The sequence below is a fragment of the Paenibacillus sp. BAC0078 genome (assembly GCF_054483875.1).
Genome location: NZ_JBTLRW010000029.1, coordinates 1 through 53,950, shown reverse-complemented (window position 1 = coordinate 53,950; position 53,950 = coordinate 1). Strand labels below are relative to the sequence as shown.

At 51.4% G+C, this 53,950-nt stretch carries 49 protein-coding genes, 1 pseudogene and 1 riboswitch; of the genes and pseudogenes, 18 read left to right on the top strand and 32 right to left on the bottom strand.

Translation table 11 applies throughout. From position 1 onward, the window contains the following. Positions 1 to 353: 353 nt before the first annotated feature. The 3 genes from ACX1DY_RS29595 to ACX1DY_RS29585 form a co-directional block, all read right to left on the bottom strand. The gene (locus ACX1DY_RS29595; protein ID WP_458967699.1) at positions 354 to 1,775 is read right to left on the bottom strand and encodes a flotillin family protein; all 1,422 of its coding nucleotides are present in this window, start codon (positions 1,773 to 1,775) and stop codon (positions 354 to 356) included. Positions 1,776 to 1,800: 25 nt separating this feature from the next. Further along, positions 1,801 to 2,295: a hypothetical protein gene (locus ACX1DY_RS29590; RefSeq protein WP_458967698.1), complete on the bottom strand. Its 495-nt coding sequence runs from the start codon at positions 2,293 to 2,295 to the stop codon at positions 1,801 to 1,803. Between the two features lie 204 nt (positions 2,296 to 2,499). Next, positions 2,500 to 2,686: riboswitch (cyclic di-AMP (ydaO/yuaA leader) on the bottom strand. 226 nt (positions 2,687 to 2,912) lie between these two features. Further along, the gene (locus tag ACX1DY_RS29585; protein WP_458967697.1) at positions 2,913 to 3,821 is read right to left on the bottom strand and encodes a ketopantoate reductase family protein; all 909 of its coding nucleotides are present in this window, start codon (positions 3,819 to 3,821) and stop codon (positions 2,913 to 2,915) included. 146 nt (positions 3,822 to 3,967) lie between these two features. On the opposite strand from ACX1DY_RS29585, the gene ACX1DY_RS29580 reads away from it, so the two are divergent. Then, on the top strand, positions 3,968 to 4,522 hold the full coding sequence (locus tag ACX1DY_RS29580) for a TetR/AcrR family transcriptional regulator (protein ID WP_458967696.1): 555 nt from the start codon (positions 3,968 to 3,970) through the stop codon (positions 4,520 to 4,522). Between the two features lie 333 nt (positions 4,523 to 4,855). On the opposite strand, the gene ACX1DY_RS29575 is transcribed toward ACX1DY_RS29580, so the two are convergent. From ACX1DY_RS29575 to ACX1DY_RS29565, 3 genes and pseudogenes are all read right to left on the bottom strand, one after another. Further along, positions 4,856 to 5,836 carry an NAD-dependent epimerase/dehydratase family protein gene (locus ACX1DY_RS29575; protein ID WP_458967695.1) on the bottom strand — a complete coding sequence of 327 codons (981 nt, stop codon included), beginning with the start codon at positions 5,834 to 5,836 and terminating at the stop codon, positions 4,856 to 4,858. After that, entirely contained in the window at positions 5,833 to 6,408 is a 576-nt protein-coding gene (locus tag ACX1DY_RS29570) for a TetR/AcrR family transcriptional regulator (RefSeq protein WP_458967694.1), read from the bottom strand. The genes ACX1DY_RS29575 and ACX1DY_RS29570 overlap by 4 nt, the downstream gene beginning before the upstream one ends. 135 nt (positions 6,409 to 6,543) lie before the next feature. After that, positions 6,544 to 6,786: pseudogene (locus ACX1DY_RS29565) on the bottom strand (MFS transporter); the annotation flags it as partial. A gap of 744 nt (positions 6,787 to 7,530) precedes the next feature. Between ACX1DY_RS29565 and hemQ the strand changes: the two are divergent. From hemQ to rarD, 4 genes are all read left to right on the top strand, one after another. Next, positions 7,531 to 8,277, top strand: coding sequence for a hydrogen peroxide-dependent heme synthase (hemQ, locus tag ACX1DY_RS29560; protein WP_458967693.1), 747 nt, complete (start codon positions 7,531 to 7,533; stop codon positions 8,275 to 8,277). 11 nt (positions 8,278 to 8,288) lie between these two features. Continuing rightward, positions 8,289 to 8,432 carry a hypothetical protein gene (locus ACX1DY_RS29555; RefSeq protein WP_458967692.1) on the top strand — a complete coding sequence of 48 codons (144 nt, stop codon included), beginning with the start codon at positions 8,289 to 8,291 and terminating at the stop codon, positions 8,430 to 8,432. Between the two features lie 205 nt (positions 8,433 to 8,637). Beyond that, on the top strand, positions 8,638 to 9,096 hold the full coding sequence (locus tag ACX1DY_RS29550) for a Rid family hydrolase (RefSeq protein WP_053779473.1): 459 nt from the start codon (positions 8,638 to 8,640) through the stop codon (positions 9,094 to 9,096). 296 nt (positions 9,097 to 9,392) lie between these two features. Next, positions 9,393 to 10,274, top strand: coding sequence for an EamA family transporter RarD (rarD, locus tag ACX1DY_RS29545; RefSeq protein ID WP_458967702.1), 882 nt, complete (start codon positions 9,393 to 9,395; stop codon positions 10,272 to 10,274). A gap of 628 nt (positions 10,275 to 10,902) precedes the next feature. Here rarD and ACX1DY_RS29540 read toward each other — a convergent pair. Next, a complete protein-coding gene (locus ACX1DY_RS29540) occupies positions 10,903 to 11,502 on the bottom strand; it encodes a TetR/AcrR family transcriptional regulator (RefSeq protein ID WP_458967691.1) in 600 nt (199 codons plus the stop codon). A gap of 231 nt (positions 11,503 to 11,733) precedes the next feature. Here ACX1DY_RS29540 and gap point away from each other — a divergent pair, with 231 nt between their 5' ends. Further along, positions 11,734 to 12,744, top strand: coding sequence for a type I glyceraldehyde-3-phosphate dehydrogenase (gene gap, locus ACX1DY_RS29535; RefSeq protein ID WP_458967690.1), 1,011 nt, complete (start codon positions 11,734 to 11,736; stop codon positions 12,742 to 12,744). 48 nt (positions 12,745 to 12,792) lie between these two features. After that, a complete protein-coding gene (locus tag ACX1DY_RS29530; RefSeq protein ID WP_458967689.1) occupies positions 12,793 to 13,032 on the top strand; it encodes a NifU family protein in 240 nt (79 codons plus the stop codon). 547 nt (positions 13,033 to 13,579) lie between these two features. Here the strand turns inward: ACX1DY_RS29530 and ACX1DY_RS29525 are convergent. The 5 genes from ACX1DY_RS29525 to ACX1DY_RS29505 are packed head-to-tail and all read right to left on the bottom strand — an operon-like array spanning position 13,580 to position 17,911. Then, complete coding sequence (locus ACX1DY_RS29525; protein WP_458967688.1) at positions 13,580 to 14,884, bottom strand: ABC transporter permease; 1,305 nt, start codon at positions 14,882 to 14,884, stop codon at positions 13,580 to 13,582. Further along, positions 14,877 to 15,779, bottom strand: a complete 903-nt coding sequence (locus ACX1DY_RS29520) for an ABC transporter ATP-binding protein (RefSeq protein ID WP_458967687.1) — start codon at positions 15,777 to 15,779, stop codon at positions 14,877 to 14,879. The genes ACX1DY_RS29525 and ACX1DY_RS29520 overlap by 8 nt, the downstream gene beginning before the upstream one ends. Positions 15,780 to 15,783: 4 nt before the next feature. Continuing rightward, on the bottom strand, positions 15,784 to 16,710 hold the full coding sequence (locus tag ACX1DY_RS29515; RefSeq protein ID WP_458967686.1) for an ABC transporter ATP-binding protein: 927 nt from the start codon (positions 16,708 to 16,710) through the stop codon (positions 15,784 to 15,786). Positions 16,711 to 16,726: 16 nt separating this feature from the next. After that, the gene (locus ACX1DY_RS29510; RefSeq protein ID WP_458967701.1) at positions 16,727 to 17,122 is read right to left on the bottom strand and encodes a GntR family transcriptional regulator; all 396 of its coding nucleotides are present in this window, start codon (positions 17,120 to 17,122) and stop codon (positions 16,727 to 16,729) included. 60 nt (positions 17,123 to 17,182) lie between these two features. Beyond that, positions 17,183 to 17,911: a hypothetical protein gene (locus ACX1DY_RS29505; protein WP_458967685.1), complete on the bottom strand. Its 729-nt coding sequence runs from the start codon at positions 17,909 to 17,911 to the stop codon at positions 17,183 to 17,185. Between the two features lie 138 nt (positions 17,912 to 18,049). Here ACX1DY_RS29505 and ACX1DY_RS29500 point away from each other — a divergent pair, with 138 nt between their 5' ends. Next, positions 18,050 to 18,262 carry a cellulose binding domain-containing protein gene (locus ACX1DY_RS29500; RefSeq protein ID WP_458967684.1) on the top strand — a complete coding sequence of 71 codons (213 nt, stop codon included), beginning with the start codon at positions 18,050 to 18,052 and terminating at the stop codon, positions 18,260 to 18,262. A gap of 219 nt (positions 18,263 to 18,481) precedes the next feature. Here ACX1DY_RS29500 and ACX1DY_RS29495 read toward each other — a convergent pair whose 3' ends face one another. Together ACX1DY_RS29495 and ACX1DY_RS29490 are read right to left on the bottom strand one after the other, a co-directional pair. Continuing rightward, positions 18,482 to 19,114 carry a hypothetical protein gene (locus ACX1DY_RS29495; protein ID WP_458967683.1) on the bottom strand — a complete coding sequence of 211 codons (633 nt, stop codon included), beginning with the start codon at positions 19,112 to 19,114 and terminating at the stop codon, positions 18,482 to 18,484. A 420-nt stretch (positions 19,115 to 19,534) separates the two neighbouring features. Next, positions 19,535 to 20,500 (bottom strand): tyrosine-type recombinase/integrase, encoded by a 966-nt coding sequence (locus tag ACX1DY_RS29490; protein WP_458967682.1) that lies wholly within the window; start codon positions 20,498 to 20,500, stop codon positions 19,535 to 19,537. 213 nt (positions 20,501 to 20,713) lie between these two features. On the opposite strand from ACX1DY_RS29490, the gene ACX1DY_RS29485 reads away from it, so the two are divergent. The 3 genes from ACX1DY_RS29485 to ACX1DY_RS29475 are packed head-to-tail and all read left to right on the top strand — an operon-like array spanning position 20,714 to position 24,775. After that, entirely contained in the window at positions 20,714 to 21,142 is a 429-nt protein-coding gene (locus tag ACX1DY_RS29485) for a chemotaxis protein CheW (RefSeq protein ID WP_458967681.1), read from the top strand. Positions 21,143 to 21,172: 30 nt separating this feature from the next. Continuing rightward, a complete protein-coding gene (locus ACX1DY_RS29480; RefSeq protein WP_458967680.1) occupies positions 21,173 to 23,140 on the top strand; it encodes a chemotaxis protein CheA in 1,968 nt (655 codons plus the stop codon). Between the two features lie 45 nt (positions 23,141 to 23,185). Then, entirely contained in the window at positions 23,186 to 24,775 is a 1,590-nt protein-coding gene (locus ACX1DY_RS29475) for a methyl-accepting chemotaxis protein (protein WP_458967679.1), read from the top strand. 107 nt (positions 24,776 to 24,882) lie between these two features. Here ACX1DY_RS29475 and ACX1DY_RS29470 read toward each other — a convergent pair whose 3' ends face one another. The 7 genes from ACX1DY_RS29470 to ACX1DY_RS29440 all read right to left on the bottom strand — a co-directional run bounded on the left by ACX1DY_RS29470 (position 24,883) and on the right by ACX1DY_RS29440 (position 31,434). Further along, positions 24,883 to 25,347 carry a DUF420 domain-containing protein gene (locus tag ACX1DY_RS29470; RefSeq protein WP_458967678.1) on the bottom strand — a complete coding sequence of 155 codons (465 nt, stop codon included), beginning with the start codon at positions 25,345 to 25,347 and terminating at the stop codon, positions 24,883 to 24,885. A 2-nt stretch (positions 25,348 to 25,349) separates the two neighbouring features. Continuing rightward, on the bottom strand, positions 25,350 to 26,261 hold the full coding sequence (gene ctaG / locus ACX1DY_RS29465) for a cytochrome c oxidase assembly factor CtaG (protein WP_458967677.1): 912 nt from the start codon (positions 26,259 to 26,261) through the stop codon (positions 25,350 to 25,352). Positions 26,262 to 26,892: 631 nt separating this feature from the next. Next, positions 26,893 to 27,216, bottom strand: coding sequence for a cytochrome C oxidase subunit IV family protein (locus tag ACX1DY_RS29460; RefSeq protein ID WP_458967676.1), 324 nt, complete (start codon positions 27,214 to 27,216; stop codon positions 26,893 to 26,895). Between the two features lie 2 nt (positions 27,217 to 27,218). Then, complete coding sequence (locus ACX1DY_RS29455) at positions 27,219 to 27,842, bottom strand: cytochrome (ubi)quinol oxidase subunit III (protein ID WP_458967675.1); 624 nt, start codon at positions 27,840 to 27,842, stop codon at positions 27,219 to 27,221. Between the two features lie 6 nt (positions 27,843 to 27,848). Beyond that, positions 27,849 to 29,687, bottom strand: coding sequence for a cytochrome c oxidase subunit I (gene ctaD / locus ACX1DY_RS29450; RefSeq protein WP_458967700.1), 1,839 nt, complete (start codon positions 29,685 to 29,687; stop codon positions 27,849 to 27,851). Between the two features lie 116 nt (positions 29,688 to 29,803). Beyond that, entirely contained in the window at positions 29,804 to 30,850 is a 1,047-nt protein-coding gene (gene coxB / locus ACX1DY_RS29445) for a cytochrome c oxidase subunit II (protein ID WP_458967674.1), read from the bottom strand. 395 nt (positions 30,851 to 31,245) lie between these two features. Beyond that, a complete protein-coding gene (locus tag ACX1DY_RS29440; protein ID WP_019913840.1) occupies positions 31,246 to 31,434 on the bottom strand; it encodes a hypothetical protein in 189 nt (62 codons plus the stop codon). A gap of 503 nt (positions 31,435 to 31,937) precedes the next feature. Here ACX1DY_RS29440 and ACX1DY_RS29435 point away from each other — a divergent pair. Together ACX1DY_RS29435 and ACX1DY_RS29430 are read left to right on the top strand one after the other, a co-directional pair. Continuing rightward, positions 31,938 to 32,276, top strand: a complete 339-nt coding sequence (locus ACX1DY_RS29435) for a DUF4870 domain-containing protein (protein ID WP_458967673.1) — start codon at positions 31,938 to 31,940, stop codon at positions 32,274 to 32,276. A gap of 119 nt (positions 32,277 to 32,395) precedes the next feature. Next, on the top strand, positions 32,396 to 33,337 hold the full coding sequence (locus tag ACX1DY_RS29430) for a diacylglycerol/lipid kinase family protein (protein WP_458967672.1): 942 nt from the start codon (positions 32,396 to 32,398) through the stop codon (positions 33,335 to 33,337). Positions 33,338 to 33,405: 68 nt separating this feature from the next. On the opposite strand, the gene ACX1DY_RS29425 is transcribed toward ACX1DY_RS29430, so the two are convergent. The 4 genes from ACX1DY_RS29425 to ACX1DY_RS29410 form a co-directional block, all read right to left on the bottom strand. Then, entirely contained in the window at positions 33,406 to 34,002 is a 597-nt protein-coding gene (locus tag ACX1DY_RS29425; protein ID WP_458967671.1) for a xanthine phosphoribosyltransferase, read from the bottom strand. A gap of 47 nt (positions 34,003 to 34,049) precedes the next feature. Then, entirely contained in the window at positions 34,050 to 34,355 is a 306-nt protein-coding gene (locus tag ACX1DY_RS29420; RefSeq protein WP_458967670.1) for a hypothetical protein, read from the bottom strand. 274 nt (positions 34,356 to 34,629) lie between these two features. After that, complete coding sequence (locus ACX1DY_RS29415; protein ID WP_458967669.1) at positions 34,630 to 35,463, bottom strand: TrmB family transcriptional regulator; 834 nt, start codon at positions 35,461 to 35,463, stop codon at positions 34,630 to 34,632. A 35-nt stretch (positions 35,464 to 35,498) separates the two neighbouring features. Next, positions 35,499 to 36,278, bottom strand: coding sequence for a zinc ribbon domain-containing protein (locus ACX1DY_RS29410; RefSeq protein ID WP_458967668.1), 780 nt, complete (start codon positions 36,276 to 36,278; stop codon positions 35,499 to 35,501). 297 nt (positions 36,279 to 36,575) lie between these two features. On the opposite strand from ACX1DY_RS29410, the gene ACX1DY_RS29405 reads away from it, so the two are divergent. After that, on the top strand, positions 36,576 to 37,292 hold the full coding sequence (locus ACX1DY_RS29405) for a GTP pyrophosphokinase (RefSeq protein WP_458967667.1): 717 nt from the start codon (positions 36,576 to 36,578) through the stop codon (positions 37,290 to 37,292). Positions 37,293 to 37,505: 213 nt separating this feature from the next. Here the strand turns inward: ACX1DY_RS29405 and ACX1DY_RS29400 are convergent, their stop codons facing one another. The 7 genes from ACX1DY_RS29400 to ACX1DY_RS29370 all read right to left on the bottom strand — a co-directional run bounded on the left by ACX1DY_RS29400 (position 37,506) and on the right by ACX1DY_RS29370 (position 48,448). Then, positions 37,506 to 38,288, bottom strand: a complete 783-nt coding sequence (locus tag ACX1DY_RS29400) for a hypothetical protein (RefSeq protein WP_458967666.1) — start codon at positions 38,286 to 38,288, stop codon at positions 37,506 to 37,508. 33 nt (positions 38,289 to 38,321) lie between these two features. After that, entirely contained in the window at positions 38,322 to 41,411 is a 3,090-nt protein-coding gene (locus tag ACX1DY_RS29395; RefSeq protein ID WP_458967665.1) for a DEAD/DEAH box helicase, read from the bottom strand. Between the two features lie 396 nt (positions 41,412 to 41,807). After that, the gene (locus tag ACX1DY_RS29390) at positions 41,808 to 44,258 is read right to left on the bottom strand and encodes a glycoside hydrolase family 31 protein (protein ID WP_458967664.1); all 2,451 of its coding nucleotides are present in this window, start codon (positions 44,256 to 44,258) and stop codon (positions 41,808 to 41,810) included. A 238-nt stretch (positions 44,259 to 44,496) separates the two neighbouring features. After that, on the bottom strand, positions 44,497 to 44,877 hold the full coding sequence (locus ACX1DY_RS29385) for a RidA family protein (protein WP_458967663.1): 381 nt from the start codon (positions 44,875 to 44,877) through the stop codon (positions 44,497 to 44,499). 99 nt (positions 44,878 to 44,976) lie between these two features. After that, positions 44,977 to 45,642, bottom strand: a complete 666-nt coding sequence (locus ACX1DY_RS29380) for an oxidoreductase (protein WP_458967662.1) — start codon at positions 45,640 to 45,642, stop codon at positions 44,977 to 44,979. Between the two features lie 17 nt (positions 45,643 to 45,659). Then, positions 45,660 to 46,934 (bottom strand): MFS transporter, encoded by a 1,275-nt coding sequence (locus ACX1DY_RS29375; RefSeq protein ID WP_458967661.1) that lies wholly within the window; start codon positions 46,932 to 46,934, stop codon positions 45,660 to 45,662. A gap of 95 nt (positions 46,935 to 47,029) precedes the next feature. Continuing rightward, positions 47,030 to 48,448 (bottom strand): ATP-binding protein, encoded by a 1,419-nt coding sequence (locus tag ACX1DY_RS29370; protein WP_458967660.1) that lies wholly within the window; start codon positions 48,446 to 48,448, stop codon positions 47,030 to 47,032. 502 nt (positions 48,449 to 48,950) lie between these two features. Between ACX1DY_RS29370 and ACX1DY_RS29365 the strand changes: the two genes are divergently transcribed. The 4 genes from ACX1DY_RS29365 (at position 48,951) to ACX1DY_RS29350 (ending at position 53,474) form a co-directional block, all read left to right on the top strand. Continuing rightward, complete coding sequence (locus tag ACX1DY_RS29365) at positions 48,951 to 49,862, top strand: FMN-binding protein (protein ID WP_458967659.1); 912 nt, start codon at positions 48,951 to 48,953, stop codon at positions 49,860 to 49,862. Between the two features lie 48 nt (positions 49,863 to 49,910). Continuing rightward, positions 49,911 to 51,791 (top strand): FAD-dependent oxidoreductase, encoded by a 1,881-nt coding sequence (locus ACX1DY_RS29360; RefSeq protein ID WP_458967658.1) that lies wholly within the window; start codon positions 49,911 to 49,913, stop codon positions 51,789 to 51,791. 235 nt (positions 51,792 to 52,026) lie between these two features. Further along, the gene (locus ACX1DY_RS29355; protein ID WP_458967657.1) at positions 52,027 to 52,476 is read left to right on the top strand and encodes a hypothetical protein; all 450 of its coding nucleotides are present in this window, start codon (positions 52,027 to 52,029) and stop codon (positions 52,474 to 52,476) included. Between the two features lie 17 nt (positions 52,477 to 52,493). Continuing rightward, positions 52,494 to 53,474 (top strand): polyprenyl synthetase family protein, encoded by a 981-nt coding sequence (locus ACX1DY_RS29350; protein ID WP_458967656.1) that lies wholly within the window; start codon positions 52,494 to 52,496, stop codon positions 53,472 to 53,474. Positions 53,475 to 53,950 lie beyond the last annotated feature (476 nt).

The following is a 53,950-nucleotide window of genomic DNA, read 5'->3' as shown; positions in this document are numbered from 1 at the left end:
TCTGATCCAGGACGAGCTAATGAGCTAGCTCTTGACTTAGCAGTCTGCACAAAACAGAAATGGCTTGCGTGCGTTAACTAGCTAGGAATCCCACGGCTTTAGCCGTGTTGGAGGCTCAATTCATCAATCCTCATTGGCTCACCACCATCAAAGAAAACTCAGATATAAAATATTATATAATAGGATTTATGCCAGATATTCTCCACATTCATAGTCATTGTACTGCCTTTGCCCAATTCCATTTTCTAAAATTACCGGGGGATACCGAATGGTTCTTCACTCCAAAAAAATAAAAAGCCCTTGATACATCATCGGGATTTCCGACGTATCAAGGGCTTAATATGTGTTCAGTATTACTGCTCCTTATCCCGGCCGAGTAGCCCGCTGAGCGCCTCTGTCACGTTCATACCGGTAAGCGACTGGGTCAATTCAGGAACCTGGGCCATAATTTTGGCGATATCGCCGGTAATTTTGTTCACGCCGGATGAAGCTCCATCCTGGGAAATCACTGTAATCTTATCGACCTTGGCCAGCGGGGAAGCGATTTTGTCAGCCAGCTCCGGCAGAACTTTCAGGAACTCCACTGTAAGCGCTGCTTGCGTGAACTGTTTATATGCTTCGGCTTTCTTCTCCAGTGCCCCCGCTTCCGCCGCTCCAGCCAGTTGAACAATTTCCGCGTTGGCTCTCCCCTTCGCCAGCTCCGCCTCCGCCGTTGCCAGCCCGCGTTTGGTCGTCGTGGCTGCCTCTGCTTCCGCTTCAAGGATTTGCCGCTGCTTGGCTGCCTCCGCTCTCATAACCGTAGCCTGGTTCTCCGCCTGGGCAGGCTTGATCACCGTTGCCTCCAGTTCCTTCTGTCTCAGTTCAACTTCGATTTCCCGGACGGTCCGGTTGGCTTCCGCTTCCATCTGCGTGATCTTATCCTGTTCGGTAACCAGCGACTGCCTGATTTTATTCTGCTGCAATTCGTACGCAAGATCCGCCTGCGCCTTCTTCACTTCCGTCTCCAGCTTAAAATCGGCCTGCTTAATGTTCAGTTCCTTCTCGAACTGGGATTCCTTAGCGCGGGCGGCGGTTTCCGCTTCTATGGTGGCCTGATGCGCATCGGCTTTGGCAATGGAGGATTCTTTCGCCGCCTCAGCCTGCTTAATCTGAATGTCGCGTTCCGCTTCCGCCTTTGCAATGCTGGCATCGCGGCGGATACGCTCAATTTCCGGAACCCCCATATTGTCGATATACCCTTTATCGTCGGTAATTTTCTTAATGGTGAAGCTGACCACCTCAAGCCCCATCTTATCGAGGTCCTCCGAGCAGGTCTCCCGCATCTTGCTGTTGATTTCGTCGGGTGTCTTTAGTATGGATTCCACCGTTAATTGCCCGATTAAGCCACGCAAATGGCCTTCCACCGAATGCAGGATAATGGTCTCGCGGTCTTCTTCCGGCCGGTCGATAAACTGCTCGCTGGCAGTCAGAATAGCGGTAGGATCACTTTTGATCTTAATCTGGGCCACCGCCTCCAAGCTGAGCTTGATGCCTTGCCGGGAAAACATCGCCTGCGCCGGGATGACATCAAAGCTCATCAGCATCATGGAGATGGTCTTATTGTTCTGGAAGCCGGGGATGACAAAGGTCCCGCCGCCCTGCACCACTCTTTTTCCGCCGAGACCATACACAATCATCGCTTGATTGGGCGGAACCTTTTTATAAGCGTTCACGATACTGAACAAAGCCAGCAGGATAACAACAACAATTGCCGCGATTAAATAAAGAATAGCCATTTGCTTCGACACTCCCCGTTATTTATTATTGTTCGATTTCCCTCTCAAAGAGGGTTACTGTCGCCATTCCTTTATCCACCTTCAAAATAATCACCCTGTCGCCCTTTGCGAGCTGCTGGCCGGCTTCTGCCCGCACTCCAATGGAGCGCATCGTTCCGTGCAGCACATATTTCATTTCCCCAACCGCTCCATCCACTGCAGAAATACTGATGTAACCAAGCTGCCCCACCTGCTCATAATCCATTTCATTCATGCTGCTGTCATACCGGGTCATTAACCGGGCCAGCACCGCATACATCAGACAGCCCAGCAGTAAAGCAACCACGGTGCAGATCAGCACCACTGCAAGCATATTCATTCCGCTGAACCGGGAAAGCACATAACCAGTGCCGCCCCAGACCGTTACAAACACCATCAGCGGGAGTATGGGCACAAAGCCCGGACCTCCAGCATCGCCGCCTCCCGCATGCAGATGACCCGCCAGGCCATGTCCATGAAATCCGCCGCTGAGAAGGAGCAATAGCCCTACCCAGAAGCACACGATAAATACAGTAACGATAATCTCCCCCTTTCAGGTATTTTAGCTAGTGAATAAAAGCTCTAATTTTCGTTGTTATAAGATTTCAGCTCCTCATACAGACAGCAATTCTCTTCCTGCATGCACAGCAAAAAGACCACAGAAGCGGCAGGGCTCTCCGTGGTCGGTTAAACGATCATGGCGCTCATCCTCTCTCTTCGAGGCTTACGGGGTTAGCTGACGGATTCGGGCAGCGAGATTGCCCTACCTTGCAAGAAGCGCGCTTTTCAGCACGCAGCAAGGATTCACCCCAGGTGAGCAGCTATCTGAGCAAAAGCCGCGTTCACCATTGGTTCCCCCGTTCCCACTACCCGGAATTCAGCCATTTGAGAACAGTTTTATTACATTCAGTTGTTGATTGAATCTTACGCCTGTGGCCGTTTAATGTAAAACGTTGCAGATGGCAAAAGAAGCCAAAGATTGCCTCCCCTTCACGAATGAAGGCGCATTCTTTGGCTTCGCTCTTAAACGGCCGATGATTTGCTCATTTTTGCTTCGTTTCTCGCAAGCAGTCCCATTCGCCCAAAACAAATGCTGTAAATACCATAAACCTTAATATCTTATGGTGTGATATCCTTTTGACTTAAAAACTTCATTAAGTCGTTATTCAACTGTACAATTTCGTTGTTTGCATTACTCGCATAATCAGGCAACATCATATCCTTTACCATGTTCGTCCGTAACCATATCATAAAGAAAAAATCCAAAATCCAATCCGGACATCTAAGCAAAATTTTTATTTTAGACGGATCAATCGCAACACCGGCTTTTTGTACAGCCCTTAAATTCGCTTTCAGAGTGTATGTTATTTTATGTGCCGTTTTTCTGGTTCTAGCTGTTTTGGGGTCAATGATCTTATTATCAATATTCAAAAAGCTAAGCATTGCAATATCCGTTACGGCATGAGTTATTAAATACGCACTCATATCCTTATTTATTACGTAAGGAAGTTTTGCTGTTCTTAATAATCTTGCGAGAGTTTCTATGCGTTCTGTCACTACGCCATTAATTTCTCCGAACATAGTAGCCGCTAATAACTTTGATGGAAATCGAGCGTACAATATTCCATCTTTTATCTGTCCACCAACGCCGGGGAAGGCTGGTAAAAATCTATCCCCTACAATATCCAGCCATGAAGAGAATCCAATTGGATTACTAATCATTGTAACAATATTTTTGCTTTGATTGTCTTTGAGTGCTGACAACGCTGATTCAGATCGATCGTAACGAACTGTAACGAAAATAAAATCATAAATATCATCATTTTCAAGCTCATCAATGACATTTACTTTTATAGTTTTGACCGTACCTTTTTCATTATATTTCAGGCCATTTTCTTTCAATGTATTAAATCGATTAGAACGTGCTAACATAGTAACGTCAAGCCCTGCTTCAATAAATTTAATTGCGTATATGCTCCCTATAACACCTGCACCAAAAATTAAAATTCTATTCTGTTTTACTGACATAAAATCACCCCTATTTATTAACAATTCCTTTTGATCATCAGACAACGTGTTGTATGATGTGATCATAAATCCTTATGATTTCTTCATCAACCATCAGTTTTTTATTATTTGTCGGATGATATTCTTGTTCGCAATAGGAGGATTAAATGAAAAAGCAACCTGAAATAACGGAGAAAACAAAACAAACTTTTATAGATGTTTTTTGTGAGCTATATAGTCAAAAGCCGATTGAAAAAATCTCGATTCAAGAAATTGCGAATAAGTCGGGATATAACCGCAGCACATTTTATCAATACTTTACTGATATTTACGAATTGTTAGACTTTGTTGAGAATGATTTATTGAACTACATAAAAGAAGAATTAGCGAATAAAGCGTTATCTACGCATACTGCTGTTCAAAATCCGCTTCATTGTTTGGAGAAAAGGGAGTATCTCTCGATTCTCAATGCCCTCTTGGGCGATTATGGCAGTATTCGTTTTTTAGAACGCTTGAAAAGAGAAATCACCCTTGATAGCTTGGAATTAAACCTTCCGCAAAACAACTCCATAACGCCATACTTGATTGAGTTTCACATATCAACATCACTTTCTTTATTTCGTCTTTGGCTCCAGCGACAAAAGGATTTATCGCCAGAAGAATTTTTCGAGTTAGTGGAAAACCTATATAAAAAGGGGGTAGCGCCATATTCTAAAAAATGAATCTACTTAAAATTGATAGATGGGTGTGCAATATTTTTGATAATATGCACACTGAAAAAGCCCAGCCAATAAGTTCGTACTAGTGACTGCGCTTATTATATCTTCCAATGGTTACGATAGTCAGCAAAGTGTGGGGCAGAAAAAAACAGTGCTTGTATTCTACATGAAGGATATCCTCTACTACCTGCACATGAGCGAGCGCTAAGCACGTTACATGCTCGTTTTCCTGAATTACTGATTGCTACGGCTTCTCTGCTGTCTGCCATATCGACAAAAGGGGGAAAGTCCAAAGAACGACTAACCGGCGATTGCCGGCGTTCGCCCTCCAAAGCACTATCGTAGAGCAGATGGTTCCTCATAGCTTTGCAAGCCCGCGTCGCGCAAAGTTCTTCCGACATAGCCCAACTCTCGACGTGCAGCGGCATCGTTGACTGTGAACTCACGCCCGATCATGCGTATCATCGAGCGTGAGATCGGCGGATCCCCGTCTTTCCGCGTGACGGCCCAGATAGTGTCGAGCAGCCGGCCAATGGCAGAGGCAAGCCAGTAGGGCATCGAACGCAGCTTATCGATGGACAGGCCCTGTAAGTTCGCGAGCGAGGTGACGAACTCACGGAAAGTCTGCCCTTCCTGGTCTTTGATGAAGAAGGCATGACCGCCTTCTCCGCGTTTAAGAGCGCATTGTATGGCTTCTACCACATTGTCCACGTGGCAGGTTGCAAAAGCGTAGTCGCCGCGGTTGATGAAGGCGAACTGTCCAGACCTGACTGCTTCGGGAAGCCCTTGACTAAACGGATCACCAGGCCCCCAGATAGCCGGCGGGCGAAGCGCGATGGTGCGAAAGCCGGGTTTGTTAGCTGCCAGAACCATTGATTCGGCCCGTGCCTTGCTCGCCAGGTAGGCGGAGAAGTGGCTCGGGAAAATCGGCGTGCTTTCATCAACGTTGCGGATGGGCGTACCGCCATTATCCATGAGGATTCCCGCTGCGCTGATGTAGACGAATGTCTTCGCACCTGCGGACTCGGCTGCCTTCAACAAGGCTACGGTTCCATCAACGTTGGTGCGGAAGAAGGGTTCGCGAGGCCCCGAAAAGCGGAACAGGGCGGCCGCGTGCACAACCGCATCAATCACCGGCAATATGAGTGGCGTGCTGCTTTCGAGATCGGCATCGACTGGCGTAGCACCCATGGACTTGAGTTTGGCGTGAGATGATATGGAGCGTGTGAGTGCGAAAATCTCGTGACCGTCCTCTATGAGCTTCGGGATTAGGCGACCGCCTAGCAGACCAGTACCTCCCGTGACAAGAATTTTCATTCTGTTCGTCCTTTCTGTTCAGGATTTAGGATGGACCGTATGGCACCCTCGCGGATTTGCTCCAGGACTTCTGAAGTGGGTGGCACCGCTTTGCGTAGCCGAGCTGTGACGTATAGTAGGGATGCAGCATTCGCAGACGCCCACATGAGATCGGCAGCCACCTCCACCGTCGGCCTGAGCCGGCCCTCAGCGGCGATGGCCGCGATGCGTTGGATGAGGAGCGCAAAGGCCTGCTCGGCGGCGGGAATTTCAGCATCGTTGAGAACGCGGCCCATCATCACCGCGTAGAGCCGTGGACGAGCCGCCGCGAAGCGCACGTAATCGTCCCAGCCCTCGCGTAGTGCCATAACCGGATCGAAGGATTGCGTGGCAGTCCTTTTGCTTTCGAGAAACTGAGCAAATGCTTCCTTAATGGCGGCGCTCAGTAGCCCGTCGGCGCTGCCGAAGTGATGATACAGCGTCGGTGCGGTCACCTTCGCGATTGCGCAGACAGAGCGTGTCGTGAACTGTGCCTCGCCCTCTTCCTCGAGAACTTGTAAAGCCGCATTGAGTAGAACGTCGTGTGTATTCATGCGACCAATATAGCACAGCTATATTGGTTTGTCTATAGCGATGCTATATTGGTGCCAATACCCTCCTGACATTCGATAAACCCCCAGGTTCCCGACGTGACTATATCCGTTCCCCGTACGGACGCTGAAAATCCCTCGCTTCATTCGATGAGTGGCGACTGTGATGATAGGAGCTCCTATAGACACACCCAGTGCATATCCGGTAATGAGTAGCCCTGCTGAGGGGATGGACACCTGCAAGCTTTCGGCCACTTCAGGAAGTAACCCCATAATAATAAATTCAGTCATTCCAATCGCAAATGCCCCTATTGTCAGCGCTAATAGCGCCAAAGTCGGGCTTTTACTTTCTGGTTTATTTTCTATATTCACTACATCCAAATAAATAACCACCTATCCGTTTTTTTCAAAAAGAAAGCACTCGAAAACCAGCAGCTTTAGCACCAGACTCAGGTGATTCCTGCATTATTCACAAGCCCCATTCGACAAGCTCTTTTTGCCATCTACTCGTGTTTCCTTGCGAAACGGCATTCCTGCAAATAAGACTAGAAGAATGTTATATTCATTAGCACGCGCTTGTTATCCCTATCCAATTTGCTGAGCAAAACTCGTTAAATCCAGATCCCCCTAAACTCCCCAGCTTTAATCCTGTCACGAAAAAATCGAACATACGATTCCGGTCTTGCCTTTCACTAGAATCATGGTACAATAAAAGATACCGTTCGGTATCTTTTATTGTACAACAAGCTGTTCTAGAATGAAATAGCGCCGAGCCATTTTGATTTCATGAGAGGTATTACCTTTTTGGAATAACTAAAACTTATAGGAGGACTTGAGAATGACTGAAAAGTAAATTTTAAAAACGTTTGACTGATCTGACCTTATTTTTCCCCGAATTAAAGAGTTGTCACATAATGAATATATTTGTTAAAATACGGAACTAAAATTCTCATTGTTGCTCGGGATAGACGCATTCAAATGCTTCTCAAATCAATAGTCCCGTTACATTGGATGCAGCAACTCCTTATCAGGATGAAATCACTCTTTGTTCTAAGATCAAGAAATGAAATTCAAAAAAAGAAAGCTATTGGATAAGCCAAAACAACCAAGGGAGGCTAAAGTAAGATGAGTGAAGCAACAGAAACGCTAGAGGGTTGGTACGCGCTGCATGATTTCCGCACAATCGACTGGGTTGCCTGGAAAAGTGCAACCACAGAGGAACGCGAGTATGCAAAGCATGATTTGATGACGCTAATCTACGAATGGTCGGCGGTCGAATCCCGGATGGAAGGCAGCTTGGCAATGTACGCCATCGTCGGCCAGAAGGCAGACATTATGTTTATAAACCTACGCGAGACACTCGAGGAGCTGAACTCAGCGGAGAACGCATTTAATCGTTCTCGGTTCGCCAAATTCGTAAAACCAGTTTACTCATACGTCAGTGTCGTCGAGCTGAGCAATTATTTAGCACCTCCCGGCTCCGATCCGATGCAAGTTCCCGAAGTAGCCGCTCGCCTTAAGCCAATCTTACCCAAGGCGAAACATATCTGCTTTTACCCTATGAACAAGCGACGCATGCTTAACGATAACTGGTACATGCTCTCTCTGGAGGAGCGCAAAAACTTCATGCGCAGTCACGGTATGATCGGCCGCAATTATGCAGGTAAGGTCAAGCAGATTATCACCGGCTCGGTCGGCTTCGACGATTGGGAGTGGGGTGTTACACTGTTTGCCGACGATCCGCTGCATTTTAAGAAGCTCGTCTATGAGATGCGGTTCGACGAGACTAGCGCACGCTTCGGAGAATTCGGCCAGTTTTACGTTGGCAACATACTCACACCTGTTGGCTTGACAGAGTTGCTGAACGTGTAAAGGGCTAAATTATGCTTCACGGATTAAAAATGCTTTATAAACCCTCCTTTGAAATTAGTGGTGTTAGAGAAGTAAATGACGAAGCTCTTGAAAAACTGGCTAAGAAGTATGCTGAATTCGTCACTCAGCCATTTCTGATTGCAGTTGAATCCTAAGGGGGGATCTCACTCGGGGAGTCATCCAAAAACTTAACCCCTCATAAGCGGCGCTGCGCTCATATGTCCAGTAATCGTTGCTGGTGCATAAAAAAAGAACGGTTCCTGAGCATAATGTTATCCATCAGCAACGACAATGCAATCGGCTCACAAGAAAAAGCGGCTCGGATATCCGAGTCAGCGTATACGAAAAGGAGATAAGAAGATGACGAATACGAACGCAACGAATGGTAAAGAGGCCGCCTATCATGGTGTGCCGGCGGAAGACGCTTACGGTTATGCACAAGCAATCAAGATCGGAAACACGATCCATGTTTCCGGCCAACTCAGCCACGACGAAAATGGGGCGATGGTCTTCCCCGCGGTGCTCGATGAATCTGGGAAGCCGGCCGACTTCTCGATGATGGAGGAGCAGATGCGGGTAACCTATGCCAATGCCGCGAAGATCCTAGCACAATTCGGGGCCACCTTCGATCACGTGGTTGAAGATACGCTCTACGTCCTCGATGTCGATGCGGCATTTGCGGTCGCAGGCAAGGTTCGGAAAGAAGTCTACGGGACACCGCAGCCTCAGGTCGCCAGCAATTTGATCGGCGTACCGAGACTGGGCTTCCCAGAGCAACTAATCGAAATCGTCTTCAAGGCAGTGCTGCCTCAAGCCTAAGCGGACGCGGGTTTGACGAGGAGGCGTGCCCATCACGAACCCATCAAGACAACTGCCCCCAACGACATGCTGATTGTGTGCCAACCTGTGGCAGCATGTCGTGTTATGCATGAGACGTGTATTGGCATCCTTGGTCGCTGATAACTCCTGTAATGCAGTCGGTTCAGCCAAGTTGTACGTTAAATACCGAAAGGCTATTTTTATAAGATGAAACAAATTGAGTTACAATTAATCGGCGCTACGGGGAACTGAGCATATTGCACTCAGACATCGGAGCGGGAGGAAGGAAATTGATTATGAATAATGGGTTAATCAACGCTATTATCGCTTATATCATGTGGGGAGTTCTCCCGCTTTATTGGAAGTTGTTTAATGATGTGCCCGCAGGCGAGATTTTATCGCATCGGGTTGTCTGGTCGTTTGTCTTCATGGGCATTCTCGTCACCGTCCAGCGCCGCTGGGGTGATATGAAGCGGATTGTGACTAGCCGTTCGCTCCTGCTATCGCTCACCGCCAGCGGACTGTTGATCGCTGCTAATTGGCTCATCTTCATCTGGGCTGTCAACAACAACCATGTCGTTGAGACAAGCCTCGGCTATTATTTAAACCCGCTGCTGAACGTGTTACTAGCGATCGTCTTCCTTCGTGAGAAGCCGAATCGTGGCCAGTGGCTCGCAATTGCCGTCGCTGGCGCGGCGGTGCTCATCATCGCAATCGACTATGGGCGATTTCCATGGGTCGCAATCTCGTTGGCTTCGTCGTTTGGCTTATACGGTCTTGCGAAAAAGAAGATTGTGCTAAACGCTTCTGTAGGCTTGTTGTCGGAGACAGTTGTAGTTCTACCCTTTGCGCTCGGCTACTGGGTCTATTTGGCCTCCGTGGGCAAGGCGATGGCATGGACGCTGCCTCCGTACATGTTCATCGAACTACTCCTTTCGGGCGTAGTAACTGCACTGCCGCTGTTCTTCTTTGCACGAGCAGCCGCCCGCATGGCGTTTTCCACGCTCGGATTCGTACAATACATCGGGCCGACAATCATGCTGTTACTGAGCGTATTTGTGTTCAAGGAATCGGTATCGTCTACCCTTCTCGTCGGTTTTGCACTCATTTGGACAGCGCTTGTTATATACGCTGTGGCATCAGTTCGTGGCACAAAAGTCACGAAGGTGAATGTATGACGAGGCCTTCAGGTGTCAGACAATTCAACATATTAATGAAAGCGTCCAAACGGTGACAGACGTCGCCAAAGAACTGAAGATTAACCAAGACACAGTGTATGGTTCTCCAATAATACGCTGCCCGTTCAACACAACGTGTTAAACCGCGAGTTCCAAGCGACCAAGCCCGAAGAGAAATGGGTCAGCGATATCATTTATGTCTGGACCGCGGAACGATGACTGTATTGGGCCAAGCCTGTTGGTTAGCCAAAAAAGGTAAAAAAGCCGCCTCATTCGGTAAAGTGTGTGTACCCCTGCAATCTCCCGAAACGAGGCGGCCTCATGAAAAAACCTACTTCAATATCCAGCATTCTTCAATATACTGATAAGTTATATTTGTTTTTGGCGGAAGCTGCCTTCCAGCAGTGGAAGGGATATCGGGGATGGAGAGCAGCGGATGGCGCGTAGCGGGCGTGCAAGGTTGACCAATCCACTATTTCTTCAAGCGTTTGCTTAATATCATGATCAGACTCTACAATCAAAAAAACCGGCCGCCTGCCTTGGGCTCCCCATAAGGGGCAAAAAGCAGGGGTACAGCTACATGTCGGACTTCTTGGCGACCGTGGAGAACTCTGCAACGTACAACTGATTAACTATTTTTCAAACAACAATTTTGTAAATAGAATGCAAAGCATGCTGTATTCATTTGCATATGCTTATTATCCCCATCTAACTTGCTGAGTAAAATGCCTCCTTCGAGCAAGGAAAAGGCAAATGAAGCAAGTGCATCCGTATCCAAATCCTCCTTAAACTCCCCACTATTTATCCCGTTAAGAATTATACTCTTTATCATATCCAAATGGTTATGCAGCCCTTGTCTTGCCCGATCTCGAAGCTCCGTATGAGTATCGTCACTTTCTACTGCTGTATTCTGCATAGGACATCCGCCAACAAATGGAGGATTACCAACAACATCTTCATAAACACGAAAAAAAGCAAGCAACCTCCCTGACGCAGACTGCTCCCGGTCGACCGCCTCAGCAAATTTGCTGATAACTATACTGGCAGCGTAGTTGTAGGCTTCAAGTGCAATCTCATCTTTATTTGTAAAATGTCGATAGATGCCCCCCTTCTTAATTCCGGTGTCGGCAATAATATCGTTTAACGATGTACCAGCATAACCTCTTTGATTAAAGATTGCTGCCGATCTCATAATAATGTGCTCTCTTGTTCGATCTCCTTTTTTCATAGTTTCCTCCCAATGATCTTAGTCTAAACCAACATTATATCAAATTTACGGACGAAACCTTGCCAAAGTTTTAAATTCTGATATAATAAAAGGTACCGATCGGTATCTTTTATTATAAAACAAACCCATTCCAAAGGCAAACCTGTTTGGCTTCGGCTCATTATTTACCTTTAAGTTCTATTGGACAAACTTATGTGGAATGGATTTAGAACGAAACAGGAGGACTATTCAATGAGTATAAAAGTAGGCATTAATGGTTTTGGGCGAATTGGAAGACTCGCTTTCCGTCGTATTCAGGAAATGGAAAATATCGAAGTTGTAGCGATAAACGATTTAACTGACGCAAAAATGCTGGCGCATCTGCTCAAATATGATACTACACAAGGCACTTTCCATGGTGACATTGAAGTTCATGATGGATCTCTTACTGTTAACGGCCAAGAAATTAAAGTGCTGGCTAACCGCAACCCTGAAGAAATCCCTTGGGGCGAGCTTGGCGTAGCTATCGTACTCGAATGTACTGGTTTCTTCACCACCAAAGAAAAGGCAGAGCTTCACCTGAAAGGCGGAGCAAAGAAGGTCGTTATTTCCGCTCCGGCAACAGGCGACATGAAGACCATCGTATATAACGTAAACCATGAAACACTGGACGGAACGGAAACCGTCATTTCCGGTGCTTCTTGCACAACGAACTGTCTCGCTCCCATGGCTAAAGCTTTGAACGATAAATTTGGAATTCAGTCCGGGTTGATGACCACCGTTCACGCTTATACAGGCAACCAGAATACTCTTGATGCACCAGATTCAAAAGGAAACTTCCGCGCAGCACGGGCTGCAGCAGAGAACATTGTTCCTTACTCCACCGGTGCTGCTAAAGCCATTGGCCTCGTTCTTCCTGAATTGAAGGGTAAACTTGATGGTGCATCTCAGCGTGTACCTGTAGCAACAGGCTCCGTAACAGAACTCGTAGCTGTTTTGAACACGAAGGTTACGGTTGAAGAAGTTAATGCCGTTATGAGAAAAGCATCAGATCCAGAAACATACGGATATACTGAGGACGAGATCGTATCTTCCGATGTTAGAGGAATGACATTTGGGTCTCTTTTTGATGCAACTCAAACAAAAGTTCTAACAGTTGGCGACCAGCAACTGGTGAAAACTGTAGCCTGGTACGATAATGAAATGTCTTACACCGCGCAACTGGTTAGAACATTAGAATACTTCGCAAAAATCGCCAAGTGACATCATTGCAATTCTTCTTCACACAGCCTTTATGAAAGGAGTCATGAAGTGGGAGATTCTGAGGAATTGTTCGAAGATGTAGATGATGTTTTGAGAAGACTGCGTCCTTTTTTAAACCGCGATGGCGGAGATGCCGAATTGGTTCAAGTTAAGGACGGAGTGGCTAAACTAAAATTCCTGGGAGCGTGCAACGGCTGTCCTAGTGCAACGATCACATTGAAGGCTGGAATTGAACGTGCCATTTTTGAAGAAGTGGATGGCATTCATGAAGTCGTTCAAGTCTTCTAGAGAAAGGGTGACCACACAAACTACTTCCTTGCCGCAGCTCCATGACGAAGATTGCTCTAGATCCAACGAAAGTATGTGCTTCTGAAAAGATTGGCTTTTCCAAGTGCATGAAGTGATCGCGCTTCAAGGATGCGGTATCGTTAAATGCACCGGAGCTTAGCCGGAAGAACTGGAACGGATCGAAGCGATTTTGCTCGGATAATTTACTTTCAATATAGGGGGGGCTGTCCCAAAAGCCATGAAATGGCTACTTGGGACAGCCCTTTCTTTTCAGTTTGTAATTAGCATAATCAAGAATATCCAGTAGAGCCCAAATTTCTGATTCGGAAAGTGCTAATCCATATTCAACCATAGGGATTCCCAATCTTATGAAAAGACACTTTCCGAATACTTGAAATCCAAAGCAACAACCACACAAACCCTTTGATGCAACAGCATTTATCTAGAATTCCGTTGTATTTTTATGACAAATCTTCTGACTATCTATGACATTAGTTCGTCTTACGTGTGACAATATTACGTATTGCCCACACCTGTTATCCACGCTCTAAATCTTGTATGCCTTCATCGCTTTTCTGATCTCTTTGATGCTTGGGCGTTTGCCGTACATCAGGACGCCGGTGCGGTAGATCTTGGCAGCGAGCCAGCCCATAACGAAGGTGGTCACAAGCAGGATCACAAGCGAAACGGCAATTTCCCAGAAAGCGACTTCCCCTACACCGATGCGCAGCAGCATGCTGAGCGGTGAAGTGAAAGGAATATAGCTGGCTACCTTGATAAGCATGGTATCCGGGGCCGAAATGCTGAACATCGGAATATAGAAGCTGACAAGACCCAGCATCAGAACCGGCATCAATGCCTGCCCCAGATCCTCCGTACGGCTGACAATGGAGCCTACGGCTGCATACATGAGCGCATACAGGAAGTATCCAAGAATATAGAGAATAAGACCATATACCAGGATTCCAGCATTTAGCTGGCCCAGATCCAAATCAAAGTCGGACAATATGCTGGCATTATGCGGAAGCATCAGGTTGGCGGCGACGCTGGCGGAAATAATTGCAATCTGCAGCAGGCCGACCAGGAAGATACCGATGACCTTGCCGAACATTTGCGTAAGCGGCGAAGCGCTGGTAATCAGAATTTCCATAATACGCGAGCTTTTCTCCGAGGTTACCTCGGCTGAAATCATATTGCCGGTCATCATAATCGACATAAAGAACAGGAACAGCAGAGCATACACGATGACATAGTTAATGATAGGTTTAGACTTCTCAGGTGCGTCCACGCCCGCTGTTCCGTCCGTGGTGATCTGCTGTGTACCGATGGATACCGGGGCGAACATGGCAGCTACCTGCTCCTGGGTCAGCTTGTCGCCGACGATCAACTGGGTGTTGACCTGCTGCAGCGCGTTCTGGAGATAGGTTTGCACGTCTCCATTCAGCTCTCCGTCTTTACTGTGATAGGTTACAGGAGGCACGCCATCCCCGGCCTGTGCGGCAAAAGTAAGGTAGCCTTCAATGGTTCCGTCATCCAGCCCCTTCTTCAGAGCAGCGTCATCTGCTGATGCATACGGCGTAAGCGCCACCTTGTCTGCAGCTTTATCCGCATTCGCAGGCGCAGGAGGCGTAAAGGCCACCAGGAGATCGGCAACACGGTTGCCCTGCTCAGCTACTACACCAATCTGTGTAGTCTTGGCAGCACCATCGTCGCCCTTGAATACTTTGATCATATACGGAATGTTCATACCGATGCTGATCAGCAGCACGAGAATCAGCGTCGTTACCGTAAACGACTTGGTTCTCACTTTATTTTTGAAGGTAAAGCCGATAATTGTTCCCATCTTATTCATTAGATTCACCCACCGCTCTGATAAAGATTTGGTTCAAGGTTGGTTCCTTGATTTCGAAATGCTCCACTTCTCCCGCCGATATGGCATGCTGCAGAATGCGCTGCGCCGCACCGAGCTCGCTGATCGAAAGGACATAACCGCGTTCCTGCCGTTGTACTGCGCTTACCCCTGGAATGCCTTCCAGTCCGCTGACTTCACCCACTGTCCGCAGTATAACCTCCTCGCGGGGGTAGCCCTTCTTGATCTCACGGATATCGCCCTGAACAACCGTATTGGAACGGTCGAGAATGGTAATATTGCGGCACAGCTCCTCCACGTGCTCCATCCGGTGAGTGGAGAACAGAATGCTGGTGCCCTGATCGCGCAGTTCCTTTACTGTATCCTTGAGCAGCTCTACATTGACAGGGTCTAAACCGCTGAAAGCTTCGTCGAGCACCAGAATTTGCGGTTTATGGACAACAGCAGCGATAAAGCCCATTTTCTGCTGATTGCCCTTGGAGAGCTCTTCGATTCTCTTATTGTAGTATTCCGGGACGTCGAAGCGGTCCAGCCAGTAGCGCAGGCTCTTATCCGCATCGCTTGCCGACATGCCGCGCAGCCGGGCCAGATAAATGATCTGGTCGCTGACCTTGACCTTCGGATACAGACCCCGTTCCTCCGGGAGATATCCCATCAGATGCTGCAGCTCATTGCTGTATGCTTTGTTGTTGTAGAGTATCTTCCCTTCGTCAGGATAGATCAGGCCAAGCACCATGCGCATGGTTGTTGTTTTGCCGGCGCCGTTGGCACCGAGCAGTCCATAAATCTCACCTTGCTCCACCTTCAGGCTGATTCCATTTACTGCGGTTTTGTCACCATACTGCTTCACTACGTGTTCCAGCTTCAAAGCTTCCATTCTCTTAATCTCCTCTCTCCTGGTCAATCAGAACGGGGCGATGCCCCTGTGTCCATAAGCTTAAGATTTCATCCAGCTCCAAGCTTCGGGTCTTAATAACCTTTACGCCCAAATCGTGGATGCGTTTCTCATTCTGCTCTGCCTGCGGGGATATAAATGAAGCGACTCCCGGTGTCTCCACCGCAAAATGCATCGCTCCCGGCAGCTCGGCCGCCAGCTCATCCAGCTCTTCCTGCTCCATCTGAACGGAAATCTCACTCCAGGAGCCGAACAAGCTGTCCTTCTCGGCCATGCCGAGCAGCTGCCCCTGATGCATCAGCACGATATAATCGGCGAGCCGCCGCACTTCCTCGACGATATGGGTAGAGATCACCACGGTAGCACCGGTCTGATCCATGTGCTTGCGCAGCGTTTCGATCATGATCTTCCAGGCAAAGGGGTCCAGCCCCGAGGACGGCTCATCCAGCAGCAGCAGCTTCGGGCGGGCCGCAAGCGCAGCGGCAATCTCGAATTTCCGGCGCTCGCCCTTGGACATTTTGCCAAGCCTTGCCCCCTTCGGGACTTCAAATTTCGCAAGCAGCTCCTGGAAATAGCCATGATCCCAAGCCGGATACCACTGGCGGCGGAATTCGCCCGCACCTTCGGCAGTCCAGTATCTCTCCTCAGACTGCGAGGTCTCCGGGACGTAGGCAATGCTCTGGCGAACCTCCAGCGGCAGACCGTCCGCATGCTGCTGCTCGAACCAGCGGATCTCTCCTTCTTCGGGGTACGTAAGCTGCAGAAGCATGTGCAGCAGCGTGCTTTTGCCGGAGCCATTCTGGCCCACCAGTGCGGTAATATAGCCTTGCGGGAGATTCAGATTAAGCGGCCCTATGGTTCTGTTGCGACGCTTCTTGCTCACATTCCGCAGCTCTATAGCCTGCTGTACCATTGAATGACCCCACCCTTCATTTCTGTGCCTTATATTTGTTCTTCACAATCTCCATGAACAGTTCTGTCAGTTCCTCTTCCGAACAGTTTACCGATAAGCCGACATCCACCGCACCCTCCAGCGCTTTGCGGATAGCCTCTCTCTTGTAGCCTTCCATCGCGTCACCACCCACATGAGAGACAAAAGTACCCGTACCCTGCCTCGTCCGCAGCAGCCCTTCATTCTCCAGATCCTGATAGACCCGGCGAACCGTAATGACGCTGCATTTCAGGTCACCGGCAAATTCACGGATCGAGGGAAGCAGCGTACCTTCGGTGATGACTCCGCTGATAATCAGCGATCTGAGCTGGGTTTCGATCTGGTGGTAGAGCGGCTCGGCGCTGTTCTCATTAATTTGAATCGGAATCCACATGATTTCCACCAACCTTCCAGGCCCCGGCAAGCCGGATGGCCTTCTTGCCATTCAGCCCCTTCATACGAGATCACGGCTCTTCAGCCGGTGTATGGTCCATTTGGAAAAGAGCTGTACCGACAGCGTGCCCAGCAGCAGGGTTGCCCACATGAGGGGAGAGGCGAAGCCCCATTCCTTCGCACTTTGAACACTGAAGAGGAACAGGTTCCCTCCCGAAAACCAAATCAGCAGCGCTATGCCCAGGCACAGGAGCGTAATGAGCAGGAGGAACCAGAAATATATTTTGCCGCTGAACGATAATTCGATGAAAATGTAAAGTCCCGACATCATAAGTCCAAAGCCGATCCAGGTCAGTGCAAAGGCAAGATAGCCGGGGATGGATAATTCACTTCGGATTTGGCCGCTGATGGCATACGTGAGGCCGAAATAGAGCGCTCCGTTCAGCCCGAAAGAGCACACGGTGTGCAGTTTTCTTTTGCACAAAATTACAGCAGACGGAATCGGAAGAGTTCGCATGTAAGCGAGCATTCTCGTATAAGAATCCTCACTCCAATACTTCATCGTGCGCTTGGAGAAGGTGAAGCCAAGCATCGGAGTCATAGCGAGCAGCAGGAAATCAGCCAGAACTTCCCCCTCCCCCTCCCCCAGGACATCACTGAAAATCATTCCGTTAAATATGGACATATAACCCATAAATAAAATGGCGAATATCAGCGCCTGCAGGATCTTCAGCTTGTCGGCCCGAAGGTCGCTCCGGACAATAATCCAGGCATTTCTTATGGTTGTCATGAACTCTAACCTCGCTTTGTCGTCTCATGAGCGTAGGCGTCAGCGGATACCGTGTATATTGTGTATCGCTGTGTGCTTACTGTATATATCTATATACACAGTATATGACCTGATATTTCCAATGTCAACGACTATTCCATGTACGCGTCAGATAACCAGGTGAAGCCATTTTTTATCATCAAAAATAATGGAACCACCGCAGTACCCGCAAGCAGTCTGAAAATCCGTTACTGGTTCACTATTGACGGGGATACGCCTTTATCCTTTCATTCCGGCTATGCCGCCCTGGGCAATACTAACGTACTGGGCAGCTTCGTGAAGCTGGAGCTTGTCTGGGGAACCGAGCCGTAAGCGGTGTAAACAATTGTGAGCAACAAGTGGAAACGGCTACGCCGTCCTTAAAAGAAGCCTAAGCTTCCGAAGCAGCGATACTCCGTATCGCTTTCAGGTATCCGTTTCAGCGAGAAATAGAAGGATAATTTATAGCGTGAAACATTTAAATTGTTATATTTATGTAAAAGCAGCCCTACCTTCTGCTCTGAAGGTAGGGCTGCCTTATTGTTGTTGTACCTACAGGTCTACGTTATGGGAAACCCGTAAAATTGTAGGCATGATGCGAGTCTGGTCAGTCGTTGTATACTCTGGGCATTTCATTTGCGGCACACCTGCACCATCCAGGAAAATACCTTCCAGTTTGTTGCTTGGCTCGACTTTTTCCTTAATGGCTGCTCTAAAGGCAGCGGCTGTACAACCGGTTGGTGTAGTGACCAGATACAGATTCAGAGAGGCGCCATACAGCAGACCAGAGCGTGTTACCTTGCCGTCGGGGTTATACATTTTTTCAATGTTAACCGCTTGGTTGCGCCATGTAGAATCATTCTGAAGATTCATGCTGATCCCACCCTGAATCCAGTTGCTGCTGGAGTATGCGGTGAACCCGAAATCGCTCAGGTCCTCTACCACAGCCAGATAGTACTTTCGGTTAGTTCCATCCCAAGCCAGTGTACCGCGGGCAATTATTCCATTTTCATACAGGTTGCGGTAGCCATTCTCGTAATCCTTCGAACCGATCTGTTCTCCATCATTGGCAGCAATTGAACAAATTCCATAAGGACGCGGGACGCCGGAGTCAAAAAATCCGCCGTTCATTGCAACGGTAGCATTGCAGTTCGCCACATTCGTCGATGTTGTCGGGATATACATTTCGAGGGGAAGTCTTAATTACTTTCAGAACCACGCCATTGCTTGCGGTATAGCTGTTGAACACATAGTACGCCATGAGCAAAAACTCCCTTAACAGGTTGTAGAAGCGGGACGACAACTGATCAAACTGTCCCTGTCTGATCAGTATGGCTTCTCACTGAGTAAAGTGAAAATCAGCGGGGGTTTAACAACCAAATTTTTGGGAGAAAGTAGATGTTTTATAAATGCATATCCAAGTAAGTATGTATATCATGACTGAAAATGTCGTACAATATCACTTATGCGACATTTTTCCCGTTAAAAAAAGGGATAATTGCACATTTATGCATATCGAAGCTGTTATGCCTACATTATAGGTTATTTTCATAACGCTGTATAGGAACTCATCAGAAAAATTATCGTTATTTGTCAAACCTTGTCTCATTGAATAAAAGTTCGCAGGCTGTCCTCGACGAAATCGGGGGCGGCCTTTTGGATTTGCTGCACCGTATGCAGGTAGCGCTGTGTAGTATTGATGTGAGAATGCCCAAGCGATTCCTGCACCTGCTGAAGCGAGGCGCCTTGCAGCAGCGCAAGCGTAGCATTGGTGTGCCGCAGCCAATGCGGGGTAGGCTCCTTCTCAATGGAGCTGATCACTCCGGCTGTTTTGATGATCCGCTCCACTTGCCTTGAAGACAACGGAAACATCCGAAGCGACCCATCCGGCTCCCCGTTTTCCGCAAGGGAGCTTGAGAGCTCGGAGTATAACTGCCACAGCGTAGGCGGCACTTTGATTTCACGGCGTTTGCCGCCCTTGGCATTCGCAATTGTCAGCCAAATCGAGGTTTCCAGAGGATCTGTATGGAAATCCCCCCATCTCATTGCCGTCAGCTCCGATACACGCAAGCCCAGCATGACCAGCGTCAGCCCAATTAAGTAATTCCGCAGACCCTGCTTCTGCAGCTCGCCAAGTAAATTCCCCACTTCTCTTTTGGTCAAAAAATTTCTTCTGCTGGTAATCGTAATTTTGGGAATCCGTACGCTGGAGGTCGGATTGCTGCTGAAGAAGCCAATATGCTGGCCGCTGCCCCATTTATAAAATGATTTTATGGGTGCAATGAAGGCGGCAATGCTGGCCGGGGCTAGCTGCTTCGGATAACTGTAGCCGCCTTGTGTCAGAAAGATTTTATAAGCCTCAATCTCCCTCCAGGTAACCTCCCGCAATAATTTGCCTGAAATAAATTTACGAAAAGCAGTGATTGCCCGCCCATAGTTGCGGCGCGTATTTGCATTTGCGCAGCAGGTTGCCAGAAACATCTGCACGATCTTTTCGTCGCTGCTAAGACCATCCCCGCCCTCCACTAAATCCAACTGAACTTCATTAGATTTTGCCTGTTCTACTGTCATTTCATTGCTCCTCTTAGGTTATGGAATGTCGCATAAGTGATATTGTACGACATCTTCCCGGTTTTTTTGTTATTTCCCCTTAAAACAGAGGAAAAATATTCATCCCGCTGGATAATTACAAGGCGCGGATACTTGAAGAAGGGAGGACTTAAGTCACCCGCTCCAGAGAAGCGGTGATTCTTAACCACTCGTAGAGAAACCGGAGGAACTATTATGGAGTCGACAGCACAGAAACAGTACGTCGAGTTCGGGGTGGAGGACGAGCATTATGCAATTCCTATCTCCGATGTTCATGAAATTATCAGAATGCAGGAAATCACGGAAATCCCGAACTGCCGCCACTATGTTAAGGGCATTATCAACCTCAGGGGAAAAATTGTACCAGTGCTGAGCCTGCGATTTCTTCTGGATATGGGGGAAACCGCCGAGACCAAGCACACGCGTATCCTGGTGGTTCATCATCAGGAAGAAGCCATCGGCGTCATTGTGGACAAGGTAAACAAAGTAACTACGTTCAGTGATATCCAGCCCCCGCCGGACAGCTTCTCCGGGATCAGCGGCTCCCTTTTTACAGGCATCGGCTTCTCCTCTTCAGCACTCGTTGGAATTCTGAAGCTGGATGAGATACTGCTGCGCGAATAACCGAAGGCAACATGGGAGAGAAGGTGCATTATGGTTGATTTATCAGAATACCGGGGGATTTTTCTGGAGGAGCTGGAGGAGCAGCTGCAGCTCATAGAAGATGAGATCCTCCGGCTGGAGCAAGCTGGGGAAACGGAAGCCGGCATACAGCAATTTTTCCGGGCGGCGCATACGCTCAAAGGCTCCTCGGCTTCGATGGGATATAACAAGCTCAAAGAGGTTACCCATCACCTTGAGCATCTGCTTCATCAAATGAGAAACGGCGAACTGCATGTTACGCCAGAGCTCATTCAGCTATTCTTCCAGGCACTGGACGGAATGCGGACGCTGCAAACGGAAATTGCCACGGAGGACAACGAAACCACTGACGTATCCGAGCTAGTCCACAGGCTGAGTTCATTTGGAGCCCAGGGGTATGTGCGCAGTCCCACTGTACAGCATCACAATAGGGATGCAGCCCCCCTCCTGCTGCTGTGGTTCCATGTCCGTCTGTCCCCATCATGCGAAATGAGGCTGCCGCGCCTGCATCTGATCGACGCCAGGCTACGGAGCCTGACCACTGTCCTTCAAATGAAGCCGGAGCTGGAGGATAAGGATATTGATGACAGCGGCCTGGAAAGTGCTTCCTGGATGCTGGCTCCGAGGGGCGATGTCGATGAAATCAGACATACCATTGCCTCCATAATGGATGTCGAGAGCATCACCATAGAAGAACTAAAGGAGACTTCCCTTCAACAAGACAACGACAACAAAGCGGAACCTCAAGGGGGCCAGGAAGATCACGAGCTCTCCGGGACAAGTTCTGCTGCGGCCGACAAAATGAAGTCACAAACGATTCGTGTTAGTGTTGACCGGCTGGAGAAGCTCATGAATCTGGCAGGAGAGCTGGTCATAGATCAAACCCAGTTCGGGCAGCTGCACCGGAGCTTTCACCAGAAATTCGGCGCAGATAACCTAATAGATGAGCTGGGACAGCTTTCCGACCATCTGTCAGCCATCACCGGCGAGCTGCAGGAAAGCATGATCAAGGTCAGAATGCTGCCTATCGAGCAACTGTTCAATCGGCTGCCGCGCATGGTCAGAGATTTGTCGCATTCGCTGGGCAAGCAAATTGAACTGGTGATTGAAGGCAAGGAGACCGAGCTGGATCGGACACTGATTGAGGAGCTGGGCGATCCGCTAATCCATCTTCTCCGCAACGCCCTTGATCATGGAATCGAGACACCTGAAATCCGGCGTGCGGTTGGCAAGAATGAAACGGGAATCGTCCGTGTCTCTGCCGCTCATGAGGATAATCAGATCATCCTCGTCATTGAAGACGACGGGGCAGGCATAGATACGGAGGCAATTGCGCAGTCAGCCGTGAACAAAGGCATCATTACAGCCGAAGAGGCCCGCTATATGAATGAGGATGAAGCCTTGCGCCTTATTTTCAGACCCGGATTCTCTACCGCCACTGAGGTGAGCGATATCTCCGGGCGCGGGGTTGGCATGGATATTGTCCGCAACGATATTGAGCGGATCAACGGAATCATCGACATTGAAACCGTCAAAGGACAAGGCACCCGCTTTCGGATCAAGCTCCCCTTGACCTTGGCTATTATCAGAGGGCTTCTGGTTAAGGCAGGCAAGGAAACCTTTGTGATTCCCATGAGCAATGTGGCTGAAATTATCCGCACCGCTGCAGGGGAAGTCAAGAGTGTCAGGGGCAACCCCGTCGTTACAGTCCGCAGCCAGCTCGTGCCTGTTGTTTGGCTGCATGATTATTTTCACTATCCAAGAACAGAAGGGTTAACAGATTCGCTCCCTCTAATCATTCTTGGCCGTGGCGAGAAAAGGATCGCGCTGACTGTAGACGCACTGGTCGGAACTCAGGATATCGTCATTAAATCACTGGGCTCATACATAGGCAAGGCCGATGGCATTGCAGGGGCAACCATACTGGGGAACGGCAAAATTGCACTGATCATCGACACTGGCAGCATTTTTATTCAATGAAGCTTTACGGTTCAACAAAATAAATGCTAACTGGAGGAAACAGGTATGAAATGGTTTTATAACTTGAAAACAAGCGTGAAATTAATCTCTTCCTTTCTGGTGGTCGCTGTTATCTTGGCATTTGTGGGCGTCTATGGACTGAGCAACCTTGGCTCGATAAACAACAGTCTGGACGACATGTACAAGAACAACTTGATTCCGGTCTCCTCACTTCAGGCGTCCCAGAACAGCTTCACCACTATGCGCGGAATTGCCCGGGACCTATATATTAGAGAATCCTTAGATGAACGGAAACAGCGCGTGGAGGACTATAAGGTTGAAAAACAAAATGTGCTGGATAATATAGCAGCTTTCCGTAAAACCAAGCTCAGCCAGGACTCCATCAAAGCGATCGAACCGTTCGAAAACGCCTGGAATGCGTATTTGACTACATACGAATCCATTGTCAGCTCGGCCCTTGCCGGGCGGGACGATGAGCTTCTGGGCAAGCTCCGCAGCAGCACGCTGTCTGACCAGGCAGATGCTCTCAAGCAAATCATTAACAGCCTCATCAGCATCAACATCAAGGAAGCAGACCAGGCCAGAATAAACGGAGCTGACTTGTACAGCTCTTCACGAACGATTACCCTTTCGGTCATTATTATTGCTGTACTGCTATGTATTGTTTTGGGCATTGTCATTTCCAGAGTCATTTCGAGGCCGCTGGCCCGGGTAGTCCAAACCCTCGTAAAAGTAACGGATGGTGATCTGCGCACCCAAGTGGATATTGATACCAAGGATGAAATAGGGATGCTGGCGTCCAAGGTGAACGAGATGGTCCTCAATCTCCGCAACACCGTAGGTGCAATATTGTCGCATTCCCAAAGCCTGGCCGCATCCGCCCAGGAAATCTCCGCAAGCACGCAGGAGGTTGCCAGCGGCAGCGCAAGCACCGCGAACGATGCCAGCACGATCAGTGAGTTGTTCAAGGAGCTCTCCAGCGCGATTCACTCCGTAGCCCAGAACACGGAACAGGCTTCATCCATCTCGGATGAGACCGTCCAGATTGCCGAAGACGGCAATAATATCATTAGGGAATCTATGGAGAGCATGCAGTCGGTAAGTGACCAGATGTCCCGGCTGGAGGAGGACTCCCAAAAGGTCGGAGATATTATTGATGTCATCGAGGATATTGCCGACCAGACGAATCTGCTTGCACTGAACGCCGCCATCGAAGCGGCAAGAGCCGGAGAGCAAGGACGCGGCTTCGCCGTCGTAGCCGATGAGGTGCGGAAGCTGGCCGAACGCAGCGGTGAGGCGACCAAGCAGATTACGGGCATCATCAAAGGCATGCAGGTGAACACCCGCTACAGTGTGAATTCCGTACAGGAAAGCGCCGAACTGTCCCAGAAAACCGGAACTGCCTTCCACAAGATTGTCTCGATGGTGAATAATGCCGGCCAGAAAATTTCCGAGATTGCCGCTGCCAGTGAAGAACAAGCGGCACAGTCAACCAATGTCTTGGCCGCCGTTGAGAACATTTCTGCAACTACCGAGCAATCAGCCGCAAGCAGTGAGGAGACGGCTTCCTCTGCCCAATCCCTGGCCAATCTGGCCGAAGAGCTGCAGAACACTGTTGCCACCTTCCGTCTGTAAACCCCGGCGGGACTTAATCAGCGAGAAGAAAAGACCTGTGAGCCTGCATTCCCAAGCGGAATTGCAGAGCTCACAGGTCTTTTTCTTTTACAGCAACACTTATGCCATTATGCGCCTAGAATGACTTCCCACACTGGCTTTGTATGACCGCCCGGATAGAAAATGTACAGCAGCACATATACTGCCACCCCTGTAATGGCTGTAATGAACCAGATCACAGCGGTGATTCTGCCCCATTTCCGGTGCTTGGCGTACTCGGCCTTAAATCCGAGTATCAGCGTCGTAATCCCGAATACAGCCGCTACCGTCGCCAGCACGATATGGAAAATCAGAAAGATGTGATACAGCAGCGACAGATTCTCAGGACCGCCCCAGGATGTATTGCCCACGAACACTGTTCTTGACGCGTATACGATGAAGAACAGGATAGCAGCTACAGCAGCGGCAATCATCGTCTTCTTGTGCGCCTCGCGTTTGCCCTTAATAATTTGTCCCCAGCCGATAGCCACGAGTATCGCACTAATCACAATAAACGATGTGCTGATCGTTGGAAACACTGTAAAAATGTCCATGATTATCCTCCTCGGTGCTCTACCTGCCCGGAAGAAAGCGCGGAGTCCTCTGCACCCTCTTGTCCGTTCTCTTTTTTATACCAATGATAGAACACAAAGACAAGCATCGAAGCAAAAATAAATTCCTGAATGAACTTCATGGCGATTCCGCCTACCTGCTGATCGGCCTTGGGTGACAGCCAGCCAAAGAAAGCCGGACCGCCAAAAGCCTGCAGAAGCGCTGCGGGACTTCCCGATACGCAATACCCCATCGCGCGCGCCCATGTGCCTGGATCACTATAGGTAGCATAGAGCGGCGCTCCCGCAAAAATAATCAGTCCGCATGCAGGCGTCAGCAGCACCATGTTCAGAAAGATATAACCCACCTGGCTGAGCCCGCTCAAGCTTCGCCTCTCTGGCAGCGGGTTGATCAGATTCCACCACATGAGCGCAGAGGTCAGGAACAGCACACCATAATACAAGCGGTGCACCGTAAAATGCACCATAACATAGTCATGGACCACCGGAATATGGTACAGCGAGAACAGTCCGTTGAACAGCAGCGCCGCCAGTACAGGCTGGGCCAGAAAAGACAGCCGATGCGGAAGTCTCCCCAGCAAAGCGCGCCAGCCCCAATCCGGAATGCCCAGCATGATCAGCGGCACCGCCACCAGATAGGAGAAGGCCATGCTCACCATGTGAAAAGAAAACAAAATATGCCCCAGCAGGCTAAGCGGCCCGCCCTGAGCCAGATAGAGCGCCAGCATGCCGCAGGTGAACGAGAGCCGCCGCCACAGCGGGACCAGAGATGAACCGGGGAAACGTCTGGCGAGCGGCCCTATCAGCACAAAATACCCCGCTGCCAGCAGCAGCATTGCCGCCAGAAACAGCGGACTCCACAGCTCGGCAAAGCTAAAATAGGCTAATCCCGGCATGATTAAGGCCTCCTCGGGCGTGGTATGTTCGATGGGACAAGGCATGGGGCGCGCAGTTCCTGAGTGCTTCACAGAGCCGCGCTCTTCGGCTGGTGGCCGTTGCGAGGGCCGGGTGGGGCACCAGGCAGCCGATCTGCGGCCTCACGCAGTCCCCCCGCAGGTTCGCGAAACTACGGGTAGGCGCGGCCTGCTCCTAAGCCCTCAAGGCAAATGTGTTTCCCGTACAGCTAACGTGCGCTTCCCCTCTACCCTAGCTGAGTATGTCTGCCCGTTGCTCAATAGCAATGACGTCACAGCCTCCCGTTCCCCTCCGCGCTCCTCCCCTCGATTGTTAAGTGGAATTAGTACCACTAATCCTTCTATAAACCCGCCGCTACGGCCGCTAAGTGGAATTTGTCCCACTAATTCAGAAGAAAACTCACTCAGCCGCTGTTTTCAGCAAAATTAAGTTTACTTTTTCCAACTAACATCCGTTTCGGCCCCAAATGCCGAGAATTAAGTTTACTTTTTCCAACTAATCCTCTCGCCCAGAGCGAAATAACCCCACAAAGTGGGGCTTTGGCTTCTATGGCCACCCGGATTCTTTGCAGGGGCCCCGGAATCATGTACTTTACAAGCACCGCCCCTCCCGCTAATCCCACCAGACCCAGTACAGCGCCATCACGATACAAGTGCCTGCGATAAAAAAGCCGCCCAGCATGAACACAATCGGCAGCAGATGCCCCTTGTCCTTGAGGTGCATCCAGAAGCCCATCTGCAGAATGACCTGCAGCACAGCCATGACCAGCAGCAGGATTACTGCAAATGTCGCGTTGACCCCTCCGGCAGCTACAGCCGCGAAGGCAATCAGCGTGAGAACAACAGAGAAGATAAACACCACAATATGCCGCTGCGGCCCTTCATGCCTATGCCGGTGCTTCACCGCGCCGTCCGGGGAGTGCTGTTCCGTCGTCATGGTTAACCCACCTTTCCGAGCAGGTATACAACCGTAAAGATAAAGACCCACACCACATCAATAAAATGCCAGTACATCGCGGACACATAAATTTTTGGCGCGGTGACTACCGTCAGCCCCTTGCGGGCCAACTGTCCGATCAGCACGGAAATCCAGAGGATGCCGAAGGCTACGTGAGCGCCGTGAAAGCCTACCAGTGTGTAGAACGCTGAGCTGAACGCGCTGGTCGTCATGCCGAACTCCTCATGTCTTACATACACGCTGAATTCATAGATTTCCAGCGCAAGAAAGCAAAGGCCGAGAAATACCGTAACAAGCAGCCAGTTGCGCAGCAGTGCCGGCTTGTGCCGATGCATCGCCTGAATGGCGAACACACTGGTCAGGCTGCTGACCAGCAAGAGGAATGTTGCCGCTGCCACCAAAGGCAGGTGAAACAGTTCGTTCGCTGACGGCCCCTCATTCGTCTGATTGCGCAGCGCCAGAAACGTGGCGAACAGTGTGCCGAACAGCACCGACTCCCCGCCAAGGAACAGCCAGAAGGCCAGCACCTTGTTACGCCCTTCCGGGGTCGCTTTTTCCGGTTCGAGAGGTAAAGTGTCTGATGCTTCAGCATGTGCCGTTGTCATGTCTGCTCACCTTCCTTCCAGCTCTTCAGGCTCGATGTGCCAGCCGTAATCATCAACAAGCGAGCGTATCAGCATCGACCCGAAGGTAATCAGCAGCCCGATGGCCGTAACCAAATAGTTGTTAAACATGAAGCTCATGAATCCGCTGCTAAAGTTGTCGCGGCTGAACATGAAGCCAAGTCCGGCAATAAAGATGCCGAGCGACATCAGGAACGGCAGGATCGTCGCCGACGGCATATGAATGGGGCCGACCGGCTCGGACGGAATCATGGCGGTATGGCCGGAGGTTTTTTCCTTCCAAAAGGCATCCAGCCCCCGTACCAGCGGTGTCTGCTTGAAATTATATTCCGGCGGCGGCGAGGAAATCGTCCACTCCAGGGTACGGCCGTCCTCCCAGGGGTCATCCCCCGCATCAGCCGGTTTTCTGGAAGTAAGGTAAATGTTAGTCAGGAATATAAGCATTCCCAGACCCATCAGTCCCGCCCCGACGGTACTGACCAGGTTCAGCAGATCGAATTGCTGATTCGGCAAATACGTGAACACGCGCCGCTGCATCCCCATCAGCCCCAGGAAATGCTGCAGGAAGAAGGTGAGATGGAATCCGATGATAAAGGTCCAGAACGTCCATTTGCCAAGGGTTTCACTCAGCATCCGACCGAACATCTTCGGCCACCAGTAGTGCAGACCCGCGAACAGGCCGGAGACCAGACCGCCGACAATAACATAGTGGAAATGCGCCACGACAAAATACGTATCATGGAACTGGAAATCCGCAGGAGCAGAAGCCAGCATCACCCCGGTAACCCCGCCCATAGTGAAGGTGGGAATGAAGCCGACAGCAAACAGGTTGGGGGTGGTGAACCGCACCTGCCCGCCCCACATGGTGAACAGCCAGTTGAAGATTTTGATCCCGGTCGGTACAGCAATAAGCATGGTAGAAACCGAGAACAATGCGTTCGCTACCGGACCAAGACCGGTGGTGAACATATGATGCGCCCAGACCATGAAGCCCAGAAAGGCGATCAGAATCGTAGCGAAGACCATCGAACTATAACCGAACAGCCGCTTGCGTGAAAAGGTTGGAATCACCTCGGAGATAATGCCGAAGGCCGGGAGGATAAGAATGTACACCTCGGGATGGCCGAAGATCCAGAAGATATGCTGCCAGAGCACCGAATTGCCGCCTGCCGATGTGTCGAAGAAATTAGCTCCAAGAATCCGGTCGAACGTAAGCAGCACAAGGCCTACTGTAATAGCGGGAAAAGCGAACAGGATAATAGCCGAGGTAATAAAGCTCGCCCAGACGAACATCGGCATCCGCATATAGGACATGCCAGGGGCGCGCATTGTAATGATAGTTGCGAGGAAATTAATGCCGCCGATCAAAGTCCCGAGGCCGGCAATTTGCAGCCCGATGGTGTAGAAGTCCACGCCATGCGTCCCGCTGTATTGAGTTGTGGACAAGGGCGTGTAGGAGGTCCAGCCGGCATCGGGCGCACCGCCCATGATCCAGCTGAGATTCAGCAGCAGGCCACCGAACAAAAATGTCCAGAAGCCGAGCGCATTCAGAAAAGGAAAAGCCACATCGCGCGCGCCGATCTGCAGCGGAATCACCGCGTTCATCAGCGCAAAGATTACAGGCATGACCCCCAGAAAAATCATGGTTGTGCCATGCATCGTGATCAGCTCATTAAACGTCTGGGCATTCAGAAAGGTATTCATCGGCTTGATCAGCTGGATACGGATCAGAATGGCCTCAAGCCCGCCGATGCCAAAAAAGAATCCTCCGGCCCACAGGTACAGAATTGCTATCTTTTTATGATCGACGGTGGTAATCCAGTCCATCAGCCCGGTATGCCGCTTCACGCTGTGACCATGCTTCAAGGGCTGGGAAGGAATCAGGGATTGCGCTGCTTGAGCCAAGGTTCGTACCCCCTTTTTCAATTATGCCGGCTGAATCTCTATTCCAGCGTGTAGCCAGCCAAATACTCGGCGATTCCGTCAATCTGTTCTTTGCTTAAGCCCAGCTCCTTGGGATTTGGCATCTTGTTGCCCGGTTTGACCTCCGCAGGATTATGCAGCCAGGTCTTGAGATTGTCGAGAACAGGCTCTCCGTCCACACCTGTATCATCGTTCAGCAGAATACCGGCCACCGACTCGCGGGAGCCAATTCCAGTCAGGTTGGGCGCAAGCGACAGATCCTTCTGATCCCCTACGGCATGGCAGCTCAGGCACTGGGCTTTGAACGTCTGGGCCAACGCGGGATCTTCCGGCAGAACAGCCGGAGCTTTCATGGAATCGACCCACTTCTGGAACGCCGCTTCACTGACCGATTTCACCTTGAACTCCATGAACCCGTGGGATGGGCCGCACAGCTCCGCGCATTTGCCACGGTAAACGCCTTCATTTGGCGCACTGAAGCTGAACCGGTTCGTCGTGCCATCGGGGTTGGTATCCATTTTGCCGGAGAGGGAAGGCACCCAGAAGGAATGCAGCACATCCTTCGTGCTCAGCTCAAAGGCGATATCCTTGCCTGCCGGGATCACCAGATCCTGCGCTGTCGTAATTCCGTAATCGGTATACTCAAATTCCCACCAGTATTGGTGTCCGGTCACTTTGACCTTTATCGCATTCTTGTCGCTGGCATGATCATTTCCGGCGGCAAATACGGCTCTGACCGTAGGAACCGCAAGAACAACTACGAGAATCAGCGGAATGACCGTCCAGAGCACCTCCAGCTTGAGGCTGCCTTCCACCTGCTCAGGCGGTTCGCTCTGCTCCGGCCGGCGGCGGAAACGGATCAGCACGTAGGCGGCAATGGAAAAGACGATCAGCAGTACAACGATCATGATCGTTATCGACAGCCTCATCAGGTCGAACGAGCTCTGCGCAGCCGGTCCCTGCGGACGAAGCACAGACAGGTCCTCCCGCCCGCATCCGGCAAGAATGAGTCCAAGCGCTGCGGTCATGGGAAGAAGCCGCTTTCCAGCCTGCCACGTTTTCATCATTGATCTCCCCCGCTTTTTCCGATTTCGTAGATAAAAGCATTGTTCCGTCAATTATAATAATCACTACTAATATAAGTTTGAAGGGGGTTTTTGTCAATCGTTCACAACAAATTCACAAATTGTTTTTTGGCATCGTAAATGCTTGTCTTTACTGGGTTTAAGAACGTTTTCAAAAATACGCGAAATATGTGCTATAATAGATAAAACGCATACATTTTCATTTATGTATAGAAATTCATTTGACTATTGCGAGAGTATCTGAACTCCAAAAAGCATACAAAAAAAACCGCTTCCTGCGGCAGAAGCCGCCCGGGCACGGTTTATGAGAATCCTCATGGATGTGATAACTCAAAATGATGTTGTTCAAAAGCAAGCAGCGCATTCCTGTCTGTTAGCTAGGAGACAGATGAGTTCATTCTCACCAGCTCATGCTCCACGACCATGGTCAGCTCCTCTTCGTAGCCTCCCGTAATCCGGTACTTCCGGACGTACTCCTTCACAAATTTCTTGGGATCCTTGGGCCGGAAAATTCGTGTCATTTCCCGCAGACTTTCCTTGACTTCGTTATGACCTTTACTTGCCATGATCAGTTCCCTCCCAAAACATTGAAAATGAATGCTCCGTTGTAGAGAATGCATGATGAAAAGTCCGCCGTAACCTTGAAATGCAAGTGAAGAAACCATTACACATACGTGGCTTGCATTATCCGTCCAGACTGTCCTTCCGGGATTCCCGAAAGCCGCCTTGCCGGTGAAGCAGGTTCGTCGTGATTTGGGCTGAGAATAAGGATGTCTTAAATATAGACACCTTAGACACTTTGGTTACCCGAAGAGCCACTTGCTGAATCACTCCTTTCGGGCCTTATCGCTATATTGTATCATATTCCAGTCCAAGTTCCACCTTTCCTTGTAAAATGTGCGAATGAGTTTTATTTTATTCATTTACCTTTCACTGCATGTTAGGCTGCAAGCATTTAGCTTCGAGCGTGCCTTTCGCCCACATACTTTGTACAGCCCCTTCATAGGCTTGTAGAGAAGCGGGAAGACGAGAACCGCCTCTTTACCAACCTCAAGGAGCGTGAGCCAGATTGTCCCCTTTCAGATCATCCACCGGATTGCCCGATAATATCGCTGCGGCCATATGCTACTTTTTCCCTTTTATTGGAGGAATCATCTTCCTCGCCCTGGAGAAGCGCAGCCGCTTTGTGCTCTTTCATGCGCTGCAATCGCTGATTGCCTTTGGTGCGCTGACGATTTGCCACGTGCTGAGCGGGTTCATTCCGCTGCTGGGTCCGCTGGCCGCCGTCCTCATCTCTCTGTGCAGCTTCGCCGTGTGGCTGCTTATGATCTACCATGCGCTGGGCGGAAGATGGTATAAGCTGCCCTGGGTGGGGGACATCGCCGAGAACCAGCTCCGCCAGCTGTAGCTCCCTCCTGCAGCGATCGATTCAGCAAGCCTCTTGCTGTTAAAAAGATTCCCTTTTCCTCTTCCGCTTCGTACAATGGATTCAAGACATACAGGAATCTGCAGGCTGGAGGAACATCCATGTATCTATTCATCATAAATCCCCGTTCCGGTGGTGGCGCGGGGCAGCGGACCTGGCATGCCGTGGAGCCCATGCTCCAGGCTCGCGCCACTCCTTACGAAGCGCTGTTCACGCAAAGCGCGGACAGCGCAGAGACCCAGGTCCTCCACGCGCTTGCACGCCGTGAGGACTGGCGCGCCGCCATCGTGATCGGCGGCGACGGCACGATCCACAGCGTGCTGGGCGCGCTGCGGATCAGAGGCGTGGCGCTGGCGGTGATTCCCGCCGGCTCCGGCAACGACACGGCCCGCGGGTTCGGCATCCCGCTGGCCACAGAGGCAGCGCTGGACGCCGCGCTGCAGGACCGCTGCCTGACAGCCGACCTGCTGTCAGGCGCGGATGGCTGGACGCTGACCGCCGTGGCCAGCGGCTTCGATGCCCAGGTGGCCGTCAATGTCAATAACGGCCCTTACAAACGGCTGTGCAACGCCCTCGGCGCCGGACAGCTTGCTTACCTCATCGGCATTCTGCATACGCTGATGACCTTCAAGCCCTGCCGCGTGAGCGTCACCTGCGACGGCAAAGAGCAGGCCTTCGAGAACGCGTGGCTTGTCTCGATCTGCAACCTGCCCAGCTACGGCGGCGGGCTGCTGATCTGCCCGCAGGCGAAGGCCGATGACGGCCTGCTCGACGTCTGCGTCGTGCACGGGATCAGCCGCTGGCAGCTGCTGCGGCTGTTCCCGACGGTCATGAAGGGCACGCATACGGCGCTGCCCTTCGTGACCATGCTGCGCGGACACAGCGTAGCTGTCCGCTTCGCGCAGCCGCGCCATGCCATCGGCGACGGCGAGAGCCTCGGCACGGCGCCGATGGCCGTGCGCTGCGAGCCTTGCGCGCTGCGCGTGCTCTCGCCGCTGGCCGGCGTTCAGGGCGCAGCCGATCCCTGCTCCGCCAGCGGCTAGGCCCGCTCCACAAACAAACGAACCTTCCTCCACGGCAACGTGGCAGAAAGGTTCGTTGTGTTATTTCTCTATTCGGAGCGCTGCTCCCCATCATCTTCGGCAAAGGTGACTGCACCCCCGTCGAGCGAAGCGATGCGGACCAGGGACTCCACGCGGTAGCCGGCTTCCTTGAGTAGACGGCTGCCCGGCTGGAAGGATTTCTCGATCACGATGCCGATCCCGGCCACGGTGCCGCCTGCCTGCTCCACGATCCGGGCCAGGCCGAAGGCGGCCTCGCCGTTGGCGAGGAAATCATCGACAATCAGCACACGTTCGCCGGGAGCAATGAACCTTTTGGAAACGGTGATTTCATTGCTTTCTTTTTTCGTAAATGAGTAGACCTTCTCCACATAGATGTCTTCCGTCAGGGTCAGCGATTTCCGCTTGCGGGCAAATATCAGCGGCACCGCAAGCTCCAGCGCGGTCATGATCCCGGGGGCGATCCCGGAGGATTCGATAGTGAGCACCTTCGTCACTTCTTCCCCGGCGAAACGGCGGGTGAACTCGCGGCCCACCTCGCGCATCAGGAAAGGGTCCATCTGGTGATTCAGAAAAGAATCCACCTTGAGCACACCCTGACCGAGAACAATGCCTTCATCCAGAACCTTTTGTCTGAGCAGCTTCATCCGTGCTCCCCCTTCTCTTCTGAAATGGACCCTGGCCCGGCTTTGATTTACAGTCCTGTTGGCTTCTGCGGCAGCAGGTTGCCGACAATTGACTTCAGATTGTGATCCTCTGTGCTGTTCTCTTTCCCGGTGTCGAAGCCCGTAATACGGATCTGCGAATACTTTTCGCCCGGATTCACAGGCTTAAAGATCAGCTTCTCGCGGTCATCCAGCCGCACATCGAACTTCATGTCCTTGAACATGCTGATTAGCTCTTGTTCTCCGGGGGACTGATCCTCATCCAGAAACAGCAGGCCACGCAAATTCTTGACGCCTTCCGGATGCTCCACTTCAAAATGAACGATACATTCCATTTCTTCACCTCCCTATATAAGTTGAACTTTAGTTTTTCATATTTGGGCATAGTCGTAACTGCGGGGAATGTTTGGACTTCCGGCCGCTGTTGTCTACAGATTTCTTGATTTATTATGCTTCGGCGGATGAAATCCGTAGACAAAGGCGGACGCTATCGCTCCTACAGTTCCAAACTTCCCCTCCGCACTTCTGCCCTTGTTATGTTTTTTCAGTTCAACTTATACAGCTTAATATTAGCTTCAGGCTGCGGAGCTGCTCCGCATGTTCATACGCTTATTCTTGCTCCTCCGCTATTTCATCCGTTTGCTCCCGGCTATCCTGGTCATGCAGCACATATTTGCCGAAAATGCGGCTGTAGCGCTCACCGTACCGCTTCGCAAGCTCAGGTCCCATGTCCTCCTCCAGCTCGAAGAGCACCATTTCCTGTGCAAAGTGGTTCAGCAGCAGCTCCACAAGCACCGGATGCTCAGTGATGACCGCCTGCGCGGTGCCATCCTCATAGCGCATGCCCAGCATACACCAGGCCCGGTCGATGACAAATGAAAACTTCCGTCCTCCGCTTCTGCGCGGCTTCCCGCCAAGCGGCGGCCATGCCGGATATGGAGCCGGAGCCGCGTTGCCGCCGTCAAAGGCCCACAGCAGCTTCACCCCGCGCTTCTCTGCTTGCGCAAGCTCGCTGCGCAGCAATGAGGCTTCCTCCCGCCATACATCGACTACAATTTCCTGCCCGGCCAGATTAAGCTGGCGAATCAGCGCCCCCAGCACATTGCGGTCGCCCTCCACATTGTAGAAGGACGGGCTGACCGGTCCGCCGCGCGGCATTTCACTCTCCATATATGCCAGCGAAGCCTGCACCCGGCCGGAAATCATTGTCGCCAGCTCTTCAGGGTCCAGCACGCTGTAGCGCGCCGGCTCCCCTTCACCGCATCTTACATATCCTTGCTGAGTCAAGCGCTGAAGCGCCGCATATACGTTAGATCTCGATACTCCGAGCTGTTTTGCCACTTCGTAGCCCGAAGCCTGGCCTTTGGTGGCCAGCTCGACCATGATTTTGGATTCCATCTCCGTGAAACCCAAATTGCGCAGATGCAGCAGCAACTGTTCCATCTATGTTGTCCCCCTAAGCTGACTGTAACTCCTGTCTAAATTTGCTCCGAGCCGCAGCGCGGGCACCACATCGAGCCCTTGGGCAGATCGGCCCGGCAGATCTGGCATTTCACAAGCTCGCGCACGCTGCCTCCCTCGCTGACCGCCGCCTCTTCCTCCGGCTCGGCAGCTCTCCAATCACGAATACGGCGATCCAGCTCAAGCTGTCTCTCGCGTTCGCGTTCCAGCTCATCGGCCTCGCGGCGTCCGCGTTCCTCCTCCTGAGCCGTTCCGAAATGCTCCGGGGGCAGCTCCTCCTTCACAGGCGGCTTCTCCGTGTATGACGCACGTAGATCGTGGCGCATTGCTAATTCCTTCTCGGCTTCTGTCAGCTCTTCCTCGCCGTAGTATTCATCCTCTTCCTCTTCATGCTTATGAACGATATGTACGTTCACTGCCGCCGCTTCTTTTCTTAGCGAGGGAGCAGGCTCCAGCTTGCGTCCGCAGTGCGGACAGAAATTGGCTCCCAGGGTGACCACCTGCCCGCAGGCGCAGAGCTGTTCATTCTTCAGCTCAGCAATCCGTGCACGCAGCCCGTCAATCTGCTCCTGAAGCTTGAAGCAGCCCCGCGAGAGCTCCACCATTTTGCCTTCAGCCACAGACATATCCCTGGAACGGTAGCCTTCATAGAAAAGCTTTCCCATCTTCATAAATTCAACTTCCATCTCGCGTTCAATATCGGAGATATGTCCATTCAGCTTGCCGATTTCCACCGAGCTTTGCGCTTTTTCACTCACCCGGCTGGCACCGTCTTTGATGCGCTTAAGTATATTCATTGCAGTTCCTCCTTCTCCAGAGTGAGAACAGGGCTGATTTGCTGCCCCAATAGTTTAAGTTGCCCTTAAACGCTCCATGCAGAAGCGTAAAACGTGCTTCTATCATACCAAATGTCTCGAACAGATTCATTAATACATACTTTATGTGTGCTAATACGCTGCCACTCCTAAAATGTTTCTGTAAAATTGTCTTGGACAAGCGGGGAGTCTCAGACTTATTTTGCTTCCGGGGCGGCACATGGGGTAAAATAAAGAAGCAATCAGTCACATATAACGACGAAAACCGGGAGAGTCTCAGTGGAAGAAAATGATAGTACACAAGTTACGCTGAATCAGTTGCAGGTACATGTCAAGGATTTGCAAAAATGGCAGATGGGCGAGGATTTCGCCAAACAGGGTGAAGATTTCAAAGCGCTGCCGGCGCTCTACCGCCATGCTCTGAATGAGCTTGAGAATAAGATTGATATCATTAAGACAGAGTGGCAGGTGCGCGACGGCTTCAGTCCGATTGAGCATGTCAAGTCACGCATCAAGGAACCCAAGAGCATTCTGCAAAAGATGGAGCGCAAGGGCCATGAGTTCACCATAGAGAATATGGAGCAGCACATTCATGATATCGCAGGCATGCGTATCGTCTGTGCTTTTGTGAAGGATATTTACCGTCTGGTCGATCATCTATGCGTACGCGAAGATATCCGGGTGCTGGAGATCAAGGACTATATCGCCAATCCCAAGTCTAACGGCTATCAAAGTCTTCATGTTATTGTAGCCATTCCGCTCGTCCTGCTGGAAGGCACCCGCTGGGTGAAGGCGGAGATTCAGCTACGCACGCTTGCAATGGATTTCTGGGCCAGCATGGAGCATATTCTCTATTATAAATTCGACAAGCAGCTGCCGCCGCACGTTGCCGAAGAATTGAAGGAAGCCGCCCGCGCCGCCGATGAGCTGGATCAGAAGATGCTCCGCCTGCGCCGTGAAATTCTGGAGCTGACCGAAGGACCCGCCAAGGAATAATCGCTTCAAAAGGTCTTATAACGTCTAAAAGGGCAGCATATGAACATTGGTTAGCCTGTTCATATGCTGCCCTTCAACTATATGCGCTCACTCACCGTGAGAACTATTTCGCGTTCAGGAGCACAGCAAGCAAGAGAAGCTGCTGGAATAGCTGAGCTGCGGTCTGCTTCCTCCAAAAAAAGCCGCATCCCCCATTCAGCTTAATCTTTCACTTTACAGCTTGCTCAAACCAGCAGCCCGGCGGGCAGCCGCCTCAGCCACACGCCGCATGATGAGCGTCAGCCCTTCAGTGGCTCCCGGTGTCTGAGGCAGCAGGGCCGGCCAATTCTCCGCAGGCTCCGCTACCACCGGGGACACCGGGAACGGCCGGGCAGCGATCTCATGAAACAGCGGCCCCGGCTGGTGAAGCGAGCCTTCGGCAGCGGCCTCCGCCAGCCATTCTCCCGCGGACACCGCAGGTCCCTTGCGCTCCAGGCGGGCCAGCTCTGCCGCCAGCGCACCGCTGGCCGGTTTGCCTGTACCGGCCTCCAGGACCTCTTCTTCGGCCCACAGGCCAAATACTCCGGCCAGCAGCTCCTCTTTGTCCAGGCCGCGCAGCGACAATGCCAGCAGCGGTTCTTCGGATAGCTGCTGCTTGATCAGCTCCTGCAGCTCTGCCCGGGTTGCTGTTCCCTCTCCCTGCTCATAGACCGCAGCTTCCAGCTCCGCCGCAGCAGGCAGCAGCCCTAACCCCGAAAGCCTGTCGGGCAGCCTGCCTTGCAGCAGCCCGTATAGCTCTCCCGGATGTGCGGCAAGCTCCTGCAGCACCTTATTCTTCCGCTCAGCCGGCCATAGCGGAGCTTCCAGAGTGAGAACATACGCCGCTTCGCTGTCCCGGGCAGCAGCGCCCGCCGTCTGCCTGGCCTGCATTTCCGCAGGCCGCCCCGCTCCCTGAAGCCCCTTAGCCCGCAGCCTTCCGGGCAGAATCTCCAGCCACAGCTTAAGTGGTCCGCTCATTGTTCACTCCTCCTTTATACTGGTCATTTCCGTCTACATCCAATCCTGGCCCTGCAGCTCAACCAGTTCCTTCAGCTCATGGTTGGACATTTCGGTCAGCCAGTGTTCACCGGAGCCTACGACCTGCTCCGACAGACTTTTTTTGCGTTCAATCAGCTCATCAATCCGTTCTTCCAGCGTTCCTTGACAGATCAGCTTATGCACCTGCACATTTCTGTGCTGGCCGATACGAAAAGCCCGGTCGGTCGCCTGATTCTCCACCGCCGGATTCCACCAGCGGTCATAGTGCAGCACATGGTTGGCCCGGGTCAGATTCAGGCCCACGCCCCCGGCCTTCAGCGAAAGCACGAAGAAGGAAGCGCCCTCCCCTTCCTGAAAAGCATGCACCATCTCGTCCCGCTCCCGCTTCGAAACTCCGCCGTGCAGGAACAGCGGCGCTTTGCCGTACCTTCTTGCCAGCCGGCTGACCAGCAGCTCGCCCATCGCCACATACTGGGTAAAAATGAGTGCAGATTCCCCAAGCTCGTTGATGCTGTCCAGCAGCTCGAACATCACTTCCATTTTGCCGGATTGCTCCGTGCGAAGACTTCGCCCCTCATCCTTGCGGAACAACTGGGGATGATCGCAAATCTGCTTCAGCTTGGTCAAGGAGGACAGCACCAGTCCCCGGCGGGCCATACCTGAGCGCTCACCGATCACGCCTAGCATTTCATTAACCACACCCTGATACATCGCTGCCTGCGTTTCAGTCAGCGTGCAATACGATTTCACTTCCAGCTTCTCGGGAAGATCCTTGGAGATGTCCGGGTCGCTCTTCAGCCGCCGCAGCAGGAAAGGCGAAACAAGCCGATGCAGCTCACGTAGCCGCTCTCCCCCCTCCCCGGAGACATAACGCTGGCGGAAAGAATGGTACGTCCCCAGATACCCCGGATTCAGGAAATGAAAAATCGACCAAAGCTCACCCAGTCTGTTCTCCACCGGAGTGCCCGTCATGGCAATGCGGTTCGGCGCCGTCAGCTTCATCACGCTCTGCGCCTGCTTGGTGCGGTGATTCTTGATGTACTGTGCCTCATCCAGCACGACGGTTGACCAGCGCACACTCGCCAGATCCTCGCTGTCTCTGCCTGCCAGGTGATAGGTTGTCAATACGATCTCATGGCTGGCGGCAAGCTCGGCGAAGCCTGCTCCGCGCACCCGCCGCCCCCCATGGTGGATGTGCAGGCTAAGCGAAGGCGCGAAGCGCTGCAGCTCCCGCTGCCAGTTCCCCAGAAGCGAGGTCGGGCAGAGAATCAGCACCGGCTGGCGCTTCTCATCAGGCGGGGCATTCAGGGCGCGGTCCAGCAGGCAGGTAATCACCTGCACGGTTTTGCCCAGCCCCATATCATCGGCCAGACAGACGCCGAACCCCAGCCCGCTCAGCGAAGCCAGCCATTGATACCCGCGCTCCTGATAGGGTCTCAGCGTCCCATGCAGAGCATCCGGCACCGGACGCAGCGGGAGGTTCCGCAGCACATCGCCTTCCATAAGCGATGCGAGCAGGCCGGAGGTCTCCATCCCGGTGACCGACATCCCTTTCCAGAGACGTTCGTTGCCATCTTCGGCTTCAAGCCGCATCCAATCCGCCGCCGTCATTTCTCCGCTTTCATTCCGTTTCATATATCTGAGCACCTGGCGGATTTCCTTGGGGTCAATCTCAATCCATTCCCCGCGGAACCGCACAAAAGGCACGCCGGCTTCCACCAAAGCACTTAGTTCTTCTTCACTGATCTCCGAATCTCCCAGCGATGCCTCGATGCGGAAGGAGATCAACTGCTCCAGGCCAAGCGCTGCTTGGGCAGGGCCGTCTCCCCCGCCGGCGGGCGGCTGCATCTTCATCTTCATACCTACCCGCCGCCTTCCATCACGACTCCAGCGTGAAGGCATCTGCACCGTGATTCCCCGTTCGCGCAGCGGCTGCACGCTCTCCTTCAGGAAGAAATAGAGCCGCTCCGGCGCAAGCTCTACACCGCTCGGAGCCGGTACGGTGAGCGCACGCTGGATATCCGGCGATATTGTGCCTGCCCGGCCCAGCGCGGCAAGCAACTGCTGCTGAATGTTGCGGTAGCGCTTGCCCCAGAGCGTGAATTCCCGTTCCCGGCTGCTCCAGATTGCCGCCGCCGGAAGCCAGAATTCCCCCTCCTCACGGCTCTCCACCCAGAAGGATAGCCGCCACTCTTCACTCTCGTCCGCCGGCGGCTCCAGACGCAAGCCAAGACCGAGCTGGCCGCTGCGCGCCTCCTCCGTCTCCGCATGCGGCACTTCATTGCCCGCTGTCCCGTTCACTGTGCTCAGAAGCTCCGCCACCTCTGCGGGAGTCCCCTGAACCGGGATATCGCGGCTGCCCGTGAGCAGGCTGTTCCACCACAGCTCCGTAAGCGGCGAATAACCGCGCCGGTAATTCGCCTTATACGGCGCGAGCTTCCCTTCATTCTCCGCCACGACCCGCTTGATCTCCGCAGTCAATACCGCCTGCAGAAAAGAATACAGCACATAAGCGCCGGCATCCTCGCGTGAGGACAAATCACCTTCCTCGGCCACATGAGTACCCAGCGCAAGCACCGGCATGGATGCCGCCATCTGCAGGAACAGCTCTTTGTCCGCCTCCTGCCGAAAAGCCGGGGACCAGACGGCAGCGGCTGCCTGCTCGCCTCCGCGCCGGCGCGAGCCTGCTTTCCGTGGCGGCAGGGCTCCGGGCACAATGCCGCCCGTGCCCATCAGCTCCAGTGCGAAGCGGGCCGCTGCCGCCCAGTAGCGCAGCTCCCCGCCCGGCTCAAGTCCCTGGCTGCGGCAAAGCTGCTCATCCCAGCCGAGCAGCATTTCGAACGCGTCCTTCGGCGACAGAGCCAGCCCTTCAAGCGTGCGCCCCGGCACGCCCCGCCGCGTCGCCTTTCCTTCCACAGAGGGGGCAACCGGATATTTCACTTCCGTAAGCCGCAGCGCAGCACCTGCAAAAGGACGCCAGCCGCTCCGAAGCTCCAGCCGCTTGACTACACGCGTCCATGCATCCACCTTCGGCTCTGAAGTTTCACCGGAGAAGCAAAACAACACGTCCCCTAACCATATTGCATACAGATGCTTAATCATTGATGATCTCCCATAACGTTTTTTTCTTCATCCCTTCATCTTATACGAAAAAGCCCATATTTAAAAACCTTTCTGCAATTTTTCTGCAGATGATCTGCAAAAAAGCGACAAATGCAGGATTCCGCAGTTCTGCGAGGCACAAACTTGAGCGTTTTCGCATAAGACCCTAGGCAGCACAAAACAACGGCATTTCTGCCGTTATTCCCGCCCATACTCCCCGGTGGCCTCTCAACAACGGCAGTTCTGCAGTTATTCTCACCCATACTCCCCGGTGGCCTCTCAACAACGGCATTTCTGCCGTTATTCCCGCACTGACTCCCCGGCGAGTCCCCCCATTGCGGGGATCCCTTCATTTCAAACTTTCGTAAGTCAACATGAGGCAACTCCTTCTACTAGCTACAGCCCCGCCGCATAAATCTGCAGCTCCCCGCCTTCCAGAGCATCGGCCACCTGAATAATTATCGCCCCATTTTTGCCGTTATAGGCCCAGCCGGGGCACCCTTTTTCAAGCTGCTCCTGGCTAATTTCATCAAGCCCCTCCACGGCAGCAGCCGTAAAAAACGGATAACAGAGAGTGAACCGCAACGATTCTCTGCGCGGAACGTATTCACGCACGGTATAGGACCAGCTCAGCCGCAATTTGCCCTCTTCCCCGGCGGCCTGCACACTGATTTCCGCATAATGCCCTTTCTTGTAGCTGAAGCTGTGTCCATCATCCTCATAGAGGGTGCAAGCAGCAGAGAACCCGCTTCGCGCCTCTGCTCCGTACAGATGAAATACTAACGTTTCTTCCGTATCCTCCAGCGCATACTGTTTCAGAGGGCCTTCGGCGACGAAAGTCCCCGCCTTGACGTACATCGGCATAATCCGCAGCGGCGCAGCGGCCAGAATGTGGCGTCCGCCCTCATGCACCTCTCCGTCCCAGTAATCAATCCAGCGTCCCTCCGGCAAATACACGCAGCGGTGGTCTGTATCGGGGCGGTAGACGGGAGCGATCAGCACATTTTCCCCCAGCAGGAACTGGTCGCACAGATTGGTCACATGCGGGTCACGCGGGTATTCCAGAACAAGCGGGCGGATCACAGGCAGGCCGCTCATCTCTGCTTCATGGAACAGGTTGTATAAATGCGGCATCCAGCGGTAGCGCAGGCCGATGAACTCCCGCAGAATCCCCTCCACCTCTTCCCCGAACGACCACGGCTCCTGGCGCAGCGTGCCAATGGAGGAATGATTGCGGCAATACGGAAAAAATACACCCATTTGCGTCCAGCGCACCAGCAGCTGCGCGGAGGTATGGTGGGCGAACCCGCCGATATCAGGCCCGGAGAAGGCCAGTCCCGACAAACCCATGTTCAGCACCATCGGCATCGCCATCGCCATATGCTCCCAGAAGCTGCGGTTGTCTCCCGTCCACACTGCGGCATAACGCTGGATGCCGGCGTATCCGGCCCGGGTCAGCACAAAAGGACGCTCGCCGCCCATATGCCCCATCATTCCCTCATACGTGGCCTTCGACATCATCATCCCGTACAGATTGTGATACTCTTCATGCGTTAGAAGCCGCCCGTTCCCCGAATGCATCACATCGAGATCCATGGTCTTCGACTCATTGAATACGGCCGGCTCGTTCATATCATTCCAGATGCCCTGAATGCCAAGGTCCGTATAGAACTTGTGCAGATCTCCCCACCATTCGGCAGTCCGGCTGTCGCTGAAATCGGGGAACGCGCTGGTGCCCGGCCACACCTCGCCGAAGAAAATATCGCCCTCCAGACGGCGGCAAAAATGCTTCTCCAGCACCCCCTGCTTATATACCTCAAATTGGGGGTCCTTTTTGACACCAGGGTCTACAATCGGCACAATCCGCACACCCAGCTCGCCAAGCTCGGCAATCATTTTGTCAGGCTCAGGAAAATTGACCGGATCAAAAGTGAACACCCGGTACTCATCCATATAGTGGATGTCCAGATAAATAACGTCGCAGGGAATTTTTTTCTCCCGGAACGTCTGCGCAAGCTGCAGCACCTCCTGCTGATTCATATAGCTGTAGCGCGACTGGTGATAGCCGATGGCCCACTTGGGAGGAAGCGTAATCCGTCCGGTCAGCGTGGTATATCTTTTGACCACATCCTTCATGTCAGGCCCGTTGATGAAATAGATATCATAAGCCATGGTAGAGCAGCCGATGGTAAAAGCAACCCCATGCGAGCGCATATCAAAATCACTCCGGCCCGGATTATCCAGAAACAAGCCATACGACAGGCCGCCGTGCATATGAATCAGCAGTGGTATCGACTCATAGAGCGCTTCGATTTCCGGCAGATGGGGTGCAAATACGTCCGTATTCCAGTTCGTATAACGCTCCCCGCGTTTATCCAGGAAGCTCGCTTTCTCTCCAAGTCCGTAAAAATGCGAATCCGGCTGCATATCATATTCAGCATGGCTCGCGCCGCGCGGATTCCAGCTCATCAGATTCTGCTGCATGATGATCGTGCCGTCCAATTTCTCCACCCGGAGCAGAAATGTGGTTTTCTCAATAATCAGCCGGATGACACCGGTCGTGAAGATCAATTGATTCTCAGTTTCCTCCACCGGAAAAAAATGCGGAATGCAGCTTTCCGCCAGCACCGCTTCGGTCGTCGTCAAATCAGGTGCCTGGTCCCGAAACACCTTCATCCGAAACATATCATCGCTCAAAAAAACAAAAGCAATCCCCCCGCGCTCCCCGCGGCAAATATAAATATTCTCCGAGCATTCCCAGGAAACCAGGCTGCCGGTTGTGCTCCAGGTCTCCTTCATCACGAGCGGACCTATTTTCTCGGGGCGTATCGCCTCACTGCTCTCCATTGCTCGCTTTCCCCCTTCGTCTGTTGCGGCCTGCTAATACTACATTTTGCCCAGAGAGCCCGGAGTGCTATCCGCAAAATAACCCTGCAAAGTGGAGCTTCTGCTTCGATGCCGATTCAGGTACTTTGCGGGGACCCTAAAAAACACCAAAAAAAGGCTGCCCTGAGCTATGCAATAGCCGGACAACCTTCCTGTTCCACAGTTTATTCACTTCGCAGCGCTCCACAGAATAACGGGCTTATTTCTTGCGTGCCACCGCTTCAATCTCTACAAGCCCGTCCTTGGGCAGACGCGCAACCTCAACAGCGCTGCGGGCGGGATAAGGTTCGGTAAAGAAGGTGCTGTACACCTCATTTACGGCCGCGAAATCGTTCATATCCTTCAGATACACCGTCGTCTTTACAACATGCTCAAGGGATGCTCCGGCCTCTTCAAGGATTGCTTTAACGTTGCTAAGCGATTGGCGTGCCTGCTCCTGTACACCCTCAGCCAGCGCTCCTGTCTCCGGGTTCAATCCCAGTTGACCTGAAGTATACACCCAGTTCCCGGCGATGATCGCCTGGCTGTAAGGGCCGATGGCTCCGGGTGCTTTTGCGGTTGCTACCTGCTTTTTACTCATAATCTGCTCCTCCTGTTTTGCTGTACACATTCCTTTATGTACATATGATTTATGTCTCAATTGTACGTCCTGAGCTCCGTGTAACGCAAACCTGTGCCATCAGCTTCTTCCAATCACATGGATAACGTCGTTGGTGTAGACATGCACACCACGGGTTTCAGCCAGAGCAATGTTCATCATGGCTCTAGCCACTGTAGCACCGGGAACCGCCCGGTACTTGGCCGCTTTGCCGATCATGGCGAAATCCAGCGCCTTCATCAGCACTGAAGCCGCCTGTTCGCCCGGCCTGTGCTCCTCACGTTCACCAAGCAGCAGGGAGGGGCGGAACAGATGCAGTCCCTGAAAGCCGGAAGCCATCAGCCCCTCCTCCACCTTCCCTTTAGTCCGGGAGTAGAAATTACGTGATTTGGCGCTAGCTCCCATAGAGGAGACTGCCAGAAACTGCTCCACACCACAGGCTTTGGCCAGCTCGGCAGCGGCAAGCGGATATTCCAGATCGACGCGCTCGAATTGCGCCTGTGAGCCGGCTTTCTTGATCGTTGTCCCGAGACAGCAAAAGACGGCCGAGACTCCTGCAAACTGCTCCTTATTTTGCCCAAGCTGCTCCCAATCAATGATAATTTCCTTCAGCTTGGGATGCTGGAGCTTCAGCGGACGGCGGACCAGCACACGAACCTCATCCCACGCCCCTTCATTCAGCAAATCCTCCGTCAGCGCACGGCCTATCAGGCCTGTTGCCCCTAGAACTACGGCGATTCTAGTCATTGACCTGTCTCCTTTTATTAGTCGTCCCTGAGAATTCGGCGGCCCAGCAGCAGCGCCAAGGCAAGCATAAGTACCCCAACGACAAGCTGCATGCCATACACCTGTGTCCAGTGCGGCCACTCTTTGATCCATTCATAGATTTTCCCGCCGATAAGCGGGCCGAAAAATGCCGCAAGCCCCGTCAGCGCCGCATACATCGCCATGTACATCGGGCGTTCCTTCTTCGGCGTATCTCCAATAATGAAATTGAAGGCCAGCTGGTTAAAGCCCCCAACCCCCATGCCAAAAATAATATGAGCGGCAAACAGAACCGGCAGCATCGGCAGCACGGAGAGCAATCCCCAGAAAAGCGAGGATAAGGCGATGATCGGCAGCGTCCAGAGCAGCAGTCTTTTATTGCTGTATCTCGCGTTCAGATTGCCCCACACATAGAAGCTTAACATCATAAAGATCGTCTGGGACACGTTCAGCAGAGATAACGTCTCATAATTGATGTGCAGGAGCTGCAGCATGACATAAGAGTACAGCGGTACGCTCAAGTTCTGCAGCAGCAGCCAGGCCGAAAGAAACAGCGTAGACTTCATAAACAGCTTGTCGTGAAGCGGTTTCTTAAGCATTGGCAGAAAATCCTTCTCGTCCGATTTCTCAAAGGGCACATCCGGATAGAAGAAGAATACGGCAATATTCGATAAAGCGAAAATCCATACAACAATATACAAAATCAAAAACCCGTGTCCCCCGGGATAACGGTCAAGCACAACGCCGCCGCCATACATGACCAGAGATCCCAGAGCATTCAGGAGTGTATTGCGGATTCCAAAATAACGGCCTCTCACCCGTGCGGGAACCAGGTCGCTGATTACTGAGTTCCACAGCATACCACCCGCCGTATTGACAATAAAAGCAATCGTATACAAAACGATGAATGCGGTGACCCAGTACTCTTTCGGGAAAATAAACGGTATCAGCCCGGTGGAGCTCCACAGCACCCTGTGCAGGCCGATAAACGTTACCATAGCCCATTTACGGCTCGGCAGCTTCTGGATCAGAAAAGCTACGCCAATTTGCGCTACATTAACCAGAGTGGTAAGCGCGAGTACAAAACCGATCTGGCTGGAGCTGGCTCCTAAATACAGCAGAAAGCCGGTCAGAAACTGCCCTTGAAGCAGCACCTGAAATATCGTTGACGGGATCCCCTCAAACGTTGCAATCTCCAGATTCTTACGATGTACCGAGGCTTTGCGGACGGCCTTGGGACGGGCAACGCGCTGCCTGTTTCTTATGATGTGCATAGGGGTATAAGATCTCCTTTGATGCGGCTTTGGCTTCATTCTACCCGACAGCAATCTCCTGTCAATACGCCAAAATCACAAATAAAATTGGAGCTTCACACCGCCTTATGACCGGATGCCTGCAGGGGTAAATATAGTGAAAACAGGCTTCCCTGATCCTCCCCGCTGGATAAAGTAATAAATCCGCCAAGCAGCTTGGCCAGATCATTGCTGATGGACAGACCAAGCCCCGTCCCGCCGTACTTGCGGCTGATGGTGCTGTCCGCCTGCTGAAAGGACTCAAAGATCACCGCATGCTTCTCGGCGGCAATTCCGATGCCGCTATCCTGCACGTCAAAAACAATCCAGCGCTGCAGAACCTCGGCTTCTTTACGCTCCGCAGTGCGCACATTTAATGAAACAAACCCGTTCATAGTAAATTTAAAGGCATTGGAGAGCAGATTGCGGAGAATTTGCTGCACCCGCTGAGGATCGGAATGAATGATCGCAGGCACATTGTCCTCCAGCGCAATGCTGAAATCCAGCCCCTTCTGTTTCGCTACCACATTGAACTGCTGCGCCAGCAGATCAGGTATCTCGCTGACACTCAGTTCCTCATGAACCACATCCAGCTTGCCTGCCTCCACCTTGGACAGATCGAGAATATCATTAATCAGCGACAGCAGATCGCTGCCCGAACGGTGGATTATGCCTCCATACTCTGTGGTTTCCTCGCTGCTCAGGCCATCATTTTCTTCAATAATCTGGGATAAGTTAATAATGCTGTTCAGCGGCGTTCTCAGCTCATGCGACATATTAGCCAGGAACTCTGATTTGAAATGGGACGCCAGCATAAGCTGCTTCGCCCGCTCCTCAAGTGCGATCTTATTCTTATGCAGCTCCTCCGCCTGTGCGGACAGCAGCTCGTTCGCCCTGACAACCTGTCCGGTACGCTGCAGGTCCAGTTGAAAATCACGGATAATAAGCGCAAACAATATGCTGAGAATCACCCCTGACGGGAGAGTCGTCGGCAGAATTTTCATTATGTAAGCCTGATCAGGTATCACGCCAAACACAAGGATATTCACCGCGTTCATCAAATTCACAACCAGAATGACAACGAGCCCTTTGCTTACTACCGAAGCAGGCGAGCGGCGCATCCATAAGCTGAGTCCGGCGCATACAAAGCCCAGAATTGATAAATTAAGCACTCCGGCAACAGCCGCTTCGTTGATCCCGAAGGTAAGCCGGGTCAGCCCTGTGCCGACTCCGATCAATATAAGAATAAAAGGCTGAGAGAGCGCTAGAGTGGAGATAATTAGCGGCACAAAACGCAAATCAAAGATTACATGCTCGTCCAGCCTGTATCCGAAACAAGAACTTATCCATCCGCCGAAGATTGCCAGCAGCACCCAGCTCGCCTTTTTTACCGGTGCAGGTGCATACGTAAGAGTATATTTGTATATTAAATTCGCCAGATAAGCGACAGTTATAAGCAAGGCAGAATTCATAAGAAAAATCTTCAGATATTCCATAGCATTCCTCCGATAAAGATTACAAAATTGTAACACTCATTATTCATAGTATCATAACAGTAGAATGAATTCATGGAATCACAGTCCTATTTGCTATATATCGGAAATAGGACTAATCGGCATTATGCGAACTGATTTCATAAGGACAAAGTCATTTTTTGTCACATAATAGTCTTCTAAATATCTTCTAAATATATATCCAAATATTTTAAAATTTGATATAATTCAAGTGTTAATAAAATTCTTCATGGATAAGTGATTATTTTCACATGACTATTGTCCCACTTGTGCTAGAATGCCATCGAAGAAGAAACGGATTTATTAAATTTTTTCTTATCACTGGCCGATATATGTCATGTAGCTGCTACAAAAAGGGTCTTTAGTCGGATTCAAAAGTGATATATGTCATTTATAAAGTGATTTTTATCACTTCCAATTACTATTAAAATGTTTTACATTTTAATATATATATTTTAAACTATTTTTTTGGAGGTCAACCTAAATGAAAAAAGCTTCTGTAATCTTGTCGAGCGCTCTGGTACTCGGTACGTTGCTCGCTGGATGCGGCAACAACAATTCTAACAATGCTGCTGCAACCAATGCCCCTGCTGAATCCACAGCACCTGCCGCAACTACTGCACCTGCAAGCAACTCCGGCACTGCTGAAGCAGGCAAGTATCAAGATGGAACATATTACGGCACAGCTCCTGCTGATGAAAAGACCGGCTGGGAATCCTTCGTAATCCTGACTGTTGAAGGCGGAAAAATCACTAAAGCAGATTGGGACGCTTTCAATGTTAAGAGCGCTGGCGACCTGAAGAAAAAAGTTTCTGAAGACGGTAAATATGGTCTGGTATCCAAAGGTGGCGGCCAAGCCGAATGGCATGAGCAAGCTGCTAAAGCTGAAGCCTTTTTGGTTGAAAAACAAGATCCTGCAGCAGTTGTAGTAAATGGCGAAGGCAAAACTGATGCCATCTCCGGCGTTTCTGTAGGCGTTAGTGATTTCGTAACTGCAGCTCAAGCCGCTCTGACTGCCGGCCCTGTACAAGCTGGTCCTTACAAAGACGGCGGATACACTGCTGAAGGCGAAATGGATAAAGAATCCGGTTGGAAATCCACTGTTGCTTTGACTGTTGCGGGCGGTAATATCGTAGCTGCTAACTTCAGCGGCGTGAATGCTGCCGGCGACGACAAGAAACAATACTCCATAGATGGCAAATACGGCATGAAAGCCGGCGGAGCTTCTGCTGAATGGCACGAAGAAATCGCACTTGCCGAGAAATACTTCCTTGACAACAAAGGTGCTGCCCCAACTCTGGATAAAGAAGGTAAAACTGACGCTATTTCCGGCGTATCCATCCACGTTGGCGAATACTTTTCACTGGCAGAAAAAGCCCTCGAAGGCGCGAAATAACATTCGCTATCCTTTTGCAGCTAATCAGACGAATGAGGTGAGTTTCTCTTGAAGAAAATAGTCATTTTGGGTGGCGGCTACGGCGGCGTACTCACGGCTAAGAAACTGGCAAAGAAGTATAAGAACAACAAAGATGTAGAAATTAAACTGATCGACCGTAATCCTTATCACACTCTCTTGACTGAGCTGCATGAGGTTTCAGCGAACCGTGCGCCTGAGGATTCAATCAAAGTTGATTTGAAGAAAATTTTTGCAGGTCTCAAAGTGGATGTTGTTCTGGATGAAATCAGCAACATTGATTTTAAAGGTAAGAAGCTGAAATCCGACAAGGCCACTTATGCTTACGATTACCTGGTAATCGGCACAGGCAGCAAACCGACTTTCTTCGGAATTCCGGGAGCTGAAGAGAATACCTTCTCCTTCTGGTCCTACGACGACGCGGTTGCACTCAAACGCCAAATCCGCGACATGTATACTCAAGCGGCCAAAGAGAAAAATCCTGCTGTACGCCGCGCAATGCTGACCTTCGTCATCATCGGTGCCGGCTTCACAGGCGTCGAGCTGGTTGGGGAAATGGCTGAGCAACGCGATGAGCTGTGCAGAGAATTCTTCATTGATCCGTCCGAGGTTCGCCTGATTGTGGCCGATATGGCTCCGAAGATTCTGCCAATCCTGCCGGATAAGCTGATTCAGAAGGCTGAAGCCCGTCTGCGCAAGCTGAAGGTAGAAATCGTGACCGGTGCCAAAATCACCGAAGTTGGCGATGGCAGCGTGGCTCTTGGCGAGAAGAACATCGTCGATGCCAAGACCATTGTCTGGACCGCCGGTGTCGAAGGCTCCGAACTTGTCGGCGGCCTTGAAGTACAACAGCAAGGACGCAAACGGATTGTTACAGATGAGCATCTGGAAAGTGTTGACCACAAGAACGTATACGTTGTAGGGGACAACATCTTCTATATTCCTGAAGGCGAGACCCGTCCGGTTCCGCAGATGGTTGAAAATGCTGAACAAGCCGCTCCGGTTATTGCGAACAACATCGCTGCAGATATCAGCGGTACTGCCAAAAAAGCCTACAAACCAGGCTTCCACGGTACGATGGTCTCCATCGGCAGCCGCTACGGCGTTGCCAACGTAGGACTTCCAGGCAAGCTCTTTATGCTTACCGGCTTCATGGCTATGCTGTCCAAGCATTTTATCAATATGTTCTACCTGTCCCAGGTAGCTGGCTTCAATAAAGTATGGACTTATATGATGCACGAGTTCTTCCATGTAGAGAACCGCAAGAGCTTTGTGGGCGGCTACTTCTCCAAACGCTCGCCGAACTTCTGGCTGGTTCCGCTCCGTATGCTTCTCGGTGGTATGTGGTTATATGAAGGTATAGATAAGCTGAGAAAGATCTGGGTTGATCCGAATAAAATCTTCCTGATCCCTGCTGCTCCATTTGCAACAGATGCTGCTTCGTCAGCCAGTGTTGCCGTGGATGCCGTTAAAACAACGGTAGATGCACAGTCCGCAGCTTCGGCAGTTTCCACTGCCAAAGAAGCCGTATCGGCTTTGCCGGTTCCAGGCTTTGTCTATGACATTACGAACTGGTTCATGGATTTGATGTTCTACAACAACGATGGAAGCTATACCTTCCTGGCAAAATGGTTCCAAATCGGTATGGTCTGTGCCGAAATCGTCTTTGGTGTTATGCTTATCGTAGGTCTGTTCACAGCTCTTTCTTCCCTGGCGACCATCGCTATGGCGGTAATGATCTGGTCGACCAAGATGGCAGCTACCGAAATGCTCTGGTACGTTGGGGCGGCTATCGCCTGCATCGGCGGATCGGGCAGCGTATTCGGTCTCGACTACTACGTTCTTCCTTGGCTCAAAAAGCAGTGGAAACGAATCCCGCTCGTGCGGCGATGGTATCTATTCACCGACTGACGATTCAGCGGTTCACTGCTCCGTATATCATATAATTTATAATAGCAGTGACTTATGTGTTTTTTATGTTGCTGCAACTGAATATGTTATTCTTAAGAGTAATGTGTCCCTAGGACACATTACTCTCCTTGTTTACCAAGGTGATTTAGCTGCGTTTTGTTTTGAATAATGGTTTTGTAGGGATAATCAAGACTATGGTTTCTTCCGGCAAAACCGACAAGAAGGAGAGAATCTTGTGAACAGAAAACTCATTGAAGATACCTTCCGGCTGCTTGAGGCTGAAATGTCACCCATCGCCGGAATTCAGTTGCATCTCTCTCCGGCAGAATGTGAGCAATTGCTCCCGGTACTGGAACGCCATGATCTGGAATATGAACGCAAAATCCATTTGCTTGGTATTTATACCATTCTTACCGTGGCGGCTGGACGCCATATGGAATGTGTCCCACATCATCCTGACCTGACCCGCAACATTTTGGATGGAGATTATTTATATAGCTTTTATCTGCAGTTTGCGGTGAAGTGCCGTGAGCTGGACCTGGTTGCCTATTTGGCACCCTCAATTAAAAAATTGCAAATCGCGCGGTCAAATGGAGACTTCTCGGAACAAAACCCGGCGGCTGGGATTGAACAGTTCCTGATTCAAGAGCGCAGGCAGCGAAGCCGCACAAGCAAAGCCATTTGACAGGTGGGAACCATACAATGAAGCTCCATGAAGCCTTGAATATAGACCTGAATGAAATTAACCTTGAAATTCAAAATCTTGTGGCCCGTGATAAGGATGTACCCAAAAAATCACAGCTCGCGCAGAGTATTCTGGAATTGACCGGCTCCGGCGGCAAGCGCCTCCGTCCGCTCATGGTCATCGTTGGCAGCCGTTTCGGGCGCAAGCCCTCAAGCCGCCGAACTCTGCAATTGTCCGCTGCTGCTGAATTTATTCATGTGGCCTCATTAATTCATGATGATATTATTGACGATGCCGAGCTGCGGCGGGGCGCTCCGGCCTTGCACACCAAGACCGGCGTCTTATCGGCTGTACATATCGGCAACTATATGTCCGCCCGTATCATTGAACTGCTCAGTAAATACACCGGAGACAAAAACCGCTACGTTCACGATTTATCCTCTGTAGCTACCGCCCAGCTATGTCTTGGTGAATACCAGCAAATGGAGCATGCCTACGACTACAACCTTTCATTTGAGCAATATCTGGAGAAATCACGCAACAAAACGGCAATGCTGATGGCCACCTGCCTGCGGGTAGGCGCACTTTCCACTGAAAGCACTGATGAGACTGCCAATCTGCTTTATGCTTTTGGCGAGGCGCTTGGTATGTCCTTTCAGATCCAGGATGATCTGCTGGACTTCACCCAGTCGGCCGATGTGCTCGGCAAGCCCGCCGGCAGCGACCTGCGCCACGGCCAGGTTACACTCCCTGTCCTGTTTGCCCTGCAGGACCCCGAGCTGGCTCCAGCCATCCGCACAATCGGTCCCTCCTCCTCCGATGAAGAGGTTGCCCATGTGCTGAGCCTGATCAACCGCAGCGATGCTCTGGCCCGTACCGAAAGCGTCAGCCAGGACTATCTCGATCAGGCAGCCGCCATTATTGAGCAGTTGTCCAGCTACCCGTCACATACCGATCTCGAGACACTGCTGCAGTATTTTGCTGGGCGTGACCGGTAGGGCATCCTAAATTGCGGTCAAGTGTACCTATTGAGCACAGCCGTTGGCAGCTAGCTGCTTGTTAGCTGCCAACGGCTACTTGACGTGCAATTGGTCCGTCAATCGTCTAACTTGCCTACGAACAGCGGGACTGTCAGCGGCAACCGTCTGCCGACCAATTAGCAGGCCTCTCAACAGCTTACCGTCGCTGACCGACTAACGGACCTGTTATCGGCCTACCGTCTGCCGACCGAAGTGGAAAAAGTACAACTAATTCAGCCAAAACGGCCGCCAAACGCCGAATTCCCCTGAATTAAGTGGACTAATTCCAACTAAGATCCGCTATGGCAAGAATTCGAGGAAATTAAGTGGACAAATTCAGACTGTTGGTAAAGTCCATTTTAAGCCGCAAAAATCATGTTGAAATCCAAACGGCGGTCGAAGTAGCGAAAGTTAACGTTTTTCATACACAAATAAAGAGCACGGGTCTCCTTCTG

Bases quoted from the DNA above. Each gene is read 5' to 3' on its own strand.
- ACX1DY_RS29595 (WP_458967699.1), bottom strand. From the start codon at position 1,775: ATGGCTATTCTTTATTTAATCGCGGCAATTGTTGTTGTTATCCTGCTG.
- ACX1DY_RS29585 (WP_458967697.1), bottom strand. From the start codon at position 3,821: ATGTCAGTAAAACAGAATAGAATTTTAATTTTTGGTGCAGGTGTTATA.
- ACX1DY_RS29580 (WP_458967696.1), top strand. From the start codon at position 3,968: ATGAAAAAGCAACCTGAAATAACGGAGAAAACAAAACAAACTTTTATA.
- ACX1DY_RS29575 (WP_458967695.1), bottom strand. From the start codon at position 5,836: ATGAAAATTCTTGTCACGGGAGGTACTGGTCTGCTAGGCGGTCGCCTA.
- ACX1DY_RS29570 (WP_458967694.1), bottom strand. From the start codon at position 6,408: ATGAATACACACGACGTTCTACTCAATGCGGCTTTACAAGTTCTCGAG.
- hemQ (WP_458967693.1), top strand. From the start codon at position 7,531: ATGAGTGAAGCAACAGAAACGCTAGAGGGTTGGTACGCGCTGCATGAT.
- ACX1DY_RS29555 (WP_458967692.1), top strand. From the start codon at position 8,289: ATGCTTCACGGATTAAAAATGCTTTATAAACCCTCCTTTGAAATTAGT.
- ACX1DY_RS29550 (WP_053779473.1), top strand. From the start codon at position 8,638: ATGACGAATACGAACGCAACGAATGGTAAAGAGGCCGCCTATCATGGT.
- rarD (WP_458967702.1), top strand. From the start codon at position 9,393: ATGAATAATGGGTTAATCAACGCTATTATCGCTTATATCATGTGGGGA.
- ACX1DY_RS29540 (WP_458967691.1), bottom strand. From the start codon at position 11,502: ATGAAAAAAGGAGATCGAACAAGAGAGCACATTATTATGAGATCGGCA.
- gap (WP_458967690.1), top strand. From the start codon at position 11,734: ATGAGTATAAAAGTAGGCATTAATGGTTTTGGGCGAATTGGAAGACTC.
- ACX1DY_RS29525 (WP_458967688.1), bottom strand. From the start codon at position 14,884: ATGAATAAGATGGGAACAATTATCGGCTTTACCTTCAAAAATAAAGTG.
- ACX1DY_RS29520 (WP_458967687.1), bottom strand. From the start codon at position 15,779: ATGGAAGCTTTGAAGCTGGAACACGTAGTGAAGCAGTATGGTGACAAA.
- ACX1DY_RS29515 (WP_458967686.1), bottom strand. From the start codon at position 16,710: ATGGTACAGCAGGCTATAGAGCTGCGGAATGTGAGCAAGAAGCGTCGC.
- ACX1DY_RS29510 (WP_458967701.1), bottom strand. From the start codon at position 17,122: ATGTGGATTCCGATTCAAATTAATGAGAACAGCGCCGAGCCGCTCTAC.
- ACX1DY_RS29505 (WP_458967685.1), bottom strand. From the start codon at position 17,911: ATGACAACCATAAGAAATGCCTGGATTATTGTCCGGAGCGACCTTCGG.
- ACX1DY_RS29500 (WP_458967684.1), top strand. From the start codon at position 18,050: ATGTACGCGTCAGATAACCAGGTGAAGCCATTTTTTATCATCAAAAAT.
- ACX1DY_RS29495 (WP_458967683.1), bottom strand. From the start codon at position 19,114: ATGTATATCCCGACAACATCGACGAATGTGGCGAACTGCAATGCTACC.
- ACX1DY_RS29490 (WP_458967682.1), bottom strand. From the start codon at position 20,500: ATGACAGTAGAACAGGCAAAATCTAATGAAGTTCAGTTGGATTTAGTG.
- ACX1DY_RS29485 (WP_458967681.1), top strand. From the start codon at position 20,714: ATGGAGTCGACAGCACAGAAACAGTACGTCGAGTTCGGGGTGGAGGAC.
- ACX1DY_RS29480 (WP_458967680.1), top strand. From the start codon at position 21,173: ATGGTTGATTTATCAGAATACCGGGGGATTTTTCTGGAGGAGCTGGAG.
- ACX1DY_RS29475 (WP_458967679.1), top strand. From the start codon at position 23,186: ATGAAATGGTTTTATAACTTGAAAACAAGCGTGAAATTAATCTCTTCC.
- ACX1DY_RS29470 (WP_458967678.1), bottom strand. From the start codon at position 25,347: ATGGACATTTTTACAGTGTTTCCAACGATCAGCACATCGTTTATTGTG.
- ctaG (WP_458967677.1), bottom strand. From the start codon at position 26,261: ATGCCGGGATTAGCCTATTTTAGCTTTGCCGAGCTGTGGAGTCCGCTG.
- ACX1DY_RS29460 (WP_458967676.1), bottom strand. From the start codon at position 27,216: ATGACGACGGAACAGCACTCCCCGGACGGCGCGGTGAAGCACCGGCAT.
- ACX1DY_RS29455 (WP_458967675.1), bottom strand. From the start codon at position 27,842: ATGACAACGGCACATGCTGAAGCATCAGACACTTTACCTCTCGAACCG.
- ctaD (WP_458967700.1), bottom strand. From the start codon at position 29,687: ATGGACTGGATTACCACCGTCGATCATAAAAAGATAGCAATTCTGTAC.
- coxB (WP_458967674.1), bottom strand. From the start codon at position 30,850: ATGATGAAAACGTGGCAGGCTGGAAAGCGGCTTCTTCCCATGACCGCA.
- ACX1DY_RS29440 (WP_019913840.1), bottom strand. From the start codon at position 31,434: ATGGCAAGTAAAGGTCATAACGAAGTCAAGGAAAGTCTGCGGGAAATG.
- ACX1DY_RS29430 (WP_458967672.1), top strand. From the start codon at position 32,396: ATGTATCTATTCATCATAAATCCCCGTTCCGGTGGTGGCGCGGGGCAG.
- ACX1DY_RS29425 (WP_458967671.1), bottom strand. From the start codon at position 34,002: ATGAAGCTGCTCAGACAAAAGGTTCTGGATGAAGGCATTGTTCTCGGT.
- ACX1DY_RS29420 (WP_458967670.1), bottom strand. From the start codon at position 34,355: ATGGAATGTATCGTTCATTTTGAAGTGGAGCATCCGGAAGGCGTCAAG.
- ACX1DY_RS29415 (WP_458967669.1), bottom strand. From the start codon at position 35,463: ATGGAACAGTTGCTGCTGCATCTGCGCAATTTGGGTTTCACGGAGATG.
- ACX1DY_RS29410 (WP_458967668.1), bottom strand. From the start codon at position 36,278: ATGAATATACTTAAGCGCATCAAAGACGGTGCCAGCCGGGTGAGTGAA.
- ACX1DY_RS29400 (WP_458967666.1), bottom strand. From the start codon at position 38,288: ATGAGCGGACCACTTAAGCTGTGGCTGGAGATTCTGCCCGGAAGGCTG.
- ACX1DY_RS29395 (WP_458967665.1), bottom strand. From the start codon at position 41,411: ATGATTAAGCATCTGTATGCAATATGGTTAGGGGACGTGTTGTTTTGC.
- ACX1DY_RS29390 (WP_458967664.1), bottom strand. From the start codon at position 44,258: ATGGAGAGCAGTGAGGCGATACGCCCCGAGAAAATAGGTCCGCTCGTG.
- ACX1DY_RS29385 (WP_458967663.1), bottom strand. From the start codon at position 44,877: ATGAGTAAAAAGCAGGTAGCAACCGCAAAAGCACCCGGAGCCATCGGC.
- ACX1DY_RS29380 (WP_458967662.1), bottom strand. From the start codon at position 45,642: ATGACTAGAATCGCCGTAGTTCTAGGGGCAACAGGCCTGATAGGCCGT.
- ACX1DY_RS29375 (WP_458967661.1), bottom strand. From the start codon at position 46,934: ATGCACATCATAAGAAACAGGCAGCGCGTTGCCCGTCCCAAGGCCGTC.
- ACX1DY_RS29370 (WP_458967660.1), bottom strand. From the start codon at position 48,448: ATGGAATATCTGAAGATTTTTCTTATGAATTCTGCCTTGCTTATAACT.
- ACX1DY_RS29365 (WP_458967659.1), top strand. From the start codon at position 48,951: ATGAAAAAAGCTTCTGTAATCTTGTCGAGCGCTCTGGTACTCGGTACG.
- ACX1DY_RS29350 (WP_458967656.1), top strand. From the start codon at position 52,494: ATGAAGCTCCATGAAGCCTTGAATATAGACCTGAATGAAATTAACCTT.